The sequence below is a fragment of the Streptomyces coacervatus genome, from assembly GCF_029223485.1.
GTDB classification, from domain to species: domain Bacteria; phylum Actinomycetota; class Actinomycetes; order Streptomycetales; family Streptomycetaceae; genus Streptomyces; species Streptomyces coacervatus.
Genome location: NZ_JARHTP010000010.1, coordinates 57,672 through 114,920 on the forward strand (window position 1 = coordinate 57,672; position 57,249 = coordinate 114,920).

The following is a 57,249-nucleotide window of genomic DNA, read 5'->3' on the forward strand; positions in this document are numbered from 1 at the left end:
GACAGCCAGGTGGTGGCCGCTCTGACCACCGCCAAGGACTACATAGTCCACTCCTCGCTCTACCCCGAGGTCCTGAACAGCCAGGATGTCCGCTCCGTGCGCGTCCTGCTCGACGCCAGCCAACTCGACCAGTTCGACCAGAGCTTCGAGCACCCGACGGCCGACGGCCGGCATCAGCCCACCGGATGGCTGGTTCGCTTCGACCAGACCCGCGCCCAGCTCGCCGACGGCAAGATCCGGGTCCAGGGCACGCTGCAGGCCACCGAGACCGACTCGGCCACCCTCGAGGTCACCGCGGACCACACCTTCGTCTACGCGCTGCGACCGACCGGCGCCGACGCCAAGGCCCCGGCCTCCCTGTTCACCGTCCGGCGCGAGCTGCACTTCCGCTTCGACCGCGACGACCTCCGCCTGCACCAGGCCCAGCTGGTCGTCTCCTACGTCCAGGCCGGCCCGCTGTCCTGCGCCGAGGACTCGACCAACCACTTCCACCCGCTGCTGGCCGGACAGACGGCCAAGTCGGGCGGCCCCGCGGGCACCGACCCGTATGCGACCGGCGGCGCGACGGCCCTCTGCGGCTCCCTCGCGACGAGCGCACAGCCCAAGGTATGAGTGACCGGCGGGCGCTCCTGCCCCCGCCGGCCATGAACCCTCAGATCACTTGTCGTCCCGCGGCGGCGTGTCCGTGGGCGGCTCGTCCGACGGCGGCTGCTCCTGCCCCGGAGCCGAGCTCGCGAAGCCGTCGAAGCCGCGCCGCACGCGCCCGCCGATGCCCCCGGCCCCGCCGGCGATGTCGCTGACCAGCTTCATCAGCGGATCCTTGGAGCTCTTCACATTGCTGGCGTAGCTGGCCGCCGACTCCTTGAACGAGTCCGAGACCGAGGTGTCCTTGTCCTCGCTGCGCCGCGGGTAGTGGCCGTCCATGATCCGCTGGTAGTCCCGGGACTCGGACCACTTCTTCAGCTCGGCCGCCCGGATGGTGGTGAACGGGTGGGACCGCGGCAGCAGGTTCAGGATCTTCAGCACGGAGTCGCGCAGGTCGCCGCCCTCCTCGTACTCCTCGGCCTGCTTGAGGAACGCGTCCACGTTCATCTCGTGCAGATGGTTGCCGCCCGCGATCTTCATCAGACCGCGCATCGAGGCCTGCAGATCCTGCCCGGCCAGCAGCCCCGCCCGGTCCGCGGACAGCTCCGACTTGCGGAACCACTCGCGCAGCGCCGTCACGATCGCCATGATCGCGATGGTGCCCAGCGGGATCCAGGCGACCCGGACCGCCAGGTTGGTCAGGAACAGCAGGATCGTGCGGTACACCGCGTGACCGGACAGGGCGTGGCCCACCTCGTGGCCGACGACCGCCCGCATCTCCTCCTCGTCGAGCAGCTCGACGAGCCCGGTCGTGACGACGATGATCGGCTGATCCAGGCCGATGCACATCGCGTTCGGCTGCGGGTCCTGGTTGACGTACATCGGCGGGACCTTCTCCAGGTCCAGGATGTAACAGGCATCTCGCAGCATGTCGTTGAGGTGCGCGAACTGCTGATCGGACACGCGCACCGAGTCGGACAGGAACAGCAGCCTGAGGCTGCGTTCGGGCAGCAGCCCGCTGAGCGCCTTGAAGACCGTGTCGAAGCCGCTCAGCTTGCGCAGCGCCACCAGCGCGCTGCGGTCGGCGGGGTGCTCGTACGCACGCGAGGAGATCCCGGGGAAACGCCTGCGCTGCCTGCTCGGAACGTTTTCGTGTCCGTTGTGCTCGTGGTGGCCGTCGTCGGACATGTTCTCCCCCATGTGCGTGTGAGTGGCCCTTTGCGGACCCTTGTGCGGCCCTTTGCGCCCCCGAAGCGAGCCCCAGCCTAGGCGGAGTTACCGTGGACGGGCACTACACCGAAGGAGTCCAAAACCATGGAGCACACCCCCGCAGCCGCCTGGCTCGCCGAGGCCACGAGCGCCGCCCAGCACCAAGGGCCGGGGAATCTGCTCCGGGTCGTACTGATCGTGATGATGGTGGGTTGTGCGCTGACCGGGTGGTTCCTGTTGCGGGGCTACAAGCAGAAGGACGACTGACGGTCGCCCGGGGTTCCCCGACAGCGGAGTCGGGGTGATCGCCGGGAAGGCGCCCGCTTACGATGGGCCGACATCTTTATCCCGCCCACATCGGATAGGTCCTGTTGAGATGAGCTTCCACGGCACCGCTGCCCAGTTGGCCACCCTTGCCGCCGAGGGCGAGGGCGGTGGCAACCACGAGAGCCTCAGCCCCTACGTCACCGGTGGCAGCGCGCTGTTCATCCTGCTGCTCCTGCTGTGGATCACCACCCGTTTCAACCGCGACCGCTGAGCCCGTTGCCCGGCGCCCGCGTATATCTGGGGGCCGGTGCCCTCAGGCCGGGCCGGTAGGGTCTGCACGCATGGGAGAGCAGGACATGCCTACCGGTCCGGCGAAGGACGCGGCGATCGGCACGGAACCCCGCCCGGTGGGCGGCCCCGGCAACGGGCCGTCGAACCCGGGCAAGCGCCGCCTCGGCGTCATGGGCGGAACGTTCGACCCGATCCACCACGGGCACCTCGTGGCGGCCAGTGAGGTCGTCGCGCAGTTCCACCTGGACGAGGTGGTGTTCGTCCCGACCGGCCAGCCCTGGCAGAAGAGCCACCGCCATGTCTCCCCGGCCGAGGACCGCTATCTGATGACGGTCATCGCGACCGCCGAGAACCCGCAGTTCTCGGTGAGCCGTATCGACATCGACCGCGGCGGCCCCACGTACACGGTCGACACCCTGCGTGACCTGCGGGCGCTCAACCCCGACACGGACCTCTTCTTCATCACCGGCGCCGACGCCCTCGCCCAGCTGCTGACCTGGCGCGACAGCGAAGAACTGTTCTCCCTTGCGCACTTCATCGGGGTCACCCGCCCCGGCCACCACCTGACCGACCACGGCCTCCCGGAAGGCGGTGTCTCTCTCGTGGAGGTTCCCGCGCTGGCCATCTCCTCCACCGACTGCCGTGCGAGAGTCGCCAAGGGAGACCCCATCTGGTACATGGTGCCGGACGGAGTCGTGCGCTACATCGACAAGCGCGAGCTGTACCGCGGCGAGTGAGCCGAGAGGGGCACCGGTGAACGACCGATACGACGCGGGCTACGGCGGCGACCACGAGGACCAGTACGAACTCGTCGGCTACGACGAGTACGGCCGGCCCGTCTACCGGCAGGCAGCGCCGCAACAGGCCCCGCAGCAGCCGTACGACCCGTACGGGCAGCAGCAGGGCTACGGATACGACCCGTACGCCACCGGCCGCCAGCAGCCGGTGCCGCAGCAGTACGACCCGTACGGGACCGGCCAGCAGCCGCCCGTGCCCTCCTACGACCCCTACGGCACCGGCACGCACCCGAGCGGCCCGTCCGGGGCGCCGTACGACCCCTACGGGCAGGCCGCGGCAAGCGGTCAGCAACCCCGTGTCGTCACCGAGCAGACCGCCTACATCCCGCAGCAGGCCGGCCCGCCGGAGCAGACCCAGGGCGAGAAGGCCCCGCCCCGGCCCGAACGGGACTACCGCACCGAGCAGTTCGCCTTCGTCGAGGATCCGGACGCCGACTCCGAGGACGTCATCGACTGGCTGAACTTCACCGAGAACCGCACCGAGCGCCGCGAGGAGGCCAAGCGCCGCGCCCGCAGCCGCCTCGTCGCCCTCGTCGTGGTCCTGGCCCTGGTCGCGGTCGGTGGGGTGGGCTACCTCTGGTACGCCGGGAAGCTGCCGGGTCTGTCGTCGGCCAAGTCCAAGACGGGCACCGCGACGGCCGCCGGCGCCCAGAACCGCGACGTGATCGTCGTCCATCTGCACAACACCAAGAAGGGCGGTACCTCCACGGCGCTGCTCGTCGACAACACCACCACCAAGCAGGGCACCACTGTCCTGCTGCCCAACTCCCTTTCCCTGACGGACGACGACGGCAACACGTCCACCCTCGCCAAGTCGGTCGACGACGACGGCTCCTCCGGCACCCGGGACGCCCTCGACACGGTCCTCGGCACGAACATCGAGGGCACCTGGCGGCTGGACACCCCGTATCTGCAGAACCTCGTCGACCTCATCGGCAACATCGACGTCGACACCAACGCCGACGTACCCGACCCGGCTGCCACAAAAAAGGGTGCCGCGCCCCTCGTCCACAAGGGCAAGGCGCAGACTCTCAGCGGCAAGATGGCCGTCGCCTACGCCACCTATCGCGCCTCCGGCGAGGCCCAGAACGCCCAGCTGGAGCGGTTCGGGCAGGTCATGCAGGGGATGCTGCGCAAGATCTCCTCCGACCCGACAGCGGCGACCACCACCGTCCAGACGCTCGCCCAGATCCTCGACCCGTCCCTCACCGACAAGGACCTCGGCACCTTCCTCGCCAAGCTCTCCGACCTCGCCAAGGGCGGCGACTTCAAGACCGCCCTGCTGCCCGTCCAGAGCGACGGCACGCTGAGCCAGCAGGCGAGCGCCAGCGTGGTCAAGGACGTCCTCGGGGGCACCGCGAAGAGCCCCGACCAGGGCGCGGCGGTCCGGGTCTCCGTCCAGAACGCCAGCGGTGTGAAGGACAACACGGAGAAGGCCCGAGTCGTCCTCCTCAACGGCGGCTTCACCTTCCTGGAGGGCGGCACGGCCCCAGCCACCTCGGCCACGTCCAAGGTCGTCTACACCGACGCCGCCGACAAGGCGAACGCCACCGAGGTCGCCAAGACCCTGGGCCTCGCCGCCGGCTCGGTCACCAAGGGCAAGGTCACCTCGAACGCGAACGTCTCGGTGGTCCTCGGCCAGGACTACAAGCCGTCGTCGTCCTAGCCGTCGTCCTGGCAGCCGGCGGGCGCCCCATGTGATCCCTTAATCACGTGGGGTACCCCCGGCGGTCCGTGAGACCCTTGGTGTCAAGTGACCGCCGACCGAAAGCCATGTAGTGACCGCCACTGACCGCTCCATCGAGCTCATCCACACTGCCGCCCAGGCGGCTGCCGACAAGCTCGCGCACGACATCATCGCCTACGACGTCAGCGACGTCCTGTCGATCACGGACGCCTTCCTGCTGGCCTCCGCGCCCAACGACCGCCAGGTCAAGTCGATCGTCGACGAGATCGAGGAGCGGCTCCAGAAGGAGCTCGGTGCCAAGCCGGTGCGCCGCGAGGGCGACCGCGAGGCCCGCTGGGTCCTGCTCGACTACGTCGACATCGTCGTCCACGTCCAGCACAGCGAGGAGCGCGTCTTCTACGCCCTGGAGCGGCTGTGGAAGGACTGCCCCGAGCTCGACCTGCCCGCCGACGCGAAGGCCACCCGCGGCAAGGCCGAGGAGCACGCCAAGCTCCGGGCCGCCGAGGAGGCGGCCGACCTGGGCGGTGACTGGTGACGGCCGCCACCGGTGAGGTGTCCGGCGGCCGGCCCGGCCGCGGCCGTCGCGTCATCCTGTGGCGGCACGGCCAGACCTCCTGGAACGTGGAGCGCCGCTTCCAGGGCACCACGGACGTCGCGCTGACCGAGGACGGCGTGTCCCAGGCCCGCCGCGCCGCCCGGCTGCTGGTCTCCCTCAAGCCCGACGCGATCGTCGCCTCCGACCTCCAGCGCGCCGCGAACACGGCGGCCGAGCTCGCCTTGCTCACCGGCCTGGAGGTCACCCACGACGAGGGGCTGCGCGAGACCTACGCGGGCGTCTGGCAGGGCCTGACGCACGAGGAGATCATCGGGCGGTACGGCGAGGAGTACGCCGCGTGGAAGCGCGGTGAGCCGGTCCGCCGCGGCGGCGGCGAGCTGGAGACCGAGGTGGCCGAGCGGGCCGCCCCCGTCGTGCTGAGCCATGCCGACAAGCTCCCCGACGACGGCACCCTCGTCGTGGTCAGCCACGGCGGGACGATCCGCACCACCATCGGACGCCTCCTGGGCCTGGAGGCCCGCCACTGGGAGAGCCTGGGCGGTCTCTCCAACTGCTGCTGGTCCGTCCTCGGCGAGGGCGCCCGCGGCTGGCGCCTGCTGGAGCACAACGCCGGCACCCTGCCGGAGCCGGTGCTCGGCGACGACGACTGACGCCCCGGCGGTCCGCGCACCCGGATTTCACTTTCCGGCAGGTCGCAGGCTAAAGTTCTTCTCGTTCGCCCCGCGGAGCGGGAAGAGCGCAAGGGGCTATAGCTCAGTTGGTAGAGCGCCTGCATGGCATGCAGGAGGTCAGGAGTTCAATTCTCCTTAGCTCCACAGATCGGTTGACGAAGATCCCGTCCCCTCCGGGGGGCGGGATTTTTCACGTTCTTGCACCGGCTTGAGTCACTTGGGGCCCCCGAGGCGTATACCTCTGCGGAGCGCCGTGTCCGGACTGGTACTGAGGCGTCGCTGACCGTATTGGTCCGGCCGTGGCAGAATCAAACGGCCGGAAGGGAGCGCGGCCCGACGGGAGGGAGCAGTGATGCCTGCGAGCATCCTCGAGGAGGTCGGCCACCTCCTCGAAGCGGCGTCGAAACGAGACACGGTCACCCGTCTGTTCTGCCCTTCCTGCGGTTCCGTCCACGTCGCCCAAGTCCTCGGCGACAACGGCGGAATCTCCTACGTGTGCACGGCCTGCGGCCACAGCTGGAGCTGATCGATGGGTGCACACAGGCGAAAGTGCGACTGGTGCGGCAGTGGTACGCCGATCGTCCGCGACATGGAACCGGTCAACCCCGACTACCAGTACTGGTGCGAGGAGTGCGCGCGGGCGCTGATCATAAAGGGCGACCCGATCGAGACGTACCGCGAGCTGGAGGGCGAGCCGATCTATGGCCGTCTCCTGGAGGAGCACTGCACGCTCAAGCGGTTCTATTCGTTCGTCACTGCTTGACGCCGTCGGCCCTGTCCCGGGCCGACGGAAACGATTTGGTGTTCCACCCGGTGGACCGTGTAATGTTGGCGTCGCCGCCGAGGGAAACCCCGGGGGACCACCGCAAGGGGCTATAGCTCAGTTGGTAGAGCGCCTGCATGGCATGCAGGAGGTCAGGAGTTCAATTCTCCTTAGCTCCACAGTCAAGATCCCGCCGGATCGTTTCGATCCGGCGGGATCTTCGTGTTTCCGGGGGCAGTTGTGCTTGAGGGGGCCGCCCGGTGCGGGCGGCCCCCTCAAGACTTCTGACGTCGGCTCAGCGCCCCAGTGCGCGGCGCCCGCGGCCCTGGGAGAGGACCGGCAGGTTGCGGGACGGGGCACGGTCCCGCGGGGTCTCCTCCTCGATGCGCAGGGCGAGCGCCGGGCAACGGCGCACCGCGCGCAGGGCCTTGGCCTCCGCATAGCGCGGCACCTGGGCCTGGGCGACGGTCGGGAAGCCGTCGGCGCCGAGTTCGAACACCTCGGGGAGGATGTCGGCGCACAGGCCGTGGCCGCGGCACAGGGTCCAGTCGACGTAGATCTTCTGACGGCTGGGGCCGTTCTCCTCGGGCTCTTGGCCGCCCGGGAGGCCCGTGGGCAGCTGGCCGCCCTCGAAGAGCGGCAGAACGCCCTCCACGGGCCGTCCGCAGCCGTTTCCGAGGACATGCGCCGCGAGGTCGTCGGTGAACGCCTTGATGGTCGACTCCAGGAACATCGCGGAGCCGTCCGGGTGCGAGCACGCACCGCGCCGCTTCACGTTCTTGGCGACCTGCTTGAGCGCCTCCAGGGCGGCCGGGCCACCGCCGTTGAGGATGTCGGCCATGCCGCGCGCGGCGGCGGGCAGGCCGAGGTAGCAGGGACCGCACTGTCCCGCGCTCTCCTCGGCCAGCCACTGCGCCACGCGCAGCGACTCGCCCAGCGGACAAGTCTCCTGCGTGATGGGCAGGATGGCGCCGGCGCCGAGCGCACCGCCCACCGCGTCCAGGGAGTTGCGGGAGACGATCGCCTCGTTGACCGTCGCCGCGTCGATCCACTTGCCGTGGTAGCCGCCGGTCAGCACGCCCTGCGGGACCGGCGGGGCGCCGGCGAGCTGCAGGACGTAGCGCAGCGGCACGCCCGTGGGGACCTCGATCACCATGGGGCGGGCGACCGCACCGGAGACCGTCAGCATGACGGTGCCCGGCTCGTCGTACAGACCGGTGTTGCCGTAACGCTCCGGGCCGATACGGGCGGCGATCGCCAGCTGCGCGAACGTCTCGGCGTTCGAGAGGAGGGTCGGTGCGCCGCCCACGCCGTTCTGGGAGGCGCTGACCTTGCGGCCGGGCGGGATCGCCGGGCCGCCGTCGATGGACCGGATCAGCGACGCTGCCGCTCCGGTCACCATGCGGACGGGATTGCGCTGCACGCGCGCGCGTAGAGCCGATCGGCGGCCGTTGCTCAGGCCGCGTTCGGCGAGCGCGGCCTCCATCGAGCGCTGCGTCGACTCACGGGTGACCCCCACCACGAGCGTGCGGGCACCCAGCGCCTCCGCGACCAGCAGAGCGCCGTCCAGGATGAGGTGCGGGGCACGGTTGATCAGCACCGTGTCCTTGCGGCAGGCAGGCTCGTCCTCGCTTCCGTTGACGACGACGACCGGCCGTACGCCGCGCTTGATCGCCGCTTCGGCGACCGAGCGCAGCTTCTTGTGGAAGGGGAAGCCCGCGCCGCCGCGGCCCTTCAGGTTGATGTTCTCGGCGAGCTTCGCGAGCTGCTCGCCGCCCAACGGTTCGAGCGGCCCGTGCACCTTGAGGTGCATGGGCAGATCGAGTCTTTCGACAAGGTCGAAGCCAGACGTGAGCTGCGGAAGTCCGACCACGCGGACTTCTGGTACGTCGGGCAGGGCCTCGTTCACCTATAGCCTCCGGAAGGCGTGTTCCAAGGTTCGCCCGAACCCGGTGCGTCGAAGGACTCACCGGGCATTGGTTCATTGGCGGGACCGCTGTTGTACGTGTCGTTGGCGTTGTACGTGCCGTAGAGGGTGTTCGTCTCACCGGTGTCGTACACATCACTGTTGCGATACGCCGCGGTGCCCGAATTGCCGTAGGCCGGGATGTTGTATCCCGTGTCCTGCATCGGGTCGTACGCCGACGGGGGCGCCTCGCCGACCGGCGGGGGCGTGGGGACGGGCCAGCTGCCCGAGCCGCCGTCGACGCGCGGGATCCCCTCTGTGGCCTGCATGTCCATGGGGAGGTCCATGCGTGCGGTCTGGTCGGCCGCGTAGGGCTGCTGGCCGCGCTGCTGGGGCGTGACGGCGCGGTAGGCGGCCGCGAAGCCGTTCGCGGGCTCCGGGGTCATGGTGCGGGCGGCGGGGACGTCGTAGTAGGGCGCTGCGGGCGTCGTCATCGTGTCGGCGGGGGACGGCTTCGGCGCCCGCGCGTTCTCGTAGCCCGGCAGTGCGGAGGAGGTCTCGGTGACCCGTGCGCGGCTCGCTTCGAGCTCCTCGGCGCGGGCCGCGCCCGGCTCATTGCCCAGGAGCGCGGCGAGCCGGTCGGCGACCTTGCGCTTGAACGGCCGGGGGGCCGCACGCAGGGCGAGGGCCGCGGCGACCGCGACCAGGCACAGCTCGTACGAGATCACGAAGAACGGCTTTGCCGCGCGGCCCGCGAACAGGCCGTGGACCAGCGCCGAGCACCAGGCCGGGTAGGCCAGTGCGTGCATGGCGCGCCAGCGCGCCGCGACCGGCGCCGGGGAGGCGAACTGGTTGCGCAGGGCCCCGGTGATGCCCACGAAGATCATGAGCAGTCCGGCCAGCGAGCCGAGGCCGATGAGGCCCCCGCTGCCCTTGACGCCGAGGCTGAACGGGATCAGCGCGGCGATCAGCACGGTATGGTCCAGCGCCAGCTTGACAGTGATGTGCACCAGCAGGAACGCGATCGAGCCGACGGCCGTCACCCGATGGATGCCCTGCGCCACGATCCGCTGCCGCGTGTTCAGGATGAGCCGGTCCTGGGCCACCAGGCCCCAGATCACCGAGCAGGTGAGGCAGACGAGCGACAGGACGCCCGCGCCGAAGTTGAGGAAGTCCTGCAGCCAGCTCCCTCCGAGCAGCACGACCACGGGTATGAGCAGCAGTACGACTGCCGACGCCACCCCGTAGGCCGACCGGCCCGGTTTGGGGAGCGAGGTGTTACGACGACGAGGGTTCATGGGGGCAACTCCGAAGCAGTTCGGGAAGGCGGTCCCGCTGCCGAACTCTAAGTGGCTCCATACCGATCGGTACGAGGTTTGAGTTATTGCGTTGTTATCAAAGGACAACGCGCTCGTTGCGATGTCCCGGTAGTGGGTGTTACGCGAAGTAACTTTTGACCTTGGTTCAGCTTTTGTCGGGTGATGACAGTGGTGCCAAGGAGCCATACGGAAGCGCGTCGCATCGTGCTCAAGCGCTGCGGTACCCTAACGCCATGCGTGCTGTACGCCTTCTGCTTAGCGGGCCGCGCTGATCAGTCCCGACCACCGGGCGAATCGGATGGTCGGAATCGGCGCGGCGTCCCCTCCTGTGCGAGGGGATTTTTCGTTTCTCGAACGACACCGCTGCTGGCAGAGACGATCGATGGAGCTTAAGGATCATGAGCGAGACGAACCCCGCTGCCGCCGAGGTGGCAGCGCCGCACCGCTACACGGCCGCCGTGGCGGCCGAGATCGAGGCACGCTGGCAGGACTTCTGGGACGCCGAGGGCACCTACGCGGCGCCGAACCCCAAGGGCGACCTGGCCGGTGACCCCGAGGTCGTCGCCCGGCCCAAGAAGTTCATCATGGACATGTTCCCGTACCCCTCCGGTGCGGGCCTGCACGTCGGCCACCCCCTGGGGTACATCGCCACCGACGTCTTCGCGCGCTTCCAGCGCATGACCGGCCACAACGTCCTGCACACCCTGGGCTTCGACGCCTTCGGCCTGCCCGCCGAGCAGTACGCCGTGCAGACCGGCACGCACCCGCGGGTGTCCACCGAGGCCAACATCGAGAACATGAAGTCCCAGCTGCGCCGGCTGGGCCTGGGCCACGACAAGCGCCGGTCGTTCGCCACGATCGACCCGGACTACTACAAGTGGACCCAGTGGATCTTCCTGCAGATCTTCAACTCCTGGTACGACGACGAGGCCGACAAGGCCCGCCCGATCTCCGAGCTGATCGCCCAGTTCGAGACCGGTGACCGTGCCGTACCGGGTCACACGCGCGCGTGGAGCGAGCTGACCGCCGCCGAGCGCGCCGACGTCCTGGGCGAGTTCCGGCTGGCCTACGCCTCCGACGCGCCGGTCAACTGGTGCCCCGGGCTGGGCACCGTGCTGGCCAACGAGGAGGTCACCGCCGACGGCCGCTCCGAGCGCGGCAACTTCCCGGTCTTCAAGGCCAAGCTGCGCCAGTGGAACATGCGGATCACCGCATACGCCGACCGGCTGCTGCAGGACCTGGAGGCGCTGGACTGGCCCGAGGCCATCAAGCTGCAGCAGCGCAACTGGATCGGCCGCTCCGAGGGCGCACGCGTCGACTTCCCGATCGACGGCGAGCGCATTACGGTCTTCACCACGCGCCCGGACACGCTGTTCGGCGCGTCCTACATGGTGCTGGCCCCCGAGCACCCGCTGGTCGAGAAGTTCACCCCGGCCGCCTGGCCGGAGGGCACGCACGAGGTGTGGACCGGCGGTCACGCGACCCCGGCCGAGGCCGTCGCCGACTACCGCGCGCAGGCCGCCTCGAAGTCCGACGTCGAGCGGCAGGCCGAGGCCAAGGACAAGACCGGCGTCTTCATCGGCGCGTACGCGACCAACCCGGTCAACGGAGACCAGGTCCCGGTCTTCATCGCCGACTACGTCCTGATGGGCTACGGCACCGGCGCGATCATGGCCGTCCCGTGCGGCGACCAGCGCGACTTCGAGTTCGCGCGCGCCTTCGAGCTGCCGATCCACTGCATCGTCGAGCCGACCGACGGCCGGGGCACCGACACCTCGACGTGGGAGAACGCCTTCGGGGCGTACGACGCGAAGATCATCAACTCGTCCAACGACGACATCTCCCTGGACGGCCTGGGCGTCGCCGAGGCCAAGGCGCGCATCACCGAGTGGCTGGCGCGCAAGGGCATCGGCGAGGGCACCGTCAACTTCCGGCTGCGCGACTGGCTGTTCAGCCGTCAGCGCTACTGGGGCGAGCCCTTCCCGATCGTCTACGACGAGGACGGCATCGCCCACTCGCTGCCCGAGTCGATGCTGCCGCTGGAGCTGCCGGAGGTCGAGGACTACTCGCCGCGCACCTTCGACCCGGACGACGCCGACACGTCCCCGGAGACGCCGCTGTCCCGCAACGAGGACTGGGTCAACGTCACGCTGGACCTGGGCGACGGGCTGAAGCCGTACCGCCGCGAGACCAACACCATGCCCAACTGGGCCGGTTCCTGCTGGTACGAGCTGCGCTACCTGGACCCGCACAACAGCGAGAAGCTGGTCGACCCCGAGATCGAGCAGTACTGGATGGGCCCGCGCGAGGGCCAGCCGCACGGCGGTGTCGACCTGTACGTGGGCGGCGCCGAGCACGCCGTGCTGCACCTGCTGTACGCGCGCTTCTGGTCCAAGGTCCTGTTCGACCTGGGGCATGTCTCCTCCGCGGAGCCGTTCCACAAGCTGTTCAACCAGGGAATGATCCAGGCCTACGTCTACCGCGACAGCCGCGGCATCGCGGTGCCGGCCGCCGAGGTGGAGGAGCGCAACGGCGCTTACTACTACCAGGGCGAGAAGGTCTCCCGGCTGCTGGGCAAGATGGGCAAGTCCCTGAAGAACGCGGTCACTCCGGACGAGATCGCCGCCGAGTACGGCGCCGACACCCTGCGCCTGTACGAGATGGCGATGGGCCCGCTGGACGTGTCGCGGCCGTGGGACACGCGCGCGGTGGTGGGCCAGTTCCGGCTGCTGCAGCGGCTGTGGCGCAACGTCGTCGACGAGACGACCGGTTCCGTGACGGTGACGGACGCCGAGCCCGACGAGGACACGCTGCGTGCCCTGCACAAGGCGATCGACGGCGTGCGTCAGGACCTGGAGGGCCTGCGGTTCAACACCGCAATCGCCAAGGTCACCGAGCTGAACAACCATCTGACCAAGGCGGGCGGTGCGGTGCCGCGCCCGGTCGCCGAGCCGCTGGTGCTGCTGGTCGCGCCGCTGGCCCCGCACATCGCCGAGGAGCTGTGGCGCAGGCTGGGCCACACCGACTCCGTCGTCCACCGGGACTTCCCGGTCGCCGACCCGGCGTACGTGGTCGACGAGGCCGTGACCTGCGTCGTGCAGATCAAGGGCAAGGTCAAGGCGCGGCTGGAGGTCTCGCCGACCATCTCCGAGGAGGAGCTGGAGAAGGTCGCGCTGGCCGACGAAAAGGTCGTCGCGGCGCTGGACGGCGCGGGCATCCGCAAGGTGATCGTGCGGGCACCGAAGCTGGTCAACATCGTTCCGGCGTAAGCGCGGGCGGCCCGGGGCGCAGGTGCCTCGGGACAGTCCCGCCTCGGGGTAGTCCCCTACGGGCAGGTTCGGGGTTTTTCTGGAACTCCGGGCCTGCCCGCCTCGTTTACCGTGGAAGAGCGACGCGGTGCGTGTCGCGACCGGTCGGAGGAGGAGCGGTGGAAGCAGTGATCGCAGTGTTCGCCCTGCTCTTCGTGCTCTTCCTGGTACTCGGCACCTATGCCGCGGTGAAGGCCGTCGGCGCCGCCAAGCGGGGCGTGGACCGCACGATCACCCAGGCCCGCCGCACGGTCGAGGACCACACCCTGCGGGCCAAGTCCTTCGTCCAGCCCGGAGCGGCGGGCGAGCTGGCCCAACTGCGGCTGAAACTGCGCACATCGATGCGTGCCACGCAGGACGCGCTGCACGCGGGCGTGGCCGAGGACGAGTCCCTCAAGGAGTCCCTGGGCCTCTTCCAGCGCCTCAGCGTGCACGGACACGAACTGGACGGCGATCTCAAGCGCCTGGAGGCCGAGCCGGACCGGACGACGCTCGCCGAGCGGCTGCCCGCCCTGCGGGAGCGCACCGAGCGCATCGTCCAGTCCGCAGACGCACTGCGCTGGGCGGCCCGCGACCGGGCCCGCCGCTTCGCCGACGACGACCTGGACTCGCTCAGCACGCAGATAGACGTCGAGGCGGGCGCCCTGCGGCACTGGACGACGGCGGAGCCCGCGTCGACCCCGCCGCCGTGGCCCGAGGCCCCGGCCGCCGACAGCGCGGCATCCCGGCAGACCTGGCCCGAGACACCCCTGTCCCGCACCGCCGAGGAGCCGAAGCGATCCGCCATCACCCCGCCGGGACGGCGGCCCTCGTACCCCTGGCAGAAGAAACCCCGCCCCGAGAGCACTACTTGATCCGGTCAAGGGCAGACCAGGTGAGAGGGGCCGGGCTGCCGTCCGGGCGCTACGGCAGGTAACCTCCAGCTCATGTCCCGCCATGTCGCGATCGTCACCGATTCAACGGCCTACCTGCCGCCGCGGACGATGGAGCGCCACGGCATCACAGCTGTGCCCCTGACCGTGGTCCTCGGCGACCAGGCGCTGGACGAGGGCACCGAGATCTCGACGCGCTCCCTGGCCCAGGCACTGCAGAAGCGGCGCCCGGTCACCACCTCGCGCCCCAGCCCCCAGCTCTTCGCCGAGACCTACCGCAAGGTCGCCGAGTCCGGTGCGACCGGCATCGTCTCCCTCCATCTCTCCGCCGAACTGTCGGGCACGTACGACGCGGCGGTCCTGGCGGCGCGTGAGGCGCCGGTGCCGGTGCGGGTGGTGGACACCGGGGCGGTCGCGATGGCGCTCGGGTTCTGCACGCTGGCCGCTGCGGAGGCGGCGGAGGCGGGCGGGACGGTGGACGAGGCCGTCACGGCCGCGGAGAAGCGGGCCTCCGGCACCTCCGCCTACTTCTACGTCGACACCCTCGACTATCTGCGCCGCGGCGGCCGGATCGGCGCCGCGCAGGCCCTGCTGGGCTCCGCGCTCGCCGTGAAGCCCCTGCTGCAGCTGGACGGTGGCCGGATCGAACTCCTGGAGAAGGTCCGCACGGCATCGAGGGCGATCGCCCGCCTGGAGGAGATCGCGGCCGACCGCGCCGGCAGCGCACAGGTCGACATCGCTGTCCACCATCTCGCCGCCCCCGAGCGGGCGTCGGCCCTCGCGGACCGGTTGCGGGCGAGGGTGCCCGGGCTGGCCGACCTGTATGTGAGCGAGGTGGGAGCGGTGATCGGGGCGCACACCGGGCCCGGTCTGCTGGGGGTTGTGGTCTCGCCGCGGTGACGGCCGCCCCCCGTGTGGGTGGCGAAGTTATCCACAACTGGGCGGTAATCCCCGGGAATTGAGCAAGATCATCGCGAAGTTGCCGACTGCCCGATCCTCGTCGCATGGCACTTCGATCACGTTCACGTACAGCGACCGCTTCCAGCGGCCCGGGGCGGGGACCCGCCTCTGACGGCCGGATCCGCCGGCGCCGCCCGCCGGTGGGCAGCCGAGCCCGGCACCGGCATGCGTCGGCGGAGGATCTCCGTCGGCGCGCGGAGGTGTTGTTCCCCGAACGCGCTGGTGAGTGGCGGGAGTCGGGGGCGGGGCCGCCAGTGCGGTCTGTGGAGGAGGATGACGAGCGCGCGATTCCTCCGCGCGCAGGAGGGGCTGCGGGCCCGGATTTTCCACCGGCCCCAGGCGCGGTCGAGAGCCCGGAGGTTTCTCCGGCCGGGGAGGCCTGGCGAGTGCGGGCCGGGCTTGCGCTGCGGGAGCGGATGCCGCTGTGGCTGCAGACCAGGTGCGGGCTGGAGCGGCGGAGCGTGGTCGCGCTGACGGCGCTGCTCGTCGTCGCAGCGGTGTTCGCCGTTCAGCACTTCTGGGCCGGGCGGACGCAGTCCGTGCGGGCACCCGAGGTGGTGCGGGCGGTGGCTCCGTTCGGTGAGCGGAAGGGGAGCGGGGAGCCCGCCCCGGACGGTTCGCCCGGGGCGCCGAATGCCGCGGCCACGGCCGGGGCCGAGATCGTCGTGGACGTCAGCGGCAAGGTCCGCGAACCCGGGATCCATCGCCTGCCCGCCGGGTCGCGTGTCGCAGACGCCCTGCACGCGGCCGGCGGGGTGCGTCCCGGCACGAGCACGGACGGCCTCAACCGGGCCCGTTTCCTCGTGGACGGAGAGCAGGTGATCGTCGGCGGTCCCGCAGCCCCGGCGCCCGGTGCAGCCGCCGGCGGTCCGGCCGGCTCTGCGGCGGGCGCCGCTCCCGCGGCTCCGGTCGCCCTCAACACCGCCACCGTCGACCAGCTCGACACCCTGCCGGGCGTCGGCCCCGTGCTCGCCCAGCACATCGTCGACTACCGCACACAGCACGGCGGTTTCCGCTCGGTGGACGAGCTGCGCCAGGTCAACGGCATCGGCGACCGCCGCTTCGCCGATCTCCGGAATCTCGTACGGCCATGAGGCGCGCACCCCATCCCCCGGCCCGGCGCGCAGCCGTCCACGCCGCCTCCACAGGACGGCTCGGAGCCGCCCACCCCCGACAGGAAGGACCGACGGACCTACGCCTCGTGCCGCCCGCGCTCGCGGTCTGGGCGACGGCTGCGGTGATGCTGGACGCGACGTCCGGGTGGGTCACGGGTGTCGCGGTCGTATGCCTGACCGCGGGCGCGGTCCTGCTGCTGGTACGGCGACGGGGCGAACGGGTCGATTCACCGGGGCCGAGAGCGTGGCCGCGGGTCTCGGCCGCCGCCGTGCTGCTCTGTGTCGGCGCGGCCGCCGTCTCCGCCGGACTGCATGGAGCCGATCTGCGGCGCGGGCCCGTGCCGGGGCTGGCGCGGCAGTACGCCACCGTGACCGCCGAGGTCGAGGTCACCTCCGACCCACGGCTCACCCGGCCCCGGATCAGAGGGGACCATGCCGCCCCGGCCTCCGTACTGATGGAAGGGGAGGTACGACGGGTCGAGCAGGCGGACGGTACGGCGGTCGTGACACGGGCGCCCGTGCTGGTGATCGTCGACGTGGGGGCACGTGGAGCCGGAGCGGAGAACTCCGCCGGGAGGCCGGCACGGTCGCCCTGGCTGGAGCTGTTGCCCTCCACACGGGTGCGTGTCCTTGCCCGGTTGGCGCCCGCAGTGGTCGGCGGTGATCGGGTCGCGGGTGTGCTGCGGGTACGGCGGCAGGCCGAGCCGGACGTGGTGGGCGGGCCGTCGGGGGTGCAGCGGTTCGCTGGGCGGTTGCGGGCCGGGCTGCGGGAGGCGACCGACGGGCTGCCGGCGGATGCCAGGGCGTTGCTGCCCGGGCTGGTCGTCGGGGACACCTCGCGGATCACTCCGGAACTGGACGAGGCCTTCAAGGAGACCGACCTCGCCCACACCCTCGCGGTGTCCGGGAGCAACCTCACCATCATCCTCGCCCTGCTCATCGGCCCACCCGGCATGGCACAACTGGCAGAGCGCCGAGGACTCGCGCCCCGGCTCGGCATCCCGCTGCGGACGACCGCGCTGCTCTCAGGAGCGCTCACGCTCGGGTTCGTGGTCGTGTGCAGACCGGATCCGAGTGTGCTGCGGGCCGCGGCCTGCGGGGCCGTCGTACTGCTCGCCCTGGCGACCGGACGCCGCAGATCACTCGTCCCGGCGCTGGCGACGGCGGTACTGCTGCTCGTGCTGTACGACCCTTGGCTGGCCCGGAGTTACGGCTTCCTGCTCTCCGTGCTGGCCACCGGCGCCCTGCTCACCCTCGCGCCCCGCTGGAGCGAGGCGCTGCGCCGGCGCCGGGTCCCGCCGAGGCTGGCCGAGGGGCTGGCCGCGGCCGCCGCGGCCCAGGCGCTGTGCGGGCCTGTCGTCGCCGTGCTGTCGGCACGGGTGAGTCTGGTGGCGGTGCCGTGCAATCTGCTCGCGGAGATCGCGGTGGCGCCGGCCACGGTGCTGGGCTTCGCGGCGCTGGCGACGGCGACGGTGCTGATGCCGGTGGCCAAGGCGCTGGCCTGGTGCGCGAGTTGGCCCGCAGGCTGGATCGCGGACATCGCCCGGACGGGAGCCGCCCTGCCCGGCGGGGGAGTGGACTGGCCGGGCAGCTGGACCGGGGCGGGGCTGCTCGCCCTGGCCACGGTGGCCGCCCTGCTGATCGGCCGACGGTTGCTGAGACATCCGTGGCTGTGCGGTGCCTGCGGGGTGCTGCTCGTCCTCGTCGTCGTGCAGCCGCCACCGTTGACCAGGGTGATCACAGGATGGCCGCCGCCGGGGTGGCGGTTCGCGATGTGCGACGTGGGGCAGGGCGACGCGACAGTGCTCGCGGCGGGGGACGGCAGCGGTGTGGTGGTGGACGCCGGGCCCGATCCGACGCTCGTCGACCACTGCCTGCGCACGCTCGGCATCACCAGAATCCCCCTGATCGTGCTCACCCACTTTCATGCCGACCATGTGGCCGGGCTGGCCGGTGTGCTGCGCGGGCGTTCGGTGGGGGCGATCGAGACGACGGGCTTCGAAGAGCCCGCGGACCAGGTGGAGTTCGTACGGAAGGAGGCGGCGGCACGGCACATCCCGCTCACCCACGCCGTGGCCGGGGAGCAGCGCCGGACCGGTTCGCTCTCCTGGCAGGTGCTGTGGCCCCCACCCGGCCCGGCACCGGATCCGGACGGGCCGAACGACGCCAGCGTCGCCCTGCTCGTCAGATCGGGCGGGCTGCGGCTCCTGTTGCTCGGGGATCTCGAACCCCCGGCCCAGCAGGCGCTGTTGAGGTCACCGGAGGGTGCGCTGCTGGGCGGTGTGGACGTCCTCAAGGTGGCCCATCACGGCTCGGCGTACCAGGACCCGGAGCTGATGCGCAGGGTGGCGCCGCGGATCGCGCTGATCAGCTGCGGGAAGGACAACCCGTACGGGCATCCGGCCCCCAGCACGGTCGCGGCGCTGCGGGCCGAGGGCGCGGTGGTGCTGCGGACGGACCGGGACGGGGCCCTCGCGGTCACGGGGGCGGGCCGGGAGCTGGGGGTGGCGCGAGACTGAGGGCATGAATTCAGCACAGGCCGATGCCTACCTCCGCCGCCTGGGAGCCGGGCGCCCGGCGCGGGCCGCCGGCGCCACCGTTGACGTGCTGCGCGAGCTGCACCTGCGGCATCTGCAGACGGTGCCCTTCGAGAACCTGTCGGTCCACCTCGGTGAGGAGATCGTGCTGGAGGAGAAGCGGCTGCTGGACAAGGTGGTGGGGGCGCGGCGGGGCGGGTTCTGCTACGAACTCAACGGTGCGTTCGGGGCCTTGCTCGGCGCGCTCGGGTTCGATGTCACGTTGCTCGCGGCGCGGGTGCACGGGAACGAGGGGCGGCTCGGGATTCCGTACGACCATCTCGTGCTGCGGGTGCGGGCGTCGGACGGGAGCGAGTGGCTGGCGGATGTGGGCTTCGGGGCGCACAGCCACTATCCGCTGGCGTTCGGGGAGAGGGGGGAGCAGGAGGATCCCGGTGGCAGGTTCCGGATCGTCGGGGCGGGGCCGGACCTGGATGTCGTCGTGAACGGCAGGCCGAAGTACCGGCTGGAGGTGCGGCCCCGTGAGCTCGGCGACTTCGTGGCCGGGGCGTGGTGGCACAGCACCTCGCCCGCGTCGCACTTCGTGCAGTCGCTGGTGTGCTCAAGGGTGACGGAGGACGGAGGGAGGATCACGCTCAGCGGGCGCACCCTCAAGGCGACGGGCGCCGACGGGGCGCGGGAGGAGCGCGAGTTGGGCACGGACTCGGAGGTGCTCAAGGCGTACCGGGAGCGGTTCGGGATCGAACTCGACCGTGTGCCGATGGTGCGGGTGCCGGGCTGCTGAGCTGCCGGGATGTCGGACAATGGCTGCCGTGAGTGATGTGAGACATGTGCTGGTGCTGCCCGACCGTGATGCCGCTGAGGAGGTGGCCGAGGCGCTCGGGGACCGGTTCGGGCTGTCCGAGGAGCCGCAGCTCGTACGGGACGCGCTGGCCGGTGAGGACGACGCGGAGGACGCGCAGTGGCTGCTCGTGCTGCGGGACGAGGACGGGCGGCTTGACCCGGGCGAGCTGGACGAGTTCGTGGGGGAGTGGGACGGGTGGCGGGAGGAGCCGTAACGCTCCGCTGGTAGCGCCGGACGACTGATTGTCGAGTGTCGGCTGCGGGCCGGACGTGGCTGGTCGCGCCCCCGCGCCCCTTTGGCCGCGGCCGTGTAGGCCGCGTTGTCAGTGCCCCATGACATGCTTGTCGCAATGGCCAGGAAGACTGCTGAAGACGACCCTCTCGCCCCGGTGACGCTTGCCGTGGGCCAGGAGGACCTCCTGCTCGACCGTGCCGTGCAGGAGGTGGTGGCCGCCGCCAGGGCCGCCGACGCCGACACGGACGTACGTGACCTGACCCCGGACCAACTGCAGCCCGGCACGCTCGCCGAGCTGACCAGCCCCTCGCTCTTCGCGGAGCGCAAGGTCGTGGTCGTACGCAATGCCCAGGATCTTTCGGCCGACACGGTCAAGGACGTGAAGTCCTATCTCGGGGCGCCCGCCGAGGAGATCACCCTCGTGCTGGTGCATGCGGGCGGGGCCAAGGGCAAGGGGCTGCTCGACGCCGCGCGCAAGGTCGGGGCGCGGGAGGTGGCCTGTCCGAAGATGACCAAGCCGGCGGATCGGCTGGCCTTTGTGCGGGCGGAGTTCAGGGCGGTCGGGAGGTCTGCCACGCCCGAGGCCTGTCAGGCGCTCGTCGACGCCATCGGGAGTGATCTGCGGGAGCTGGCGTCCGCCGTCTCCCAGCTGGTCGCCGACGTGGAAGGGACCATCGACGAGGCCGTCGTCGGGCGGTACTACACCGGGCGGGCCGAGGCGTCGAGCTTCACGGTTGCCGACCGGGCCGTGGAAGGGCGGGCCGCCGAGGCCCTGGAGGCGCTCAGGTGGTCACTGGCCACCGGGGTGGCACCGGTGATGATCACCAGTGCGCTGGCCCAGGGCGTGCGGGCGATCGGGAAGCTGTCGTCCGCGCGTGGGGGCCGGCCGGCCGATCTGGCGCGGGAGCTGGGCATGCCGCCCTGGAAGATCGACCGGGTGCGGCAGCAGATGCGGGGGTGGACGCCGGACGGGGTGGCGGTGGCCTTGCAGGCGGTCGCCGAGGCCGACGCGGGGGTGAAGGGGGGCGGGGACGATCCCGAGTATGCGTTGGAGAAGGCAGTTGTGGCGATTGCCCGGGCCGCGCGGTCTCGGGGGCGGGCGTAGGGGCGGTCCGAGACTGCCGAAGGCCCCGGCACCTGCCCTGGGGAAGGGCTGGGGCCGGGGCCTTCAGCTCAAGCTGTCGGATCCGCGCCCGCGTGGCGAACGCAGGCCGCGCGCGGATCCTCGGGTGCCGGTCGGGAGCGGATGAGAGAGGGCCCGCTCTGGGTCCTTCCGGCGGTTCGGTCCCGTGGGACCGGTCAGATCAGTAAGAGGTTCAGCCGTTGAGGCCGGCGACCTTGGAAGCAAGCGCCGACTTCTTGTTGGCGGCCTGGTTCTTGTGGATGACGCCCTTCGAGACGGCCTTGTCGAGCTGACGCGCGGCAGCGCGCTGGTACTCGGTGGCCTTCTCGACGTCACCCGCGGCAGCGGCCTCGCGGGCCTTGCGGATGGCGGTCTTCAGGGAGGACTTGACGGCCTTGTTGCGCAGCCGGGCCTTCTCGTTGGTCTTGATCCGCTTGATCTGGGACTTGATGTTCGCCACTGATTGAGCCTTTTCAGGTTCAGGCACAGGGCCAGGAGCACTCCGTGCAGGAGTTACCGGGTCCCGTACCAGGTGATTTCTTGGGAGTTGTGCCTCTTGCTGAGAGGGCATGAGACACAGCCACCCAGAGTACCAGTGGCCCTCCCGACGGCCCAAAACGGTCCCAGGTCGCCACCCGTGGGACCATGGAACCTACGTATCGATCCGACCCGAGGCACAAGGCGCCTCAAGAGACAGGACCCTGCGTGCCCGCGACCCCTAACAATGTGCCCGAGCCGAGCCGTACCGACCCGGCTCAGATCCGCAATTTCTGCATCATCGCGCACATCGACCACGGCAAGTCCACGCTCGCCGACCGCATGCTCCAGCTGACCGGCGTGGTCGACCAGCGGCAGATGCGTGCTCAGTACCTCGACCGGATGGACATCGAGCGCGAGCGCGGCATCACGATCAAGTCCCAGGCGGTGCGCCTGCCCTGGGCTCCGACTCACGAGCCCGGCAACACGCACATCCTCAACATGATCGACACCCCGGGGCACGTCGACTTCACCTACGAGGTCTCGCGGTCGCTGGCCGCCTGTGAGGGCACCGTCCTCCTCGTCGACGCCGCCCAGGGCATCGAGGCCCAGACCCTCGCCAACCTCTACCTGGCGATGGAGAACGACCTCACGATCATCCCCGTACTGAACAAGATCGACCTGCCGGCCGCGCAGCCCGAGAAGTTCGCCGAGGAGCTCGCCAACCTGGTCGGCTGCGACCCCGACGACGTGCTCAGGGTCTCCGCCAAGACCGGCCTCGGCGTCGACGCACTGCTCGACAAGGTGGTCAAGGAGATCCCCGCGCCGGTCGGAGTGAAGGACGCCCCCGCCCGCGCCATGATCTTCGACTCCGTCTACGACTCCTATCGCGGCGTCGTGACGTATGTACGAGTCGTCGACGGACAGCTCAACAAACGTGAGCGGATCCGGATGATGTCCACCGGTGCCACGCACGAGCTGCTGGAGATCGGGACCAACTCGCCCGAGATGCTCGGTGCGGACGGGCTCGGTGTCGGTGAGGTCGGTTACCTCATCACCGGCGTGAAGGACGTCCGCCAGTCCAAGGTCGGTGACACCATCACCAGCCTGGCCAAGGGCGCGACCGAGGCCCTCGGGGGATACAAGGACCCGAAGCCGATGGTCTTCTCCGGGCTGTATCCGCTGGACGGGTCCGACTACCCCGAGCTGCGTGACGCCCTCGACAAGCTCCAGCTCAACGATGCCGCGCTCGTCTACGAGCCGGAGACCTCCGCCGCCCTGGGCTTCGGTTTCCGCGTCGGTTTCCTGGGGCTCCTCCATCTCGACGTCATCCGTGAGCGGCTGGAGCGCGAGTTCGGGCTCGACCTGATCGCGACCGCGCCCAACGTGGTCTACCGCGTGATCATGGAGGACGGGGCCGAGCACACGGTCACCAACCCCAGCGAGTTCCCCGAGGGCAAGATCAACGACGTGTACGAGCCCGTCGTACGCGCCACGATCCTCGCCCCGAGCGAGTTCATCGGGTCGATCATGGAGCTGTGCCAGACCCGCCGCGGCACCCTCCTCGGCATGGACTACCTCTCCGAGGACCGCGTCGAGATCCGCTACACGCTGCCCCTGGCGGAGATCGTCTTCGACTTCTTCGACCAGCTGAAGTCGAAGACGCGCGGCTATGCGTCGCTGGACTACGAGCCCACCGGCGAGCAGACCTCCAGCCTGGTCAAGGTCGACATCCTGCTGCACGGCGACAAGGTCGACGCCTTCTCGGCGATCACCCACAAGGACGCTGCCTACGCTTACGGTGTGCGGCTCGTGGCCAAGCTGCGCGAGCTCATCCCGCGGCAGGCCTTCGAGGTGCCGATCCAGGCCGCCATCGGCTCCCGGGTGATCGCCCGCGAGACCATCCGCGCCATCCGCAAGGACGTCCTCGCCAAGTGCTACGGCGGCGACATCTCCCGTAAGCGCAAGCTCCTCGAGAAGCAGAAGGAGGGCAAGAAGCGGATGAAGATGGTGGGTTCCGTGGAGGTTCCACAGGAGGCCTTCATCGCCGTGCTCTCCAGTGATGACAGCGCGGGGTCGGGCAAGGGCAAGAAGTAACCGCGGGTAACAACGGGTTACGGAACCAATCCGGACACAACAGGGGCTCGCCGTACGAAAGTGCGTCGGGCCCCTACGCGTGCGTAGTGTCGCTCTCTGTAGGAAGTGACAGGCCGCCGCCCCTTACGAACCGGCCGGTCGGGCTCTACCCTGATCTCTGCTCGATAGTTACTCGCGAGTTAAACAACAGCGCGCGAGTCGATACAGCCGCAGTCAATACCGCCGCACTTGAGCCAGCCGCACTGCCGCGGGCCCCGGAGGATGTCGTGAGCGACACACAAACCCTGATCGAGAACCGTCCGCCGAGCGTGGCGAACCTCTTCCTGGAGCGCGTTGCGGCCACACCGGACGCCGAGGCCTACCGGTATCCGGTGGCCCCCGCCTCCGGTGCGGGCCCCGACGACTGGAAATCGCTGAGCTGGGGGCAGGCCGCAGAGCGGGTCTACGCGATCGCGGCCGGTCTGATCGAACTCGGCGTGCAGCCCGAGCAGCGCGTTGCGCTCGCCGCCTCCACCCGGGTCGAGTGGATCCTCGCCGACCTCGGCATCCTGTGTGCCGGAGCGGCCACGACCACGGTCTACCCGCAGACCAACGCCGACGAGTCGGCGTTCATCCTCTCCGACTCCGAGAGCCGGGTGCTGATCGCGGAGGACGCGGCCCAGCTCGCCAAGGCGGTCGAGAAGAAGGCCGAGCTGCCCGACCTCACGCATGTCGTCGTGATCGACCCGGCCGGCGTCGAGACCAGCGACTGGGTCCTCACCCTCACCGAGCTGGAGGCCCGTGGCGCAGCCCGGCTGGAGAAGGATCCCGACCTGATCAGGGAGCGGATCGGTGCGATCACGTCCGATCAGCTCGCGACCCTGATCTACACCTCTGGCACCACCGGCCGCCCCAAGGGTGTGCGCCTGCCGCACGACAACTGGTCGTACATGGCGAAGTCGATCGCCGCGACCGGTCTGATCAGCTCCGAGGACGTGCAGTACCTGTGGCTGCCGCTCGCGCATGTCTTCGGCAAGGTGCTCACCTCGGGCCAGATCGAGGTCGGGCACGTCACCGCCGTCGACGGCCGTGTGGACAAGATCATCGAGAATCTGCCGGTCGTGCAGCCGACGTACATGGCGGCCGTCCCGCGCATCTTCGAGAAGGTCTACAACGGGGTCGCGGCCAAGGCGAAGGCCGGCGGCGGCGCCAAGTACAAGATCTTCCAGTGGGCCGCCGAGATCGCCCGCGAGTACGCCAAGGTCGCGCAGGACAACTTCCGGCGCACCGGCACGGCGTCCGTCCCGTTCTCGCTCGGTGCCAAGCACAAGGCCGCCGACGCGCTGGTCTTCGCCAAGATCCGCGAGGCGTTCGGCGGGAACCTGCGGGCGTGTGTCTCCGGGTCGGCCGCGCTCGCGCCCGAGATCGGCTATTTCTTCGCCGGCGCGGGCATCCACATCCTGGAGGGCTACGGCCTGACCGAGTCCTCCGCCGCCTCGTTCGTGAACCCCGGCGAGGCCTACCGCACCGGTACGGTCGGCAAGCCGCTGCCCGGCACCGAGGTGCGTATCGCGGACGACGGCGAGATCCTGCTGCGCAGCCCCGGCATCATGGAGGGCTACCACGGGCTGCCCGAGAAGACCGCCGAGGTGCTGGAGTCGGACGGCTGGTTCCACACCGGTGACATCGGTGAGCTGTCCCCGGACGGCTATCTGCGCATCACCGACCGCAAGAAGGACCTCATCAAGACGTCCGGCGGCAAGTACATCGCGCCTGCCGAGGTCGAGGGACAGTTCAAGGCGGTGTGCCCGTACGTGTCCAACATCCTGGTGCACGGGGCCGACCGGAACTTCTGCACGGCGCTGATTGCTCTGGACGAGCCGTCCATCCTCGACTGGGCCAAGGAGAACGGGCTGGAGGGCAAGTCGTACGCCGACGTCGTGGCCGCGCCGGCCACCGTTGCCCTGATCGAGGGGTACGTCAAGGAGCTCAACGAAGGGCTTCAGCGGTGGCAGACGGTGAAGAAGTTCCGGCTGTTGCCGCGTGACCTCGACGTGGAGCACGGGGAGATCACGCCCAGCCTGAAGCTGAAGCGGCCGGTTGTTGAGCGGGAGTACAAGCACCTCATTGATGAGATGTACGCGGGGGCGCGCGAAGCGTAGGGGGTGGCGCGGGTTGTTTCGCGGCTGACGGTTCGTCGTGGTTGATCGCGCAGTTCCCCGCGCCCCTAAAAGCCAAAAGCTAAAAGCCGCGGCCTCTGGCTACAAGTTGCCGTAGCTCCCGGACCTGCACACGCAGTGCTGCCAGGTCCGGGGGCTCCTCGGTGTCCAGCTGCCTTTCCAGTTCGGTCAGCCTGCTGCCCACCTCGCCGTACTCCGCCTGTTCCTGTGCCAGCAGTCTTTCCAGCTGCAGGTTCTTGCGGTGCAGGTCCAGGAAGACCGTGACCTTTGCCCGTAGGACCCAGGGGTCGAAGGGCTTGGTCAGGTAGTCCGCGGCTCCTGTGGCGTAGCCGCGGAACGCATAGCCGGAGTCGTCCTCCGCGCCGGTCAGGAAGATGATCGGGACGTCCTTGGTCTGGTCGAGCCGTTTGATGTTCGCGGCAGTCTCGAATCCATCCATGCCGGGCATGCGGACGTCGAGCAGGACGAGGGCGAAGTGCCGGCGCAGCAGCGCCTTCATCGCCTCCTCGCCCGAACGTGCGCGTACCAGCGGCTCGTTGAGGGACCCCAGGACGGCCTCCAGCGCGATCAGGTTGTCCTCCATGTCGTCCACGAGGAGGATGCTGGCGCGCTCGTTGCTCGTTGCCTCAGCGCTCATGGTGAGTGTGCCTCATTCGGTGTTCGGCCCGGCCGCCGCTTCTTCGGTCGTGCCCGGCTCCGGGGCAGCGGTGTCGGTGGTCCCGTCCGGGCTCTCAGGATCCAGGAGCGCGCAGACGACCGTCAGGAGCTGGTCGACATCCACCGGCTTCGGTACGTAGTCGTTCGCACCGCGCCCGATGGATTTCTCGCGGTCTCCGGGCATCGCCTTCGCGGTCAGGGCGACGATCGGCAGACCGGTCCAGCGGGGGGTGCGGCGGATGGCGGCGATGGTCTCGTAGCCGTCCATCTCCGGCATCATGATGTCCATCAGGACGAGTTCGACGTCAGGGTTGCGCTCCAGTGTCTCGATGCCCTCGCGGCCGTTCTCCGCGTACAGGACCGGCATGCCGACGCGGCCGAGGACATGGGTGAGGGCGAAGACGTTGCGGATGTCGTCGTCGACGATCAACACCCTGCGTCCGGGCAGGACCTGACCGGGCCGGCCGACTTTCCACGCCTCCAGTTTGGTGGGGGCCGGCCAGGAGTCGTCCACGTCGTGCGCGGCGGTGAACGGTTCGGTGGACAGCTGCTCCGGCACCGGCAGGGCCCGCTCCTCGGGGGCCGGTTCGGTCGCCGGGTGCCCGGGGCTGACGACGGGGACGTACAGCGTGAAGGTGGACCCCTTGCCGGGCTCGCTGGTGGCGACGATACGGCCGCCGAGCAGGCCCGCGATCTCCCGGCTGATGGACAGGCCGAGACCCGTGCCGCCGTACTTGCGGTTGGTGGTGCCGTCGGCCTGCTGGAACGCCTCGAAGATCACCGGGAGTTTCTCGGCCGCGATGCCGATGCCGGTGTCCGAGACGGCGAAGGCGATCACGTCGTCGCTGTCGCGGACGCCCAGGGGCTCGGCGTCCTTGATCCGGTTCACGCGCAGCTCCACCCGGCCCGTCGCGGTGAACTTGATCGCGTTGGAGAGGAGGTTGCGCAGGATCTGCTGCAGTCGCTGCTCGTCCGAGTACATCTCGCGCGGCACGTCCTCGCCGACCGACACCTCGAAGGCGAGGCCCCGGTCGAGGGTGAGCGGGCGGAAGGTGGCGTGGACGTAGTCGAGCAGTTTGATGAGCGGCAGCTTCTTCGGGCGTACGTCCATCCGGCCGGCCTCGATCTTGGAGAGGTCGAGGATGTCGTTGATCAGCTGGAGCAGGTCGGAGCCCGAGCGGTGGATGGTCGTGGCGAACTGCACCTCCTGGTCGGAGAGATGGCCGTCCGGGTTGTCGGAGAGGAGCCTCGCCAGGATCAGCAGGGAGTTCAGCGGGGTGCGCAGCTCGTGCGACATGTTCGCCAGGAACTCCGACTTGTACTGGGAGCTGGTCGCGAGCAGGGCTGCCTTCTCCTCCAGTTCGGCGTTGGAGCGCTGCAACTCCGCCTGCTGCTTCTGGAGTTCGTCGGAGCGCTCCTGGAGCTGCATGGCCAGGCGCTGGGACTCGCCGAGCAGGGACTCCGTACGCGAGTTGGCGATGATCGTGTTGATCGCGACGGCGATGGTGTTCACGAACTGGTCGAAGAAGGCGAGGTGGACATCGGAGAAGCGGGAGAAGGAGGCCAGCTCGATCACGCCGAGGAGCTTGTCCTCGAAGAGGATCGGGATGATGACGACGCTGGTGGGGGCCGCCTCGCCGAGCCCACTGTTGATCTTGATGTAGTCCGGCGGGGCCTCCTCGACCAGGATCCGCTTCTTCTCGCGGGCCGCCTGCCGGACCAGGCCGTGCACCGGGAGGCCGCCGGTCTCGATGGTGGTGCCCTGGGCCGAGCCGTACCCGGCGATGAACGCGAGTCCCTTCGTGGGCACGGTGGTGCGCAGCGCGGCGCCCTCCTCGTCCGGGTCGGCCAGGAAGAACGCGCCGTACTGGGCGTTGACCAGCGGGGTCAGCTCGCGCAGCAGCAGGTCGGCGACCTCCATCAGGTCGCGGTGGCCCTGCATCAGGGCGGCGAGGCGGGCCAGGTTCGATTCCAGCCAGTCCTTCGCGCGGGTGGTCTCGCGGAGGTTGGCCACCATCAGGTTGATGTTGTCCTTCAGCTCGGCGACCTCGCCCTGGGTCTCCACGGTGATCGAGCGGGACATGTCGCCCTGGGCCACGGCGGAGGCGACCTCGGCGATCGCGCGGACCTGGGTGGTCAGGTTCGATGCCAGTTCGTTCACGTTCGTCGTCAGGCGTTTCCAGGTGCCGTAGACGCCCTCGACCCTTGCCTGGCCGCCGAGTTGGCCCTCGGAGCCGACCTCGCGGGCCACTCGAGTGACCTCGGAGGAGAAGGAGGAGAGCGTGTCGACCATGGTGTTGATGGCGGTCTTCAGCTCCAGGATCTCGCCGCGCGCGTCCACGTCGATCTTCTTGGAGAGGTCGCCGTTGGCGACGGCCGTCGTCACCTGGGCGATGTTCCGCACCTGTGAAGTGAGGTTGTCCGCCATGTAGTTGACGTTGTCGGTCAGGTCCCGCCACACCCCGGACACACCCAGCACCTGGGCCCGGCCGCCCAGCCGTCCGTCGGTGCCGACCTCGCGTGCCACGCGCGTGACCTCGTCGGCGAAGGCGCGGAGCTGCTCCACCATCGTGTTGACGGTGTCCTTCAGCTCCAGGATCTCGCCGCGCGCGTCGACGGTGATCTTCTTCGACAGGTCGCCGTTGGCGACGGCGGTCGTCACCTGGGCGATGTTGCGGACCTGCGAAGTCAGGTTCAGCGCCATGAAGTTGACGTTGTCGGTGAGGTCTTTCCAGACGCCGCTGACGCCCCGCACCTGCGCCTGACCGCCGAGGTTTCCCTCGGTGCCGACCTCGCGGGCGACGCGGGTGACCTCGTCGGCGAAGGCGGACAGCTGGTCCACCATCGTGTTGATCGTGGACTTCAGCTCCAGGATCTCGCCCTTCGCCTCGACCGTGATCTTCTTGCCGAGGTCGCCCTGCGCCACGGCGGTCGAGACGAGGGCGATGTTGCGGACCTGCGAAGTCAGGTTGTCCGCCATGAAGTTGACGTTGTCGGTGAGGTCTTTCCAGACGCCGCTGACGCCCCGCACCTGCGCCCGGCCGCCGAGGTTTCCCTCGGTGCCGACCTCGCGGGCGACGCGGGTGACCTCGTCGGCGAAGGCGGACAGCTGGTCCACCATCGTGTTGATCGTGGACTTCAGCTCCAGGATCTCGCCCTGCGCGTCGACCGTGATCTTCTGGCTCAGGTCGCCGTTGGCGACGGCGGTCGTCACCTGGGCGATGTTGCGGACCTGCGAAGTCAGGTTCGAGGCCATGAAGTTGACGTTGTCGGTGAGGTCCTTCCAGACCCCGCTGACACCGCGCACCTGGGCCCGTCCGCCCAGCTGGCCCTCGGTGCCGACCTCGCGGGCGACGCGGGTGACCTCGTCGGCGAAGGCGGACAGCTGGTCCACCATCGTGTTCACGGTCAGCTTCAGTTCGAGCAGCTCACCGGTCGCCTCGACCGTGACCGTACGGGTCAGGTCACCGCGGGCCACCGCCGTCGTCACCAGGGCGATGTCACGCACCTGGGCGGTCAGCCGGGACGCCATCGTGTTGACGGCCTCGGTCACATCCCGCCAACTGCCCGAGAGCCCAGTCACCTTGGCCCGCCCGCCGAGCCGCCCCTCGGTGCCCACCTCACGTGCGACCCGGGTCACCTCGCCCGTGAACAGCGACAGCTGGTCGACCATCTTGTTCACGGCCCGGCCCAGCCGCCGCAGATCACCGCGCAGCTGCCGGTTGCCGTCGTGCAGGTCGACCCGCTGGGTCAGATCACCGCCGGCCACCGCGTCGAGCACCCGCGTCGCGTTCGCCGCCGGGGCCACCAGGGCGTCAAGCAGCTGGTTCACATCGTTGACCCGGGAGGTCCAGGCGCCCTGCCCCGGGCTGGCGGTGACCCGCTCGTCGAGCCGCCCGTGCCGGACCAACTCCCGCTTCACACGCTGCACTTCCCCGTTGAAATGCGTGTTGCGGTCCATGATCTGGTTGAAGAGGGCCGTCAGCTCGGCCACCAGCCCGTGGCCCGTCTCCGGAACTTTTGCGAAGTCGCCGTCCCGGGCGGCGGTCATCGCTGCGAGCAGCGGGCGCAGCTCGGATGCTCGGACTTGTTCCGGTTTTTGACCGTCTTCGAGCACACGCGTAGCACTGTTCTCACTCATGGCGGCCCACTTCGGTAACTCGGCGCTTATGGGCGAGGCCAGTCTGTCACTCTGTCGGCATCGACTGAGGCGAATTCGTCCGAACCGCTCGGGGAGCTGTCCATGGGGGCCATTCCGACGCAACGGGAGACCGCCTCCTGCGCCTGCGATACGCCTGCACAGCTGCACGCGACCGGGCACGGGACGGCGGACCCGCGTGCGCAGACGTACACGACGCTGCCCGGGAGCCCCCTCGCGCCGGGTGCCGCCCGCGCACTCGTACGCACCGCGCTCGCCGACTGGGCCGAGGCCCGCCTCCCCGGCGCCGAACACCTCACCGACCGGCTCGCCGACGACGCCGTGCTGGTCGTCAGCGAACTCGTCACCAACGCCGTGGTGCACGCGGGCACCGAAGTCGAGGTCGAGTGCCGTATGGAGGAGGCGGCCGGCGCGCTCGTGGTGGAGGTCTCCGACCACCATCCCTCCCGGGCGCCCCGCGACTCGGACGCCGAAGCACCGTACGAGACGGCCGAAGTGCCGTACGGGACATCGGAGTACGGCCGAGGACTGCGCCTCGTCTCCACGCTCGCCGAATCCTGGGGCGTCACCTTCCGCAGGGGCACCAAGACGGTGTGGGCGCGGCTGCCCGCCGAGTGGCGGCCGGCCGCGGGCGCAAAAGGGGGCGCGGCGTCAGCCGCTCCAGTGGAGCCGGTGCTTGCACCGGGGCACGCCGGCCGGCACGCGCTGGAACGCGGCCTGCGCGCCGCCGAGATACTCGCCCCCGACCCGCAGCGCGCCGAGCGCGACCGGGACTGGCTGCACCGGGGCGCCCTGTCCTTCCTCGCCGAGGCCTCCGATCTGCTCGCCGGGCAGCTCGACGAGAACCTGGTCGCCGCGCTCGCCGGACAGCTGATCGTGCCGCGGCTCGCCGACTGGTGCGCGGTGTGGCTGGAGGACGAGGTCATGGGGCGGTGGGGGTCCCCCCGCTCGGGCGCATTCGAGAGCGGCGGAGGCTGGGCCGACGGCACCGCGGGCGCCGGGCCCCGCCTCGCCCGCGTCTGGCACTGCAGCGAGAACCGGATCGAGGAACTGCGCCGGGCCCTGGAGAAGGACCCGCCGCACCTGCCCGAGACGACGGGTGCCTCCCCGGCCATGGGGGTCCCCCCGCCCGACCGGAACCGGGAGTGGGCGAGGAGCCGGGAGTGGGGGAGGTCCGGCCCGGTCTCCTACCCCTGGCCCGGAGAGGCGCTCGACGTGCGCGAGGAGCACGGCGCCGCGCTCGCCTACCGCCTGATCGCGGGCGGCCGCCCGCTCGGCACGCTCGTCATCGGACGCGCCGGGCTGCTGCGCTTCCCCGACGAGGTCACCGGGCTCGTCGAGGACCTCAGCCGCCGGGTGGCGCTCGCCATCGGAGCGGCCCGCCAGTACGCCCGCCAGGCCACCATCAGCCAGGTCCTGCAACGCGGACTGCTGCCCGCCGGCGTCGCCGAGATCCCGGGCGTACGCAGCGCGCTGGTCTACGAGCCGTGCGACAAGGGCGGCCCCAGCGGCGACTTCTACGACCTCTTCCCGGCCGGCGACGGCCGCTGGTGCTTCGCCGTCGGCGACGTCCAGGGCAAGGGCCCCGAGGCCGCCGTGCTCATCGGCCTGGCCCGTCCCTGGCTGCGCCTTCTCGCGCGCGAGGGCTACCGCGTCGCCGATGTCCTCGACCGCCTCAACCGCCTCCTCCTGGACGACGCCACGGAGGCCGCGGACGCCGCCGCCCGGGCCCTGGTACGGCCGCCCGCCCCCGGCGACGGCCCGCAGACCCGCTTCCTCTCCCTCCTCTACGGCGAGCTGACCCCCTTCGACGGCGGCATCCGCTGCACCCTCGCCTCCGCCGGCCACCCCCTCCCGCTGCTCCTCGGCCCCGACGGCGCCGTCCGCACGGCCGCCCGCCCGCAGACCCTCCTCGGCGTCATCGAGGACGAGACGTACACCAGCGAAACCTTCGAACTCCGCCCCGGCGACAGCCTCCTGTGCGTCACGGACGGCGTGACGGAGCGCCGCTCCGGCTCCCGCATGTTCGACGACGCCGACGGCCTCTCGACCGCCCTCGCCGGCTGCGCGGGCCTGAGCGCGCAGCTGATCGCGGAACGCATCCGCAGGCTGGTGCACGAGTTCGGCGGGCGACCGCCGGAGGACGACCTGGCGCTGCTGGTGCTGCAGGCGGAGTGAGGAGTCGGAGGAGTCGCGCGGGTACGGGACAATGGAAGGCATGCCTTCCGCACTCCCCGACGGCGAGCCGGTCCCCGCCGACGGCGCTCTCCCCGCCTCCGCACTCGCCGGGTCGGCCGACCGCCCCCTCGGCTTCTATCTCCACGTCCCGTACTGCGCGACCCGCTGCGGCTACTGCGACTTCAACACCTACACCGCCACCGAGCTGCGCGGCACGGGCGGCGTCCTCGCCTCCCGCGACAACTACGCGGACACCCTGATCGACGAGATCCGCCTGGCCAGGAAGGTGCTGGGCGACGACCCCCGCGAGGTGCGCACGGTCTTCGTGGGCGGCGGTACGCCGACCCTGCTGGCCGCCGGTGATCTCGTAAGGATGCTGGGGGCGATCCGCGACGAGTTCGGCCTGGCGGCGGACGCGGAGGTGACGACGGAGGCGAATCCGGAGTCGGTGGACCCCGCGTACCTGTCCGCATTGCGCGAGGGCGGCTTCAACCGCGTCTCCTTCGGCATGCAGAGCGCGAAGCAGCATGTGCTGCGCGTGCTGGACCGCACTCATACGCCGGGGCGGCCGGAGGCCTGCGTGGCGGAGGCCCGTGCGGCCGGCTTCGAGCACGTGAACCTGGACCTGATCTACGGCACGCCGGGGGAGTCGGACGACGACTGGCGGGCCTCGCTGGAGGCGGCGATCGGAGCCGGGCCGGACCATGTGTCGGCGTACGCGCTGATCGTCGAGGAGGGCACGCAGCTGGCGCGCCGGATCCGCCGGGGCGAGGTCCCGATGACGGACGACGACGTCCACGCCGACCGCTATCTGATCGCGGACGAGGTGATGTCGGCGGCGGGCTTCGACTGGTACGAGGTCTCGAACTGGGCCACCTCCGAGGCGGGCCGCTGCCTCCACAACGAGCTGTACTGGCGCGGCGCCGACTGGTGGGGCGCGGGGCCCGGGGCCCACTCGCACGTGGGCGGCGTCCGCTGGTGGAACGTGAAGCACCCGGGCGCGTATGCGGCGGCGCTGGCGGCGGGGCGGTCGCCGGGGGCCGGGCGGGAGCTCCTGTCGGAGGAGGACCGGCGGGTGGAGCGGGTTCTGCTGGAGCTGCGGTTGCGGGAGGGGGTGCCGTTGTCCTTGCTGCGGGAGGAGGGGCGGGCGGCTTCTCGGCGGGCGCTGGGGGAGGGGCTGTTGGAGGCCGGTCCCTACGAAGAAGAGCGTGCCGTCCTCACCCTGCGCGGGCGGCTGCTGGCGGACGCGGTGGTGCGGGACCTCGTGGACTGATCGTCGTACGTACGGGCTACAGTCCCCGGTCATGATCTCCGACACAGAGCCGGACGCGGACGCGACTGTGGTGCGATACGGGTTGCGATGGCTGCTGTGGGTGCTGCCGTGGGTGGTGTTCTTCGGCGGCCTGGGCGTCGGCGGCCTGCTGACCGCGCTCTTGGGAGGCGGCCTTGGCGCGCTGTGGCTTCTGCCCGGCGTGTTCGCGGCCGTGTTCATGCTGCGCTCGGTGTGGGGGTGGCGCGGGCTGGTCACGGCCCTCGACGCGAACGGGTTCTGGGTCCTGCGGGGCAGGCAGGCCGTGCTGATCCCCTGGGACTCGCTGGCCGGGGTCGGCCTCTACTGGGCTCGTGCGGGAAAACGGCTCGTCCACACGGTGGAGCTCTGCCCCCGCGGTGACATCGACCGCGACGACCCCCTGCTCTGGGAGTTCGTCCGCGACCGGGCGCCTCTGCGTGACGGTCTGCCCCGGCTGCGCTACCGCTTCGACGTACGGCACTTCTTCGGCGTCTACGAGAAGGCGCTGCGGCGGTGGGCACCCGAGCTGTGGTTCGGGCGGATCGAGCAGCCCGGCTCCTACCTCGGGTACCCGGACCACGCCGGCCACCGGCAGCGCACCGCCGCGCGGATCACTCGGGAGCCGTGACGAAGTCGATCAACTCCTCCACCCGCCCCAGCAGTTCCGGCTCCAGATCCTTGTAGGACCGCACCCGCGACAGAATCCCCTGCCAGGCGGCCCCCGTGTTCTCCGGCCACCCCAGCGCCCGGCACACCCCCGTCTTCCAGTCCTGTCCGCGCGGCACCCGCGGCCAGCCGGCGATCCCCACCGACGACGGCTTCACCGCCTCCCAGATGTCGATGTACGGGTGGCCTACCACCAGCGCGTGCTCGCTCGTCACCGCCTCCGCGATCCGCCACTCCTTCGTGCCGGGGACGAGGTGGTCCACCAGGACCCCGAGACGGGCGTCCGGCCCCGGTGCGAATTCGGCCACGATCGACGGCAGGTCGTCCACGCCCTCCAGGTACTCCACGACCACGCCCTCGATCCGCAGGTCGTCGCCCCACACCCGCTCGACCAGCTCCGCGTCGTGCCGCCCCTCGACATAGATGCGCCCGGCGCGAGCCACGCGCGCGCGTGCGCCAGGGACGGCCACCGAGCCGGATGCCGTACGGGTGGGACGTACCGGCGTATTGCCGGTCGGGCGTACGAGTGTCACCACCCGCCCCTCCAGCAGGAACCCCCGCGGCTCCATCGGAAACACCCGGTGCTTGCCGAAGCGGTCCTCCAGGGTCACCGTGCCCGCCTCGCAGCGGATCACCGCGCCGCAGAAACCGGTCCCGGGCTCCTCGACCACCAGACCGGGCTCCGCCGGCACCTCCGGCACGGGCTTGGGCTTCTTCCACGGCGGGGTCAGATCGGCGGAGTACTGGCGCATTCGAGTGACGATAGGAGAAGCGGCCGGTCAGCGGCTACGACACGCCGAAACGCGCCGCCAGCTCCTCACGCTGCGCCCGCACGAACTCCGCATCCACCACCGCTCCGTGACCGGGTACGTACAGTGCGTCCTCGCCGCCCAGGTCGAGGAGCCGGTCGAGGGCGGCCGGCCAGTGCGAGGCCACGGCGTCCGGCCCGGCCTGCGGTTCGCCCGACTCCTCCACCAGATCGCCGCAGAACACGACCTCCGGGGCGCCGGGGACCAGGACGACGAGGTCGTGCGCCGTGTGGCCGGGGCCCACGTTCGCCAGCAGCACCTGTCTGCCGCCGCCCAGGTCCAGCGTCCACTCGCCGGAGACGTGATGCCGGGGCGGGACCAGGGCATCGACCGCCTCCTCGGCCACGCGCGCGTCCAGCCCGTTGGTCACCGCGTCCGCCCGCAGCTCCTCGCGCGCGTGCCGGGCGTCGAACAGCGTGTCCATGCCCACCGCGCCGTACACCTCCGCGCCCGCGAACGCCGCCGCCCCGAAGACATGGTCGAAATGGGGATGCGTGAGCGCGAGATGAGTCACATGGCGACCGGCGAGTTCCTGCGCCTCGGTACGCAACCGCGCGCCCTCCGCCAGGCTCGATCCCGCGTCGATCAAGAGCGCCGTGCCCTCCCCGACGACCAGCCCCGCCGTGCAGTCCCAGCCGGGCAGCCGGCACCTCCCGACCCCGGCCGCCAGCCGCTCCCACCCCAGCTCTTCCCAAGTCACCGTCATACCGCGACGCTAGCCGTACGACCACGTCCAAGGGGGCCGACCTTGCCCCGGGTGTACCCCACCGCCGTACACTGGGCCGGGGAACGCTGGCACTCGGACTGACAGAGTGCCAGGCGAAGTGCCTAGGGGACGACATTCTGGAGGTGTGCGCGATGCTTAGTGAACGACGGCTTCAGGTGCTGCGCGCCATCGTCCAGGACTATGTCGGCACCGAGGAGCCGGTGGGGTCGAAGGCCCTGACCGAGCGGCACAACCTCGGGGTGTCCCCGGCGACGGTCCGCAACGACATGGCGGCCCTGGAGGACGAGGGGTTCATCGCCCAGCCGCACACCAGCGCCGGACGGATCCCCACGGACAAGGGTTATCGCCTGTTCGTCGACAAGCTCGCGGGTGTCAAGCCGATGTCCGCGCCCGAGCGGCGTGCGATCCAGAACTTCCTCGACGGCGCCGTCGATCTCGACGATGTGGTGGCGCGGACGGTTCGGCTGCTCGCCCAGCTCACGCGGCAGGTGGCGGTCGTCCAGTACCCGTCGCTGACCCGCTCGACGGTCCGGCATGTGGAGCTGCTCTCGCTCGCCCCCGCGCGCGTGATGCTCGTGCTGATCACCGACACCGGCCGGGTCGAGCAGCGCATGGTCGACTGCCCGGCGCCGTTCGGCGAGGCCTCCCTCGCGGATCTGCGGGCGCGGCTCAACAGCCGGGTCGCGGGGCGCCGCTTCACGGACGTCCCCCGGCTCGTGGAAGACCTGCCCGAAGGCTTCGACGTCGAGGACCGGGGTACGGTCTCGACAGTGCTCTCCACTCTTCTGGAGACACTGGTCGAGGAGAACGAGGAGCGGCTGATGATCGGCGGCACCGCCAATCTGACCCGCTTCGGACATGACTTCCCCCTCACCATCCGCCCCGTCCTGGAGGCGCTGGAGGAGCAGGTCGTGCTCCTCAAGTTGCTTGGCGAGGCGGGGGATTCGGGCATGACGGTGCGCATCGGGCACGAGAACGCCTATGAGGGACTCAACTCCACTTCCGTGGTGTCGGTCGGCTACGGTTCGGGCGGCGAGGCAGTAGCCAAGCTCGGCGTGGTCGGACCGACCCGCATGGATTACCCGGGAACGATGGGAGCGGTACGCGCAGTGGCGAGGTACGTCGGACAGATCCTGGCGGAGTCGTAAGTGGCCACGGACTACTACGCCGTTCTCGGCGTGCGCCGCGACGCGTCGCAGGAAGAGATCAAGAAGGCCTTCCGGCGGCTCGCGCGCGAGCTGCACCCGGACGTCAACCCGGATCCGAAGACCCAGGAGCGGTTCAAGGAGATCAACGCCGCTTACGAGGTGCTGTCGGACCCGCAGAAGAAGCAGGTCTACGACCTCGGCGGCGACCCCCTCTCGCAGGCGGGCGGCGCGGGCGCGGGCGGCTTCGGCGCGGGTGGCTTCGGGAACTTCTCGGACATCATGGACGCGTTCTTCGGTACGGCGTCGCAGCGCGGGCCGCGTTCGCGTACGCGCCGGGGCCAGGACGCGATGATCCGGCTGGAGATCGAGCTCGACGAGGCGGCCTTCGGTACGACGAAGGACATCCAGGTCGACACGGCGATCGTCTGCTCCACCTGTAACGGGGAAGGCGCGGCGCCGGGGACCTCCGCCCAGACGTGTGACATGTGCCGCGGTCGCGGTGAGGTGTCGCAGGTGACGCGGTCCTTCCTGGGCCAGGTCATGACCTCGCGTCCCTGCCCGCAGTGCCAGGGCTTCGGCACGGTCGTTCCGACGCCGTGCCCGGAGTGCGCCGGTGACGGCCGCGTACGGTCCCGCCGTACTCTCACGGTCAAGATCCCGGCCGGTGTGGACAACGGCACGCGCATCCAGCTCGCGGGCGAGGGCGAGGTCGGTCCCGGTGGCGGTCCGGCCGGTGACCTGTACGTCGAGATCCACGAGCTGCCGCACTCCACCTTCCAGCGGCGCGGCGACGACCTGCACTGCACGGTCACCATCCCGATGACGGCCGCGTCCCTCGGCACCAAGGTGCCGCTGGAGACACTGGACGGCATGGAAGAGGTCGACATCCGGCCCGGCACCCAGTCCGGCCAGTCGATCCCGCTGCACGGCCGGGGCGTCACGCATCTGCGCGGCGGCGGGCGCGGCGACCTCATCGTCCACGTCGAGGTCATGACCCCGACGAAGCTGGACCCTGAGCAGGAGCGGTTGCTGCGGGAGCTGGCGAAGCTGCGGGGTGAGGAGCGGCCCACGGGGCAGTTCCAGCCGGGGCAGCAAGGGTTGTTCTCGCGGTTGAAGGATGCGTTCAACGGGCGCTGAGGTGGTGCTGGATGGTGCTGGGGGCTCCGCCCCCAGACCCCCGGTCGGCCCTTGAGGGGCCTTGTCCTCAAACGCCGGACGGGCTGAATATGTCGCCCCATCGCCATAGCAGTGGCCCGATTCGGACTTGTTCGGAGGACGTGACAACATGCCGTCATGTCCTCCGCGCTGACCGATCTCTTCCCTCATCCGATCGTGCAGGCCCCCATGGCGGGCGGTGTCTCCGTGCCGCATCTGGCCGCCGCCGTGTGCGAGGCCGGCGGGCTCGGGTTCCTTGCCGCCGGGTACAAGACGGCCGACGGGATGTATCAGGAGATCAAGCAGCTCAGGGGCATCACGAGCCGGCCCTTCGGCGTGAACCTCTTCATGCCGCAGCCGGAGTACGGGGACCGGGGCGCCGTCGAGATCTACGCCCACCAGCTGGCCGGTGAGGCCACCTGGTACGACACCGAGCTCGGCGATCCGGACAGCGGCCGTGACGACGCCTACGACTCCAAGCTCGCCGTACTGCTCGACAACCCCGTGCCGGTGGTCTCCTTCCACTTCGGTGTCCCGAGCCGCGAGATCCTCGAATCCCTCCGCCGGGCCGGCACCTTCACGCTGGTCACCGCGACCACCGCGGAGGAGGCCCTCGCCGTGGAGCGGGCCGGCGCCGACGCCGTGATCGCGCAGGGCGTGGAGGCCGGCGGCCACCAGGGCACGCACCGGGACAACCCGGAGACGGACGGCACCGGCATCGGACTCCTCTCGCTCATCGCCCAGGTCCGCGAGACCGTGAGCATCCCCATCGTCGCCGCCGGCGGCATCATGCGCGGCGGCCAGATCGCCGCGGCGCTGGCGGCGGGCGCGAGCGCGGCCCAGCTCGGCACGGCCTTCCTCGCCACACCGGAGTCCGGCGCGAACGCCGTCCACAAGCAGGCGCTCACCAACCCGCTGTTCGTTCGTACGGAGTTGACCCGCGCGTTCTCCGGGCGCCCGGCCCGCGGCCTGGTCAACCGCTTCCTGCGCGAGCACGGCCCGTACGCCCCCGCCGCCTACCCGGAGGTCCACCACCTCACCTCGCCCCTGCGCAAGAAGGCCGCCGCATCCGGCGACGCACAAGGCATGGCGCTCTGGGCGGGCCAGGGCCACCGCATGGCGCGCGAGCTCCCGGCCGGGCAGCTGGTGGAGGTCCTCGCCGCCGAACTCGACCTTGCCAAGACAGCGTTGTCGGGCAAGGGGGACCTCCGATGACCGCGCCGGTGTTCGTCGTCGACTCCCTGGAGGGCGTGGGGCCGGGGTCGGTCGTCGAGCTGGACGGCCCCGAGGGGCGGCACGCGGTGTCCGTACGGCGACTGCAGCCCGGCGAGGACGTGGTGCTGACGGACGGTCTGGGCCGCGGGGCCGCCGGAGTGGTCGTCCGGACCGAGGGCAAGGACCGGCTGTTCGTCGAGCCCTTTGAGTTCCCGGTCGAACCCGAGCCCAGCCCCCGTATCACCGTCGTCCAGGCCCTCCCCAAGGGCGACCGGGGCGAGTTGGCCGTCGAGACGATGACGGAGACCGGGGTCGACGCGATCGTGCCGTGGTCGGCCGCCCGCTGCATCACCCAGTGGAAGGGCGATCGGGGCCTGAAGGCCCTCGCCAAGTGGCGTGCCACCGCCCGCGAGGCCGGCAAGCAGTCCCGTCGGCTGCGCTTCCCGGAGGTCGCGGACGCGGCAACGACCAAGCAGGTTGCCGCACTTCTCGCCAATGCCGACTTCGCCGCCGTACTGCACGAGGACCGCGACTACGGCAGCGGGCCGCTGGCGACCGCCGAACTCCCCTCCGCGGGCGAGATCGTGCTGGTCGTCGGCCCCGAAGGGGGCGTCTCCGAGCAGGAGTTGGCGCTCTTCGAGGAGGCGGGTGCGAAGGCGTACCGGCTCGGGCGTAGCGTGCTGCGTACATCGACTGCGGGCACCGCGGCGACCGCCCTGCTCCTGGGCCGCACCGGCCGCTGGTCCTGAACCGATCACGGGGGACACCATGGAACTCGCCCAAGTCCGGCTCCTCGTCACCGACTTCGCCGCCTGCTACCGGTTCTACGCCGAGGTCCTCGGCCTCAAGCCGCAGTCGGGCGCGGCCGAGGGGCCGTACGAGAAGTTCAGCCCGGCCACCGGCTCGGCGGGGATCGCTCTCCAGGACCGTTCGATGATGGCCGAGGTACTGGGCGAGCTGGGCGACACGGCGACGGGCCATCGCTCCCTGGTGGTTCTGCGCGTCGACGACCTCGATGCCTACTGCGAGCAGATCGCCACCCGGGGCGCCGTCCTCCTGCACGGCCCGGCCCCCATGACCGACCGTATGCGCGTGGCCCATCTCAAGGACCCGGAGGGGAACTTGGTGGAACTGCAGGAGTGGCTGCTGCTGCGCGGCTGACGGCGGCGGCGCGGCGCTTTCGTGACCGTATGCGCTCTACCGCCGAACCGCACACGGTGGCAGGCTGCCGTCCATGGGGGCATTGAGGCGGGTTTGGCGCCGGCCGCGGGGACAGCGGGTCGCGGCCGTGGCGGTGCTTGCGGTGGTGGCCGTCGGGGGGGTCGTGGCGTGTGATCCGGGAGGGTTGAGTTCCGCTTCCGTGGCGTACACGACCGACCAGACCGCGACCAAGGAGCTGGAGAACCAGCACGTCGACGTGCAGTGGCTCAGCTGCACCGCCAACTACGGGAACAACGACAAGGCCTATACGCCCGGCAAGTCGACGCCGTCGGCGAGCGAGACCACCGTCGCCAACGTCGACTGCCAGGGACAGACCAAGGACGGACGGGAGATCACCGTCACCGGCAAGGTCACCCGCGCCGTGGACGGCGCCTGCGTACGAGGCGACCTCACCGCCAAGGTGGGCGGCAAGGTGTGGTTCCACGTGACGGGGCTCGGCAACTGCAACGCGACCCCGTCACCCATCATCAACAACCCCACCCATGGCAACGGGCAGCAGCCCGGGGCCACCGTCACCGTGACGGTCACCAGGACCATCTGGTGCAAGGGGGATCCGCAGTGCTGGCCCGTCCGGGGCAAGTGATCGGAAGCTGTCGAAAGCCCTGGCTGCGGGTAACGCCCTTGCCTAAGGTGATCGGGTGACTCAGCCCGCATCGAAGGCATCCGCTCCATCCGCCGCAACCTCTGCCTATCTCCGATTCCCGCATGTGCACGGCGAGTTGGTGGCCTTCGTCGCCGAGGACGACGTATGGCTGGCGCCTCTCGACGGCGGCTGGGCGTGGCGGGTGAGCGCGGACAACGTGCCGGTGGCCCAGCCCCGTATCTCACCCGACGGCACGACCGTCGCCTGGACCTCCCACCGCGACGGAGCCCCCGAGGTGCATGTCGCGCCGGTCGACGGAGGGCGGGCCAGGCGGCTGACGTACTGGGGGAGTTGGGGCGCCAGGGTGCGCGGCTGGACCCCGGACGGGCAGGTCCTGGTGACCAGTTCCCAGGGCCAGGCGAGCTCGCGCAGGACCTGGGCACGCGCCGTCCCGCTCGACGGCGGACCGGCCACCACCCTGCCGTACGGCCCCGTGGGCGGCGTCGCGTACGGCCCGCACACGGTGCTGCAGACCGCGCCGATGCAGTCCGAGGCCGCCTGGTGGAAGCGGTACCGGGGCGGTACGGCGGGCAAGCTGTGGATCGACCTTGGCGCCCAGGGGGCCGAAGGGGCAGGGGACTTCGTACGGCTGCACGAGGAGCTGGACGGGAACATCGAGCACCCGGTGTGGGTGGGGGAGCGGATCGCGTTCCTGTCCGACCACGAGGGCACCGGTGCGCTGTACTCCTCCCTCGCCGACGGCGCCGATCTGCGCCGCCACACACCCCTGGACGGCTTCTACGCCCGCCAGGCCGCCGGCGACGGCACCCGCGTCAGCTACGCCGCCGCCGGTGAACTGTGGCTGCTCGACGACCTCGACGGAGCCGAACCGCGCCGCCTGGACATCCGGCTCGGCGGGCCGCGCGTCGACCTGCAGCCGTTCCCGGTGAACGCCGCCCGCTGGTTCGGCTCCGCCGCCCCCGACCGCACCGCACGCGGCAGCGCGGTCTGCGTCCGCGGTGCCGTCCACTGGGTCACCCACCGGTCCGGTCCGGCCCGTGCGCTGGCCGCCGAACCCGGCGTACGGGCCCGGCTGCCGCGCACCTTCCGCGTCGAGGGCGAGGAGTGGGTGGTGTGGGTGACGGACGCCGAGGGCGACGACGCCCTGGAGTTCGCCCCGTCGACCGGCCTCGCGCCCGGCGCCACCCCGCGCAGGCTCGCCGGGGGCCGGCTCGGCCGTGTCCTGGAGCTCGCCGTGGCCCCCGACGGCAGCCGCACCGCGGTCGCCTCGCACGACGGACGGCTGCTGCTCGTCGAACGCGAGTCGGGCGAGGTGCGCGAGGTGGACCGGAGTGAGGACGGCGAAGTGTCCGGGCTGGTCTTCTCACCCGACTCGGCGTGGCTCGCCTGGTCCCACCCGGGCCCGCGTCCGCTGCGCCAGCTCAGGCTCGCCAACACCACCGACCTGTCGGTCACCGAGGCGACACCTCTGCGCTTCGGCGACTACGACCCCGCCTTCACCCTCGACGGCAAGCACCTCGCCTTCCTCTCCAGCCGCTCCTTCGACCCGGTCTACGACGAGCACGTCTTCGACCTGGCCTTCGTGGCCGGCGCCCGCCCGTATCTGATCACCCTGGCGGCGACCACGCCCTCGCCCTTCGGCCCGCAGCGGCACGGACGCCCCTTCGACGCCCCCGACAAGGACGAGACACCCGACAGCGAGGGCACCCCCACCACCCGTATCGACCTCGAAGGTCTCGCCGACCGCATCGTGCCCTTCCCCGTCGAGGCCGCCCGCTACAGCACCCTGCGCGCCGCGAAGGACGGCGTGCTGTGGCTGCGCCACCCGGTGCGCGGCGAACTCGGCGCCTCCCGTGCCACCCCCGACGCCCCCGAGCCCAAGACCGAGCTGGAGCGCTACGACCTCGTCCAGCAGCGCATCGAGTACCTCACGGGCGACGCCGACGCCTTCGAGGTCAGCGGCGACGGCAAGCGGGTCCTGCTGCGGACCGACGGCCGGCTCAAGGTCGTCCCCAGCGACCGGCGCGCCTCGAACGACGAGGACAGCGACACGAACGTCACCGTCGACCTCACCCGCGTCCGGCAGACCGTCGACCCGGCGGCCGAGTGGCGGCAGATGTACGAGGAGACGGGCCGCATCATGCGGGACCACTTCTGGCGCCCCGACATGGGCGGCGTCGACTGGGACGGCGTCCTCGACCGCTACCGCCCCGTCCTCGACCGCATCGCCACCCACAGCGACCTCGTCGACCTGCTGTGGGAGGTGCAGGGCGAGCTCGGCACCTCGCACGCATACGTCCAGCCCCGCGGCGGCCACGGCAACGGCGCCCGTCAGGGACTCCTCGGCGCCGACATCTCCCGCCACGAGGACGGCAGTTGGCGCATCGACCGGGTCCTGCCCGCGGAGACCTCCGACCCCGACGCCCGCTCCCCGCTCGCCGCACCCGGCGTCGCGGTCCGCGCGGGCGACGCGATCGTCTCGGTCGCCGGACACCCGGTCGACCCGGTGACCGGCCCCGGCCCGCTCCTGATCGGTACGGCGGGCAAACCGGTCGAGCTGACGATCTCACCGGCCGGCGGCGGCGACGTACGGCATGTGGTCGTCGTACCGGTCGCGGACGAGGTGCCGCTGCGCTACCACGCCTGGGTCGCCGACCGCCGTGCCTACGTCCACGAACGGTCCGGCGGCCGCCTCGGCTACCTCCACATCCCCGACATGCAGGCCCCCGGCTGGGCCCAGATCCACCGCGACCTGCGCGTCGAGGTGGCCAGGGAGGGCCTTGTCGTGGACGTCCGTGAGAACGCCGGCGGGCACACCTCCCAACTGGTCGTCGAGAAACTGGCCCGCAGGATCGTCGGCTGGGGCCTGCCACGCGGCATGCGGCCCTACAGCTACCCCGAGGACGCCCCGCGCGGCCCGGTCGTCGCCGTCGCCGACGAGTGGTCCGGCTCCGACGGCGACATCGTCAACGCGGCCATCAAGGCACTCGGCATCGGCCCGGTCGTCGGCACCCGGACCTGGGGCGGCGTCATAGGCATCGACAGCCGCTACCACCTGGTCGACGGCACACTGATCACCCAGCCCAAGTACGCGATCTGGCTGGAGGGTTACGGCTGGGGCGTGGAGAACCGCGGTGTGGACCCGGACGTGGAGGTGGTCCAGCGGCCGCAGGACTACGCGGCGGGCAGGGACGTCCAGCTGGACGAGGCGGTGCGGATCGCGCTGGAGGCGCTGGAGGGCAGCCCGGCAAAAACACCGCCGAGTCTGCCGACTTAAGGGGCGCGGCGCTGTGTCGACTTGCGGCTCCGCCGCGATGGGGGTCCCCCCGCTCGAGCGGAGCCGAGAGTGGGGGAGCGACCAGCCACGACGATCCCGCACCCGACGACGATACGATGCCCCCCGTAAACCACGCCGCCCAACCCCCGGAGGGAACATGCCAGGGGAGCCGCAGGACGACTGCCTGTTCTGCAAGATCATCGCTGGGCACGTCCCGGCGACGATCGTCCGCGAAACGGAAACCACCGTCGCCTTCCGGGACATCAACCCCCAGGCACCCACCCACGTCCTGGTGATCCCCAAGGCGCACTACAAGAACGCGGCCGAGCTCGCCGCCGCCGAACCGGTGCTCGCCGCGGACGTCCTGCGGGAGGCCCAGTCGGTCGCCGACGAGGACAAGCTGGAGAGCTACCGCATCGTCTTCAACACGGGCGCCGGCGCCGGCCAGACCGTCTGGCACGCCCATGCGCATGTCCTCGGCGGCCGCGGCATGCAGTGGCCCCCCGGATAACTCGCAATGTCCGTACGTGAATTGGTGGTCCTCGGCACCGCCAGCCAGGTCCCCACCCGGCACCGCAACCACAACGGCTATCTGCTGCGCTGGGACGGCGAGGGCATCCTCTTCGACCCCGGCGAGGGCACGCAGCGCCAGATGCTGCGGGCCGGGGTCGCCGCGCACGACCTGAACCGGATCTGCGTCACACACTTCCACGGCGACCACTCGCTGGGCCTGGCAGGCGTCATCCAGCGCATCAACCTCGACAAGGTCCCGCACGAGATCACCGCGCACTACCCGCGCTCCGGCCAGCGCTTCTTCGACCGCTTGCGGTATGCGACCGCCTACCGGGAGACGGTCGCGCTCACCCAGGCCCCGGTCGACACGGACGGCCCCGCGGCCGTCACGCCCTCGTACACCCTCGAAGCCGTCAGGCTCTCGCACCCCGTCGAGTCCTACGGCTACCGGCTGATCGAGCCCGACGGCCGCCGGATGCTCCCCGACCGCCTTGCCGCGCACGGCGTCAAGGGCCCCGATGTCGGCCGTATCCAGCGGGAGGGCGCCATCGACGGGGTGTCCCTGGAGGACGTCAGCGAGGTGCGCCGCGGGCAGCGGTTCGCGTTCGTCATGGACACCCGCCTGTGCGACGGCGTGCACGCGCTCGCCGAGGGCTGCGACATGCTCGTCATCGAGTCGACATTCCTCGACGAGGACACCGACCTCGCGGTCGAGCACGGCCACCTCACCGCGGGCCAGGCGGCGGCGGTCGCGCGGGAAGCGGGCGTACGGCATCTGGTCCTCACGCACTTCAGCCAGCGCTACAGCGACCCCGACGAGTTCGAGCGGCAGGCACGGGCGGCGGGCTTCGAGGGCGAGCTGACGGTCGCGCACGATCTTCTCCGGGTGCCGGTTCCGAAACGGCGGTAAAGCACCCGTACGATGCTGCGATGCCCCTCCCCAAAGCAGAACTGCACCTCCACATCGAAGGCACCCTGGAGCCGGAGCTGGCCTTCGAGCTGGCCGCCCGCAACGGCGTCGAGCTGCCGTACGCCGACAGCGACGAGCTCGGCAAGGCGTACGACTTCCAGGACCTCCAGTCCTTCCTGAACCTGTACTACGAGCTCATGGCCGTCCTGCGCACCGAGCGGGACTTCGAGGACCTCGCGAACGCCTACCTCGCCCGCGCCGCCGCGCAGGGCGTGCGGCACGCGGAGATCTTCTTCGACCCGCAGGCGCACATCGCGCGCGGGATCCCCATGGGCACGGTCGTCGAGGGGCTGTGGCGGGCACTGGGGAGCAGTGAGCAGAACCACGGCGTCTCGACGCGGCTCATCCTGTGCTTCCTGCGCGACGAGTCCGCAGAGTCGGCGCTCGAGACCCTGGAGGCCGCGAAGCCGTACCTGGACCGGATCACGGGTGTCGGCCTCGACTCGGCCGAGGTCGGGCACCCGCCGGTGAAGTTCCGCGAGGTGTACGAGGCCGCCGCGTCGCTCGGTCTGCGGCGCGTCGCGCACGCGGGGGAGGAGGGGCCGCCTGAGTACATCACGGAGGCGCTGGACGTGCTCGGCGTCGAGCGGGTGGACCATGGGCTCAGGTGCATGGAATCCCCCGAGCTGGTCGAGCGGCTGGTCCGGGAGCGCATCCCGCTGACTCTGTGCCCGTTGTCCAATGTCCGCCTCCGCACGGTCGACACCCTCGCCGACCACCCGCTCCCGGCCATGCTGGACGCGGGGTTGGTGTGCACGGTGAACTCCGACGACCCCGCCTACTTCGGCGGCTATGCGGGCGACAACTTCGACGCGGTGCGCTCGGCGCTGGGCCTGAACGAGGACAGGCTCCGGGAGTTGGCCCGCAACTCCTTCCTCGCGTCTTTCCTGGAGGACGACGAGGAGCGGCGGGCGCGGTATCTCGCCGAGGTGGAGGCGTACGAGTTTTCTTAGCTGCGGGCCGGTGGGGGCTGGTCGCGCAGTTCCCCGCGCCCCTAACGGGGCGCGATGCCCGCCTTGTCGTAGGCGCGCTGTGCCGGGACGGCCGGGGCCTCGACGGTGATCTCGACGACCGGGAGGGGCCGCCTGCCCGCCCGCAGTGCAACTGCCGTCAGCGGCACCGCGATCGCCAGCAGCCCAGCTGCCAGCACCGCACCCATGACCGGGAACCCGGCCTGCGCCGCCAGTACGCTCCCGGTCAGCGGCCCCGCGGCCGTCCCCAGCGAGGACGTCGACCCGACAAGCACCGCCCAGCGCCCGCGTGGGTCCAGCGAGGCCGCCAGTCCGATCACGTACGACAGGACGATCGGGTAGAGCACGTTCCAGGCGATCTCACCGCCGGCGAAGGACCTCAGGTCGGTCGCGGACGCGCTGAGCACGATGCAGCCGGAGATCAGCGCCGTTCCGGCCCCGATGGGCAGCGCCCGGCCGAGCCGCGGCCCGACCGCTCCCGCGCCGACGACCCCCAGCAGCCCCGCGCCGAGCGCCACCGCGAAGACCAGGCCGACGGTGGCCTCCGGCAGGTGCGCCTGGGCCAGACCGATACGGCCGCTGACGCCCCACAGTGCGTTCTGCACGAGCGACCAGCAGAACATGACGACGGCGAGGACCAGGCCGGAACGCAGGTGGGGGAGGCGGCTGCCGTCGAGAGGGCTGTGCGAGGCCGCCGTACGGACCGGGAGCCGGCCGGTGAGCGGCCAGACGGCGAGCGCGGTGAGCGCGATCGCGGCGAGGGGCTGCCCGTGGCCCGCGCCCAGGTGGGGGACGGCCAGATACACGGCGCCCGCGAGCGCGGAGACACCGAGCAGGCCCAGCGTGGTCGTACGGTGCGGATCCCGCTGGGCGGCGATCCCGGTGGCGGCGACCGTGGTGGCCGTACCGGACCCGAAACCGCCGACCAGCGCGCCCGCGACGACGGCCGGGACGGCACTGGTGAGCGCGGCACCGCCGTAGCCGAAGACCGCGAGGGCGAGGCCGATGCGGGCGAGTGTGCGCGGGCCGACGCGGTCCACGCGTGAGGCGAGCAGAAAGCCGGCCGCGGCCGAACTCAGCAGCAGCGCACTGCCGATGGCCCCCGCCTCGGTGGCGGTGAGCGCAAGCCCCGAATCCAGCCGTCCGACGGTGGTCGGCAGCAGATACGGAGCGAGGTACCCGGCCGTGAAAAGGGCGACGAGGGGCCAGGGGGTGGTGCGAGGGGCGAACACGGGCGTTCCCAGGGCATGCGAAAGAAGCGGCTCAAGAAGGGGTTGGGCGACGACCGTCGACGGACAGGAACGCGCGGAGAATTTGTATCAAGCACTCGGTTCGGGAAAGAAGGCGGGGGCGTGTGATGTGGCACACGTTGCGTTTGGGGTGAGGAAGGTCGGGTAGACGAGCGCCCCAACTGCCGTGGATCTACGGGCTAACGCCAGTGAACGGCGCCGCCGGCACCCCGCGCCGCCGCCTCCGCCTTCGCCCTGATCTCCCGCATCACCGAGACGATCCGCTCCTCGTGCTCCGGCGTGAGCCGAGCCACCGGCACCGAGCAGCTGATCGCGTCCTGCGCGGGGGTCTCGTAGTGCAGCGCGAAGCCGAAACCGACGATTCCGGCCACGCCCTCCTCGCGGTCGACCGAGTAGCCGCGGGTGCGGACCGCCGCGAGGTCCGCCGCCAGTGACTCACGGCTGGTGTGCGTGTTCGGCGTGAGTGCCTCGTACGGCCCCTCGGGCAGCTCCTCGTCGGGCCGTTCGGCCAGCAGCGCCTTGCCCAGGGCGCCCACGTGGGCCGGCAGCCGCCGCCCCACCCGGCTGATGGTCCGCAGATACTCGTGCGACTCCCGGGTCGCGAGGTACGCCACGTCGCGGCCGTCGAGCCGCCCCATGTGGATCGTCTCGCCGAGCGCCTCGGAGGCCTCGTCGAGATACGGCCGTACGACGCGCACCCGCGGGTCGGAATCGAGGTAGCTGGTGCCGGTGAGCAGGGCGTGGATGCCGATGCCGTAGAGCGAGCCGGTGATGTCCGTGCGTACCCAGCCCCGGCTGATCAGCGTCTGCAGCAGTGCGTACATCGAGCTGCGTGGCACGCCGAGCTCGTCCGCCAGCTCCTGGAGTCGCGCCGGACGGTCGCCGCGTACGGCGAGCAGTTCCAGCAGCTCGACCGTCCGCGCGGCGGACTTCACCTCGCGGACGCCCCCGGTCTCGCTCCCCGTCTCCGACATGAGCCGATCGTAATCGGGTGCGGCCGCCTCATTGACGCTCGGTGTTCGTGTATCTAACCTCCATCTTTATACGTGGATGGTGTCTACATAGGGAGATGGGCGAGGGTGAACCTCACGATTGCGGATGTGCGGCTGACGCCGATCCTGGTCGCCGACCCGCCTCTCCTCAACACGCAGGGCGTGCATCAGCCGTACACCCCGCGGCTCATCGTGGAGGTGGTGACGGCCGACGGGGTCACGGGAGTCGGCGAGACGTACGGCGACACCAAGTACCTGGAGCCGGCCCGGCCCTTCGCCGAGAAGCTGAAGGGCCGTCAAGTCAGTGATCTGAACGGCCTGTTCGTGATTGCCGATGAGGTCTCCGTCGATGACTCCCGGGTCTCCGGCCAGGTCGACGTCGGCGGACTGCGCGGTGTCCAGACCGCCGACAAGCTGCGGCTGTCCGTCGTCTCCGGCTTCGAGGTCGCCTGCCTCGACGCCCTCGGCAAGGCGCTCGGCCTGCCCGTGCATGCGCTGCTCGGGGGCAAGGTGCGGGACGCGGTCGAGTACAGCGCGTACCTGTTCTACAGGTGGGCCGACCATCCCGAGGGCGTGGCCTGCGAGAAGGACGACTGGGGGGCCGCGGTCGACCCGGCGGGGGTCGTGGAGCAGGCGCGGCTGTTCAAGGAGCGGTACGGGTTCACGTCGTTCAAGCTCAAGGGCGGGGTCTTTCCGCCGGACGAGGAGATCGCCGCGGTGCGCGCCCTGGCGGACGCCTTCCCCGGGCATCCTCTGCGGCTCGACCCCAACGGTGCCTGGTCCGTGGAGACTTCGCTGAAGGTGGCGAAGGAACTGGGGGGCGTCCTCGAATACCTGGAGGACCCGGCGCTCGGGGTCTCCGCCATGGCCGAGGTGTCCGCCGGCACCGGGGTGCCGCTCGCCACCAACATGTGTGTGACCACCTTCGCCGAGATCAAGGAGGCGTTCAGCCGGGACGCCGTACAGGTGGTGCTCTCCGATCACCATTACTGGGGCGGTCTGCGGAACACCCGGCAACTCGCCGCCATCTGCCGCACGTTCGGGGTCGGGGTGTCCATGCACTCCAACACGCACCTGGGGATCAGCCTGGCCGCGATGACGCATGTCGCGTCGACCGTGCCGAATCTCCAGCATGCCTGTGACTCCCACTATCCCTGGCAGTCGGAGGACGTGCTCACCCGGCGGCTGACCTTCGAGGGCGGCAGGGTCGCCGTGTCCGACGCGCCGGGTCTCGGCGTTGAACTCGACCGCGAGAAGTTGCAGTTCCTGCATCGGCGGTGGCTGGATGACGATGGTGCGCTGCGTGAGCGTGACGATGCGGCGGCGATGCGGGTCGCCGAGCCGGGGTGGGTCACGCCGAGCGTGCCTCGCTGGTAGCGCCGCCAGGGGGCTCCGCCCCCTGGACCCCCGATCGGCCTGGACCCCCGATCGGCCTGAACGGCCTCGTCCTCAAACGCCGGACGGGCTGAAGAGCCGGAGGTGGTCTGACGCGCCCGGTGCCTGCGGCGTGAGCGGCGGCGCGTTGTCAGTGGGGTGGTGCACACTGGCCTGATCCGCACCATGTCAGGGAGTGCACCGTGAGCGCGTCCAACGGGAAGGGGCCACTGCCCATCACAGAGGGACCGGAGTGCCAGGCCCAGGTCGACCCCCTGGCCGCGCTGCGCACGCCGGACGATCCCCCCTGCGACGTGTACCTGACCGGCACCGTCTTCCTCGACATCATCTTCACCGGGCTCGACTCCGCCCCGGTGCGCGGGACCGAGTCCTGGGCGCGCGGGATGGGGTCGAGCCCCGGCGGTGTCGCCAACATGGCCACCGCACTGGCCCGCCTGGGCCTGAGGACGTCCCTCGCGGCGGCCTTCGGCGACGACCACTACGGGGAGTACTGCTGGGACGCCCTGGAGCAGGGCGAGGGCATCGATCTGTCGACATCGTGCACGGTTCCCGGCTGGCATTCGTCGGTCACCGTGTCGATGGCGTACGAAGGGGAGCGCACCATGGTCTCCCACGGCCATGAGCCGCCCCCCGAGGCCGTGTTCAACCAAGGGGGCCCCGCCGACTGCCCGCCTCCCGCGCGTGCCGCCATCGCCTCCCTCACCCCCGGCAAGCGCGCCCCCTGGATCGCCCAGGCCGCGCACCGCGGCACCCGCATCTTCGCCGACGTCGGCTGGGACGACACCGGCGCCTGGGACCTGGCGGGCCTGCCCGACCTCGAACACTGCGAGGCCTTCCTGCCGAACGCGGAGGAGGCGATGCGGTACACGGGCGCCGCGACTCCGCGCGCCGCCGCCCACGCCCTCACCGAGCACGTACCGCTCGCGGTGGTCACCCTCGGCGCGGAGGGGGCGTACGCCGTCGACCGACGCACCGGAGAGACGGCCGAGGTCCCCGCCATCGCCGTGGAGGCCCTGGACCCGACCGGCGCGGGCGATGTGTTCGTCGCCGGTTTCGTCACCGGCACGCTCGCGGACTGGCCGCTGGCGGACCGGCTGGCGTTCGCGGGGCTGACGGCCGCGCTGTCCGTCCAGGAATTCGGGGGTTCCCTGTCGGCGCCGGGGTGGTCCGAGATCGGGGCCTGGTGGCGCCGGGTGCAGTCGGTGGAGGGACAGGATCCGGCCGCTCTGCATCGGTATGCGTTCCTGGAGAGCCTGGTGCCCGAGGAGGCGGCCAGACCGTGGCCGCTGCGGCGGGCCGTGCCGACGATCGGGTTCGGCAGACTGGGCTGAGAGCGGACCGTCCGGACCTCGTCAGCCCGCCGTCACCGTGCCACGGACGGTGCCGTCCGGCCCGGCCACCAGCACCGGCGTCCCGGCCCCGCCCAGATCCCGTACCGCCGCCCGGTCCTCGGCCGATGCCGACTCCGCCTCCGTCACCACGGCCGCCGCCTCCAGGGACTTCGCCCCGGACGCCACCGCCATGGCCACCGCCGTCTGCAGCGCACTCAGCTTCAGCGACGCCAGGTCGACCGTCCCTGCGACATACGTACGGCCCGTCTCGTCCCGTACGGCAGCCCCCTCGGGCACACCGTTGCGAGCCCGCGCGGAACGGGCCAGGGTGACGATCTTGCGGTCCTCGGCGTCAAGCGCGCTGCTGTCGGTCATGAGCCGAGCATACGGACCGGCACCGTGGCCATCCGGCCACGGGCGGCGTTCAGGAGCGGTCGAGGCGGAGGCGCTCGGCGCGCGGCAGTCCGGCCACCACCAGGTCGTACGAGTCCTCGATGAGCTCCCGGACCAGCCGGTCAGGGAGTTCGCCGTCGACCGTGACGGTGTTCCAGTGGCGCTTGTTCATGTGGTAGCCGGGGATGATCAGGCCCTCGTACTCGGTACGGAGCCGGATCGCGTCCTCCGGGTCGCACTTGAGGTTGACCGTGAGGGGGCGGCCACCGAGGTTCGTGAGCGCGAAGAGCTTGCCGAGCACCTTGAAGACCGAGGTCTCCGGGTTGAACGGGAAGTCCTCCACCGTCGCGTTGAAGGACAGACAGAAGCCGCGCAACTCCTCAGGGGTCATTCGTCCTTCGCCTCTTCCTCGGGCGGATCGGCGGGGCCCACCGGCTCCACCAGCACGGTCACGATCTTGTTCCGGCGACCGGCGGCCGCCTCCGCGGTCAGGCGGAGTTGCCGCCCGTCCGGAAGTTCCACGACGCTCGACGCGCCGGCGATGGGCACGCGACCCAGCGCCTTGGCGAGCAGTCCGCCCACCGTCTCCACGTCCTCGTCGTCGTACTCGTCGAGCCCGTACAGCTCGCCGAGGTCGGTGATGTCGAGGCGGGCGGTGACCCGGTAGCGGTCCTCGCCGAGGTCCTCGACCGGCGGCAGCTCACGGTCGTACTCGTCGGTGATCTCTCCGACGATCTCCTCGAGGATGTCCTCGATGGTGACGATGCCGGCCGTGCCGCCGTACTCGTCGATCACGACGGCCACGTGGTTGCGGTCCTGCTGCATCTCGCGCAGCAGGTCACCGGCGTTCTTGGTGTCGGGTACGAAGGCGGCGGGCCGCATGGCCGTCGACACCAGCTCGCTCTCGGCGTCCCGGCTGATGTGCGTCTTGCGCGCCAGGTCCTTCAGATACACGATCCCGACGATGTCGTCCTCGCTCTCCCCGGCGACCGGGATGCGCGAGAAACCCGAGCGCAGGGCGAGCGTCAGGGCCTGCCGGATCGTCTTGTACCGCTCGATCACGACCAGGTCGGTCCGCGGGACCATGACCTCCCTCACGAGGGTGTCGCCGAGCTCGAAGACCGAATGCACCATGCGGCGTTCGTCGTCCTCGATCAGCGACTCCGCCTCGGCCAGGTCGACCAGCGCCCGCAGCTCCGCCTCGGACGCGAACGGGCCGCGCCGGAAGCCCTTGCCGGGCGTCAGCGCATTGCCGATGAGGATCAGCAGGGACGGGATCGGCCCCATGATCCGCGCCAGCGGCAGCAGCACATACGCCGCCGCCGTCGCCGTGTTGAGCGGATGCTGACGGCCGATGGTGCGCGGCGAGACACCGACGGCGACGTACGACACGAGGACCATCACGCCGATCGCGACCAGCAGCGCACGCGTGGTGCCGGAGAACTCCTGCAGACAGGCGTACGTCACCAGGGCCGCGGCCGCCATCTCGCAGGCGACCCGGACCAGCAGCGCCACATTGAGATAGCGGGTCGGGTCGGCGGCGATCTGCGCGAGCTTCGCGCTGCCGCGCCGCCCGGAGCGCACGGCCTCCTCGGCGCGGAAGCTGGAGACACGCGCGAGGCCCGCCTCCGCACAGGCGGCGAGCCACGCGACGACGACCAGGGCGATGGCGCCCGCGACGATCTGCGGACTCATGAGACGGTCGGCGCCGGGGACGGCCCGGTCAGGCCCTTCTCCGCGCGCCAGCCGTCCACGATGGCCGCCTGCAGACCGAACATCTCGGCCTTCTCGTCGGGCTCCTCGTGGTCGTACCCGAGGAGATGCAGCACTCCATGGACGGTGAGGAGCTGGAGCTCCTCGTCCATGGAGTGCTGGGTGTGCGCTTCCTCGCCCTGCTTCTTGGCGACCTCCGGGCAGAGCACGATGTCGCCGAGGAGGCCCTGCGGGGGCTCGTCGTCGTCCTTCGACGGCGGACGCAGCTCGTCCATCGGGAAGGACATGACGTCCGTCGGCCCCGGCAGGTCCATCCACTGGATGTGCAACTGCTCCATGGCGTCGGCGTCCACGACGATCACCGAGAGCTCGGAGAGCGGGTGGATGCGCATCCGCGCGAGCGCGTAGCGGGCGATGTCGAGGATCGCCTGCTCGTCGACCTCGGTTCCGGACTCGTTGTTGACGTCGATCGACATGGTGCCGCTGTGTCTACTTCCCCTTGTGCCCGGACTGCCTGCCCCGGCCGCCCTTGTGGGTGCCGTTCTCGGTGCCGTGCTGGCTGTCGTACTTCTCGTACGCGTCGACGATACGGCCGACGAGCTTGTGCCGTACGACATCGTGGGACGTGAGACGGGAGAAGTGGACGTCGTCGAGGCCTTCGAGGATGTCCTGCACCTGACGCAGACCCGACTTGGTGCCGTTCGGCAGGTCGACCTGCGTCACGTCACCGGTGACCACGATCTTCGAGTCGAAGCCGAGACGGGTGAGGAACATCTTCATCTGCTCGGGCGAGGTGTTCTGGGCCTCGTCCAGGATGATGAAGGCGTCGTTCAACGAACGCCCACGCATATACGCCAGGGGCGCCACCTCGATGGTCCCCGCCGCCATCAGCCTCGGAATCGAGTCCGGGTCCAGCATGTCGTGCAGCGCGTCGTACAGCGGGCGCAGATACGGGTCGATCTTCTCGTAGAGCGTGCCGGGGAGGAAGCCCAGCCGCTCGCCCGCCTCGACCGCCGGCCGGGTCAGGATGATGCGGTTGACCTGCTTGGACTGGAGGGCCTGCACGGCCTTGGCCATGGCGAGGTAGGTCTTTCCAGTACCCGCCGGGCCGATGCCGAAGACGATCGTGTGCTTGTCGATCGCGTCGACGTACCGCTTCTGGTTGAGGGTCTTGGGGCGGATGGTGCGGCCGCGGGAGGACAGGATGTTCTGCGTCAGTACCTCGGCCGGGGTTTCCTGGCCGTCGCTCGTCCCGTTCTCGCTCGCCTTCAGCATGGCGATCGAGCGTTCCACTGCGTCCTCCGTCATCGGCTGCCCGGTGCGGAGCACCAGCATCATCTCGTCGAACACGCGCGAAATGAGGGCGACCTCTGCCGGGTCGCCGACCGCGCTGATCTCATTGCCCCGGACATGGATGTCGGCTGCCGGGAAGGCCTTTTCGATCACACGCAGAAGGGAATCGCCGGACCCCAGGACGGTCACCATGGGGTGCTGGGCGGGGACGGTGAACTGTGCTCTCGCCTGATCCTGCGCGCGGGTGTGAGCTGAGGGTGTCTGAGTCATGGGCCGGCTCTGTAGGCCTGCGATTCCTCCTCGTCACGGCCGCGTAGCTGAGGGCGGCCTCGCGATTCCAAGAGTACGACGCGGTACTGACAACGCCGTAGGGCTTTTCTTCATACGGCTGTTCGGTACGGAGAGTCACCGGACGGTCGCAGGGGTGATCCGGCAGCGGCAGCGCAAGTGGTCCGGAATTCACCCTTGCTGTTTCTTCATCTCACGGGCATCAATGGAACCGGTAGTTCCGACGGTCCGTCAGATTCACACCCCCCACGACGCGCGTCCCGCACCACGCCCGCCGACGGCCCGTCCGGACCTCTCCCATCCATTCCCATCCATCCCCACATGGCAGTTCCCAGCTTCGGGAAGGGAGCCGGATCCCCATGAGAGCCAGACGAACAAGCACCGGTGCGGCAGTGGCGGCAGGGGCCCTCGCGGCCGTGTCGCTCGCGTTCGCGCCCAGTGCCCTCGCCGTCACTCCGCAGTCGGCGACGATCACCGCCGACTGCGGAAGCTTCGGCGGCGGAGCGGCCACGCTCACGGCCACCCAGGACGGTACGGCGGCCACCATCACCGTCACGTCGTCCGCCATCACCGCGCCGATCGCACTGTCGCAGGACTCGATCTCCTCGACGCTGACCATGGTCAAGGCGAGCGGCGGCACCACCGCCTTCACCGGCACCAAGAACCCGGCGATGGCCGCCGGCGACCCCGTCACCGTCGGCCCGCTCTCCGGCACCGTCGCCTCCGGCGACAGCCTGGAGGCCTACGGCGGCTCGCTGCAGATGACCGTCTTCGGTATCACCATCACCTGTACGGCGACCGGGGCGCAGTCACCGGGACCGTTCGTGTTCGACTGACACTTCCCAACTGAACGCGGTGGACCGTCAGTTCGCGATCTGTGCGCGATCTGTGCGCGATCCTGTGAATCTGACGGTCCATCAGTTCAGTTCCGCCGTCTCCATTGACTTCTCACGCAGCCTGGGCGAGGCCCGCGAAGTCCCGTGTGACCGTCCCGCCGCACGGCAGGGTCGCCGTCCCCTGCACGCTGCATGTGCCCCAGGGAGCCGAACCGGGCGACCATCCGGGCGCGTTGGTGGCGCTCGACGAACGGATCGACAAGGGCGACGGTTCACTCGCGCTCGGTGTGCAGCGGGCGGTGGCCGCCCGTGTGTATCTCCGCGTCGGCGGCCCGACCCTCCCCGCGATCGCCGTCGAGAACGTCCATGTCGTCCACCACCAGCCACTCGTCCCCGGCCTCGGCGACAGCACGGCGACGA

General features: G+C 70.5%; 50 protein-coding genes, 2 tRNA genes and 1 pseudogene (2 of these 53 running past the window's edge). 38 read left to right on the top strand and 15 right to left on the bottom strand.

Going from position 1 to position 57,249, the window contains the following annotated elements:
• Positions 1–612: the 3' portion of an SCO2583 family membrane protein gene (locus P2Q00_RS24610; RefSeq protein ID WP_275774860.1), read on the top strand. 459 nt of this gene lie to the left of the window's left edge; 612 of the gene's 1,071 nt are visible here — the last part of the coding sequence; the start codon falls outside the window, past its left edge; it ends in the stop codon at positions 610–612.
• Between the two features lie 45 nt (positions 613–657).
• Here the strand turns inward: P2Q00_RS24610 and P2Q00_RS24615 are convergent, their stop codons facing one another.
• Positions 658–1,773, bottom strand: coding sequence for a M48 family metallopeptidase (locus P2Q00_RS24615; protein WP_275775188.1), 1,116 nt, complete (start codon positions 1,771–1,773; stop codon positions 658–660).
• Positions 1,774–1,899: 126 nt separating this feature from the next.
• Between P2Q00_RS24615 and P2Q00_RS24620 the strand changes: the two genes are divergently transcribed.
• From P2Q00_RS24620 to P2Q00_RS24665, 10 genes are all read left to right on the top strand, one after another.
• A complete protein-coding gene (locus tag P2Q00_RS24620) occupies positions 1,900–2,061 on the top strand; it encodes a hypothetical protein (protein ID WP_275774861.1) in 162 nt (53 codons plus the stop codon).
• 109 nt (positions 2,062–2,170) lie between these two features.
• Positions 2,171–2,332, top strand: a complete 162-nt coding sequence (locus P2Q00_RS24625; RefSeq protein WP_275774862.1) for a hypothetical protein — start codon at positions 2,171–2,173, stop codon at positions 2,330–2,332.
• A gap of 70 nt (positions 2,333–2,402) precedes the next feature.
• Positions 2,403–3,089, top strand: a complete 687-nt coding sequence (gene nadD / locus P2Q00_RS24630) for a nicotinate-nucleotide adenylyltransferase (protein WP_275774863.1) — start codon at positions 2,403–2,405, stop codon at positions 3,087–3,089.
• A gap of 16 nt (positions 3,090–3,105) precedes the next feature.
• Entirely contained in the window at positions 3,106–4,815 is a 1,710-nt protein-coding gene (locus tag P2Q00_RS24635; protein ID WP_275774864.1) for an LCP family protein, read from the top strand.
• 112 nt (positions 4,816–4,927) lie between these two features.
• A complete protein-coding gene (gene rsfS / locus P2Q00_RS24640) occupies positions 4,928–5,371 on the top strand; it encodes a ribosome silencing factor (RefSeq protein WP_275774865.1) in 444 nt (147 codons plus the stop codon).
• Positions 5,365–6,042 carry a histidine phosphatase family protein gene (locus tag P2Q00_RS24645; RefSeq protein WP_275775189.1) on the top strand — a complete coding sequence of 226 codons (678 nt, stop codon included), beginning with the start codon at positions 5,365–5,367 and terminating at the stop codon, positions 6,040–6,042. The genes rsfS and P2Q00_RS24645 overlap by 7 nt, the downstream gene beginning before the upstream one ends.
• A gap of 92 nt (positions 6,043–6,134) precedes the next feature.
• Positions 6,135–6,207, top strand: a tRNA-Ala gene (locus tag P2Q00_RS24650).
• A 208-nt stretch (positions 6,208–6,415) separates the two neighbouring features.
• The gene (locus P2Q00_RS24655) at positions 6,416–6,589 is read left to right on the top strand and encodes a hypothetical protein (RefSeq protein ID WP_275774866.1); all 174 of its coding nucleotides are present in this window, start codon (positions 6,416–6,418) and stop codon (positions 6,587–6,589) included.
• A 3-nt stretch (positions 6,590–6,592) separates the two neighbouring features.
• Positions 6,593–6,826 carry a hypothetical protein gene (locus tag P2Q00_RS24660; protein ID WP_003976229.1) on the top strand — a complete coding sequence of 78 codons (234 nt, stop codon included), beginning with the start codon at positions 6,593–6,595 and terminating at the stop codon, positions 6,824–6,826.
• A 106-nt stretch (positions 6,827–6,932) separates the two neighbouring features.
• A tRNA-Ala gene (locus P2Q00_RS24665) sits at positions 6,933–7,005 on the top strand.
• A gap of 116 nt (positions 7,006–7,121) precedes the next feature.
• On the opposite strand, the gene P2Q00_RS24670 is transcribed toward P2Q00_RS24665, so the two are convergent.
• Both P2Q00_RS24670 and P2Q00_RS24675 read right to left on the bottom strand, forming a co-directional pair.
• Entirely contained in the window at positions 7,122–8,735 is a 1,614-nt protein-coding gene (locus P2Q00_RS24670) for an NADH-quinone oxidoreductase subunit NuoF family protein (RefSeq protein ID WP_275774867.1), read from the bottom strand.
• Positions 8,732–10,030 carry a cytochrome b/b6 domain-containing protein gene (locus tag P2Q00_RS24675; protein WP_275774868.1) on the bottom strand — a complete coding sequence of 433 codons (1,299 nt, stop codon included), beginning with the start codon at positions 10,028–10,030 and terminating at the stop codon, positions 8,732–8,734. The genes P2Q00_RS24670 and P2Q00_RS24675 overlap by 4 nt, the downstream gene beginning before the upstream one ends.
• A 419-nt stretch (positions 10,031–10,449) precedes the next feature.
• Here P2Q00_RS24675 and leuS point away from each other — a divergent pair, with 419 nt between their 5' ends.
• The 8 genes from leuS to holA all read left to right on the top strand — a co-directional run bounded on the left by leuS (position 10,450) and on the right by holA (position 21,026).
• Positions 10,450–13,320, top strand: a complete 2,871-nt coding sequence (leuS, locus tag P2Q00_RS24680) for a leucine--tRNA ligase (RefSeq protein WP_275774869.1) — start codon at positions 10,450–10,452, stop codon at positions 13,318–13,320.
• Between the two features lie 158 nt (positions 13,321–13,478).
• Entirely contained in the window at positions 13,479–14,213 is a 735-nt protein-coding gene (locus P2Q00_RS24685; protein ID WP_275774871.1) for a hypothetical protein, read from the top strand.
• 72 nt (positions 14,214–14,285) lie between these two features.
• Positions 14,286–15,131, top strand: a complete 846-nt coding sequence (locus P2Q00_RS24690; RefSeq protein ID WP_275774872.1) for a DegV family protein — start codon at positions 14,286–14,288, stop codon at positions 15,129–15,131.
• 104 nt (positions 15,132–15,235) lie between these two features.
• A complete protein-coding gene (locus P2Q00_RS24695) occupies positions 15,236–16,285 on the top strand; it encodes a ComEA family DNA-binding protein (protein WP_275774873.1) in 1,050 nt (349 codons plus the stop codon).
• A complete protein-coding gene (locus P2Q00_RS24700; RefSeq protein WP_275774874.1) occupies positions 16,282–18,825 on the top strand; it encodes a ComEC/Rec2 family competence protein in 2,544 nt (847 codons plus the stop codon). The genes P2Q00_RS24695 and P2Q00_RS24700 overlap by 4 nt, the downstream gene beginning before the upstream one ends.
• A gap of 4 nt (positions 18,826–18,829) precedes the next feature.
• The gene (locus P2Q00_RS24705; RefSeq protein ID WP_275774875.1) at positions 18,830–19,627 is read left to right on the top strand and encodes an arylamine N-acetyltransferase family protein; all 798 of its coding nucleotides are present in this window, start codon (positions 18,830–18,832) and stop codon (positions 19,625–19,627) included.
• Between the two features lie 28 nt (positions 19,628–19,655).
• Positions 19,656–19,901 (top strand): hypothetical protein, encoded by a 246-nt coding sequence (locus P2Q00_RS24710; RefSeq protein WP_275774876.1) that lies wholly within the window; start codon positions 19,656–19,658, stop codon positions 19,899–19,901.
• Positions 19,902–20,036: 135 nt separating this feature from the next.
• Positions 20,037–21,026, top strand: a complete 990-nt coding sequence (holA, locus tag P2Q00_RS24715) for a DNA polymerase III subunit delta (RefSeq protein WP_275774877.1) — start codon at positions 20,037–20,039, stop codon at positions 21,024–21,026.
• A 211-nt stretch (positions 21,027–21,237) separates the two neighbouring features.
• Here holA and rpsT read toward each other — a convergent pair whose 3' ends face one another.
• Positions 21,238–21,504, bottom strand: a complete 267-nt coding sequence (gene rpsT, locus P2Q00_RS24720) for a 30S ribosomal protein S20 (protein WP_059191727.1) — start codon at positions 21,502–21,504, stop codon at positions 21,238–21,240.
• Between the two features lie 245 nt (positions 21,505–21,749).
• Here rpsT and lepA point away from each other — a divergent pair, with 245 nt between their 5' ends.
• Together lepA and P2Q00_RS24730 are read left to right on the top strand one after the other, a co-directional pair.
• Positions 21,750–23,618, top strand: a complete 1,869-nt coding sequence (lepA, locus tag P2Q00_RS24725) for a translation elongation factor 4 (protein WP_275774879.1) — start codon at positions 21,750–21,752, stop codon at positions 23,616–23,618.
• 266 nt (positions 23,619–23,884) lie between these two features.
• Positions 23,885–25,759, top strand: coding sequence for an AMP-dependent synthetase/ligase (locus P2Q00_RS24730; protein WP_275774881.1), 1,875 nt, complete (start codon positions 23,885–23,887; stop codon positions 25,757–25,759).
• Positions 25,760–25,838: 79 nt separating this feature from the next.
• On the opposite strand, the gene P2Q00_RS24735 is transcribed toward P2Q00_RS24730, so the two are convergent.
• Positions 25,839–26,414: a response regulator gene (locus P2Q00_RS24735; protein ID WP_275774882.1), complete on the bottom strand. Its 576-nt coding sequence runs from the start codon at positions 26,412–26,414 to the stop codon at positions 25,839–25,841.
• A gap of 12 nt (positions 26,415–26,426) precedes the next feature.
• On the bottom strand, positions 26,427–30,575 hold the full coding sequence (locus P2Q00_RS24740; protein ID WP_275774883.1) for a HAMP domain-containing protein: 4,149 nt from the start codon (positions 30,573–30,575) through the stop codon (positions 26,427–26,429).
• Between the two features lie 102 nt (positions 30,576–30,677).
• On the opposite strand from P2Q00_RS24740, the gene P2Q00_RS24745 reads away from it, so the two are divergent.
• From P2Q00_RS24745 to P2Q00_RS24755, 3 genes are read left to right on the top strand one after another with little or no spacing between them, the layout of a single operon-like run.
• Positions 30,678–32,771: an ATP-binding SpoIIE family protein phosphatase gene (locus P2Q00_RS24745; protein ID WP_275774884.1), complete on the top strand. Its 2,094-nt coding sequence runs from the start codon at positions 30,678–30,680 to the stop codon at positions 32,769–32,771.
• A 40-nt stretch (positions 32,772–32,811) separates the two neighbouring features.
• Positions 32,812–34,044: a radical SAM family heme chaperone HemW gene (hemW, locus tag P2Q00_RS24750; RefSeq protein ID WP_275774885.1), complete on the top strand. Its 1,233-nt coding sequence runs from the start codon at positions 32,812–32,814 to the stop codon at positions 34,042–34,044.
• Between the two features lie 31 nt (positions 34,045–34,075).
• A complete protein-coding gene (locus P2Q00_RS24755) occupies positions 34,076–34,690 on the top strand; it encodes a hypothetical protein (RefSeq protein WP_275774886.1) in 615 nt (204 codons plus the stop codon).
• Here P2Q00_RS24755 and P2Q00_RS24760 read toward each other — a convergent pair.
• Together P2Q00_RS24760 and P2Q00_RS24765 are read right to left on the bottom strand one after the other, a co-directional pair.
• The gene (locus tag P2Q00_RS24760; RefSeq protein ID WP_275774887.1) at positions 34,674–35,480 is read right to left on the bottom strand and encodes a DUF3097 domain-containing protein; all 807 of its coding nucleotides are present in this window, start codon (positions 35,478–35,480) and stop codon (positions 34,674–34,676) included. The two genes, P2Q00_RS24755 and P2Q00_RS24760, sit on opposite strands and share 17 nt — an antisense overlap.
• Before the next feature lie 34 nt (positions 35,481–35,514).
• Positions 35,515–36,243, bottom strand: coding sequence for an MBL fold metallo-hydrolase (locus P2Q00_RS24765; RefSeq protein ID WP_275774888.1), 729 nt, complete (start codon positions 36,241–36,243; stop codon positions 35,515–35,517).
• Between the two features lie 152 nt (positions 36,244–36,395).
• Between P2Q00_RS24765 and hrcA the strand changes: the two genes are divergently transcribed.
• From hrcA to P2Q00_RS24815, 10 genes are all read left to right on the top strand, one after another.
• Positions 36,396–37,412: a heat-inducible transcriptional repressor HrcA gene (gene hrcA, locus P2Q00_RS24770; RefSeq protein ID WP_275774889.1), complete on the top strand. Its 1,017-nt coding sequence runs from the start codon at positions 36,396–36,398 to the stop codon at positions 37,410–37,412.
• Positions 37,413–38,549 carry a molecular chaperone DnaJ gene (gene dnaJ, locus P2Q00_RS24775; protein WP_275774890.1) on the top strand — a complete coding sequence of 379 codons (1,137 nt, stop codon included), beginning with the start codon at positions 37,413–37,415 and terminating at the stop codon, positions 38,547–38,549. It begins immediately after the preceding gene.
• A gap of 156 nt (positions 38,550–38,705) precedes the next feature.
• Positions 38,706–39,782, top strand: a complete 1,077-nt coding sequence (locus tag P2Q00_RS24780; protein WP_275774891.1) for a nitronate monooxygenase — start codon at positions 38,706–38,708, stop codon at positions 39,780–39,782.
• Positions 39,779–40,531, top strand: a complete 753-nt coding sequence (locus P2Q00_RS24785) for a 16S rRNA (uracil(1498)-N(3))-methyltransferase (protein WP_275774892.1) — start codon at positions 39,779–39,781, stop codon at positions 40,529–40,531. The genes P2Q00_RS24780 and P2Q00_RS24785 overlap by 4 nt, the downstream gene beginning before the upstream one ends.
• A gap of 19 nt (positions 40,532–40,550) precedes the next feature.
• Positions 40,551–40,943 carry a VOC family protein gene (locus P2Q00_RS24790; RefSeq protein ID WP_275774893.1) on the top strand — a complete coding sequence of 131 codons (393 nt, stop codon included), beginning with the start codon at positions 40,551–40,553 and terminating at the stop codon, positions 40,941–40,943.
• Between the two features lie 73 nt (positions 40,944–41,016).
• Entirely contained in the window at positions 41,017–41,586 is a 570-nt protein-coding gene (locus P2Q00_RS24795) for a hypothetical protein (RefSeq protein WP_275774894.1), read from the top strand.
• Positions 41,587–41,641: 55 nt separating this feature from the next.
• On the top strand, positions 41,642–44,884 hold the full coding sequence (locus P2Q00_RS24800) for a S41 family peptidase (RefSeq protein ID WP_275774895.1): 3,243 nt from the start codon (positions 41,642–41,644) through the stop codon (positions 44,882–44,884).
• A gap of 157 nt (positions 44,885–45,041) precedes the next feature.
• Positions 45,042–45,395: a histidine triad nucleotide-binding protein gene (locus tag P2Q00_RS24805; protein ID WP_275774896.1), complete on the top strand. Its 354-nt coding sequence runs from the start codon at positions 45,042–45,044 to the stop codon at positions 45,393–45,395.
• Positions 45,396–45,401: 6 nt separating this feature from the next.
• Positions 45,402–46,307, top strand: a complete 906-nt coding sequence (locus tag P2Q00_RS24810) for a ribonuclease Z (protein ID WP_275774897.1) — start codon at positions 45,402–45,404, stop codon at positions 46,305–46,307.
• Between the two features lie 20 nt (positions 46,308–46,327).
• Complete coding sequence (locus P2Q00_RS24815) at positions 46,328–47,320, top strand: adenosine deaminase (protein ID WP_275774898.1); 993 nt, start codon at positions 46,328–46,330, stop codon at positions 47,318–47,320.
• Positions 47,321–47,361: 41 nt separating this feature from the next.
• Here the strand turns inward: P2Q00_RS24815 and P2Q00_RS24820 are convergent, their stop codons facing one another.
• Positions 47,362–48,570 (bottom strand): MFS transporter, encoded by a 1,209-nt coding sequence (locus P2Q00_RS24820; RefSeq protein WP_275774899.1) that lies wholly within the window; start codon positions 48,568–48,570, stop codon positions 47,362–47,364.
• 197 nt (positions 48,571–48,767) lie between these two features.
• Positions 48,768–49,562 (bottom strand): IclR family transcriptional regulator, encoded by a 795-nt coding sequence (locus tag P2Q00_RS24825; protein ID WP_275774900.1) that lies wholly within the window; start codon positions 49,560–49,562, stop codon positions 48,768–48,770.
• Between the two features lie 105 nt (positions 49,563–49,667).
• Between P2Q00_RS24825 and P2Q00_RS24830 the strand changes: the two genes are divergently transcribed.
• Complete coding sequence (locus tag P2Q00_RS24830; RefSeq protein ID WP_275774901.1) at positions 49,668–50,957, top strand: glucarate dehydratase family protein; 1,290 nt, start codon at positions 49,668–49,670, stop codon at positions 50,955–50,957.
• A 200-nt stretch (positions 50,958–51,157) separates the two neighbouring features.
• On the top strand, positions 51,158–52,306 hold the full coding sequence (locus P2Q00_RS24835) for a carbohydrate kinase family protein (protein WP_275774902.1): 1,149 nt from the start codon (positions 51,158–51,160) through the stop codon (positions 52,304–52,306).
• 21 nt (positions 52,307–52,327) lie between these two features.
• Here P2Q00_RS24835 and P2Q00_RS24840 read toward each other — a convergent pair whose 3' ends face one another.
• The 5 genes from P2Q00_RS24840 to P2Q00_RS24860 are packed head-to-tail and all read right to left on the bottom strand — an operon-like array spanning position 52,328 to position 55,975.
• Positions 52,328–52,681, bottom strand: a complete 354-nt coding sequence (locus P2Q00_RS24840) for a cytidine deaminase-like protein (protein ID WP_275774903.1) — start codon at positions 52,679–52,681, stop codon at positions 52,328–52,330.
• Between the two features lie 49 nt (positions 52,682–52,730).
• Positions 52,731–53,090: an MmcQ/YjbR family DNA-binding protein gene (locus tag P2Q00_RS24845; RefSeq protein WP_275774904.1), complete on the bottom strand. Its 360-nt coding sequence runs from the start codon at positions 53,088–53,090 to the stop codon at positions 52,731–52,733.
• On the bottom strand, positions 53,087–54,394 hold the full coding sequence (locus tag P2Q00_RS24850; protein ID WP_275774905.1) for a hemolysin family protein: 1,308 nt from the start codon (positions 54,392–54,394) through the stop codon (positions 53,087–53,089). Before P2Q00_RS24850 ends, P2Q00_RS24845 begins: the two co-directional genes overlap by 4 nt.
• Complete coding sequence (gene ybeY / locus P2Q00_RS24855; RefSeq protein WP_030934120.1) at positions 54,391–54,888, bottom strand: rRNA maturation RNase YbeY; 498 nt, start codon at positions 54,886–54,888, stop codon at positions 54,391–54,393. The genes P2Q00_RS24850 and ybeY overlap by 4 nt, the downstream gene beginning before the upstream one ends.
• A 13-nt stretch (positions 54,889–54,901) precedes the next feature.
• Positions 54,902–55,975, bottom strand: a complete 1,074-nt coding sequence (locus P2Q00_RS24860) for a PhoH family protein (protein ID WP_275774908.1) — start codon at positions 55,973–55,975, stop codon at positions 54,902–54,904.
• Positions 55,976–56,352: 377 nt separating this feature from the next.
• Between P2Q00_RS24860 and P2Q00_RS24865 the strand changes: the two genes are divergently transcribed.
• Together P2Q00_RS24865 and P2Q00_RS24870 are read left to right on the top strand one after the other, a co-directional pair.
• Positions 56,353–56,829, top strand: a complete 477-nt coding sequence (locus P2Q00_RS24865) for a hypothetical protein (RefSeq protein ID WP_275774910.1) — start codon at positions 56,353–56,355, stop codon at positions 56,827–56,829.
• 119 nt (positions 56,830–56,948) lie between these two features.
• Positions 56,949–57,249, top strand: a pseudogene (locus P2Q00_RS24870) (DUF916 domain-containing protein); its annotated part runs 257 nt beyond the window's last position; the annotation flags it as partial.

Excerpts from the sequence above, each read along its gene's own strand:
- P2Q00_RS24615 (WP_275775188.1), bottom strand. The coding sequence starts at position 1,773 with ATGTCCGACGACGGCCACCACGAGCACAACGGACACGAAAACGTTCCG.
- P2Q00_RS24620 (WP_275774861.1), top strand. The coding sequence starts at position 1,900 with ATGGAGCACACCCCCGCAGCCGCCTGGCTCGCCGAGGCCACGAGCGCC.
- P2Q00_RS24625 (WP_275774862.1), top strand. The coding sequence starts at position 2,171 with ATGAGCTTCCACGGCACCGCTGCCCAGTTGGCCACCCTTGCCGCCGAG.
- nadD (WP_275774863.1), top strand. The coding sequence starts at position 2,403 with ATGGGAGAGCAGGACATGCCTACCGGTCCGGCGAAGGACGCGGCGATC.
- P2Q00_RS24655 (WP_275774866.1), top strand. The coding sequence starts at position 6,416 with ATGCCTGCGAGCATCCTCGAGGAGGTCGGCCACCTCCTCGAAGCGGCG.
- P2Q00_RS24660 (WP_003976229.1), top strand. The coding sequence starts at position 6,593 with ATGGGTGCACACAGGCGAAAGTGCGACTGGTGCGGCAGTGGTACGCCG.
- P2Q00_RS24675 (WP_275774868.1), bottom strand. The coding sequence starts at position 10,030 with ATGAACCCTCGTCGTCGTAACACCTCGCTCCCCAAACCGGGCCGGTCG.
- leuS (WP_275774869.1), top strand. The coding sequence starts at position 10,450 with ATGAGCGAGACGAACCCCGCTGCCGCCGAGGTGGCAGCGCCGCACCGC.
- P2Q00_RS24690 (WP_275774872.1), top strand. The coding sequence starts at position 14,286 with ATGTCCCGCCATGTCGCGATCGTCACCGATTCAACGGCCTACCTGCCG.
- P2Q00_RS24695 (WP_275774873.1), top strand. The coding sequence starts at position 15,236 with ATGGCACTTCGATCACGTTCACGTACAGCGACCGCTTCCAGCGGCCCG.
- P2Q00_RS24700 (WP_275774874.1), top strand. The coding sequence starts at position 16,282 with ATGAGGCGCGCACCCCATCCCCCGGCCCGGCGCGCAGCCGTCCACGCC.
- P2Q00_RS24705 (WP_275774875.1), top strand. The coding sequence starts at position 18,830 with ATGAATTCAGCACAGGCCGATGCCTACCTCCGCCGCCTGGGAGCCGGG.
- holA (WP_275774877.1), top strand. The coding sequence starts at position 20,037 with ATGGCCAGGAAGACTGCTGAAGACGACCCTCTCGCCCCGGTGACGCTT.
- P2Q00_RS24735 (WP_275774882.1), bottom strand. The coding sequence starts at position 26,414 with ATGAGCGCTGAGGCAACGAGCAACGAGCGCGCCAGCATCCTCCTCGTG.
- P2Q00_RS24740 (WP_275774883.1), bottom strand. The coding sequence starts at position 30,575 with ATGAGTGAGAACAGTGCTACGCGTGTGCTCGAAGACGGTCAAAAACCG.
- P2Q00_RS24745 (WP_275774884.1), top strand. The coding sequence starts at position 30,678 with ATGGGGGCCATTCCGACGCAACGGGAGACCGCCTCCTGCGCCTGCGAT.
- hemW (WP_275774885.1), top strand. The coding sequence starts at position 32,812 with ATGCCTTCCGCACTCCCCGACGGCGAGCCGGTCCCCGCCGACGGCGCT.
- P2Q00_RS24755 (WP_275774886.1), top strand. The coding sequence starts at position 34,076 with ATGATCTCCGACACAGAGCCGGACGCGGACGCGACTGTGGTGCGATAC.
- P2Q00_RS24760 (WP_275774887.1), bottom strand. The coding sequence starts at position 35,480 with ATGCGCCAGTACTCCGCCGATCTGACCCCGCCGTGGAAGAAGCCCAAG.
- P2Q00_RS24765 (WP_275774888.1), bottom strand. The coding sequence starts at position 36,243 with ATGACGGTGACTTGGGAAGAGCTGGGGTGGGAGCGGCTGGCGGCCGGG.
- hrcA (WP_275774889.1), top strand. The coding sequence starts at position 36,396 with ATGCTTAGTGAACGACGGCTTCAGGTGCTGCGCGCCATCGTCCAGGAC.
- P2Q00_RS24780 (WP_275774891.1), top strand. The coding sequence starts at position 38,706 with ATGTCCTCCGCGCTGACCGATCTCTTCCCTCATCCGATCGTGCAGGCC.
- P2Q00_RS24785 (WP_275774892.1), top strand. The coding sequence starts at position 39,779 with ATGACCGCGCCGGTGTTCGTCGTCGACTCCCTGGAGGGCGTGGGGCCG.
- P2Q00_RS24790 (WP_275774893.1), top strand. The coding sequence starts at position 40,551 with ATGGAACTCGCCCAAGTCCGGCTCCTCGTCACCGACTTCGCCGCCTGC.
- P2Q00_RS24795 (WP_275774894.1), top strand. The coding sequence starts at position 41,017 with ATGGGGGCATTGAGGCGGGTTTGGCGCCGGCCGCGGGGACAGCGGGTC.
- P2Q00_RS24805 (WP_275774896.1), top strand. The coding sequence starts at position 45,042 with ATGCCAGGGGAGCCGCAGGACGACTGCCTGTTCTGCAAGATCATCGCT.
- P2Q00_RS24810 (WP_275774897.1), top strand. The coding sequence starts at position 45,402 with ATGTCCGTACGTGAATTGGTGGTCCTCGGCACCGCCAGCCAGGTCCCC.
- P2Q00_RS24815 (WP_275774898.1), top strand. The coding sequence starts at position 46,328 with ATGCCCCTCCCCAAAGCAGAACTGCACCTCCACATCGAAGGCACCCTG.
- P2Q00_RS24825 (WP_275774900.1), bottom strand. The coding sequence starts at position 49,562 with ATGTCGGAGACGGGGAGCGAGACCGGGGGCGTCCGCGAGGTGAAGTCC.
- P2Q00_RS24840 (WP_275774903.1), bottom strand. The coding sequence starts at position 52,681 with ATGACCGACAGCAGCGCGCTTGACGCCGAGGACCGCAAGATCGTCACC.
- P2Q00_RS24845 (WP_275774904.1), bottom strand. The coding sequence starts at position 53,090 with ATGACCCCTGAGGAGTTGCGCGGCTTCTGTCTGTCCTTCAACGCGACG.
- P2Q00_RS24850 (WP_275774905.1), bottom strand. The coding sequence starts at position 54,394 with ATGAGTCCGCAGATCGTCGCGGGCGCCATCGCCCTGGTCGTCGTCGCG.
- ybeY (WP_030934120.1), bottom strand. The coding sequence starts at position 54,888 with ATGTCGATCGACGTCAACAACGAGTCCGGAACCGAGGTCGACGAGCAG.
- P2Q00_RS24860 (WP_275774908.1), bottom strand. The coding sequence starts at position 55,975 with ATGACTCAGACACCCTCAGCTCACACCCGCGCGCAGGATCAGGCGAGA.
- P2Q00_RS24865 (WP_275774910.1), top strand. The coding sequence starts at position 56,353 with ATGAGAGCCAGACGAACAAGCACCGGTGCGGCAGTGGCGGCAGGGGCC.